Genomic DNA, 57,671 nt, shown 5'->3' on the forward strand with positions numbered 1-57,671 from the left:
ATGTAGATTCCCTCTCATAAAACAGAGGATTGGAAGGAAATTTTCTGTCAAAATATAATAGATATTTATGCTATGATAATGTATTTAACTTATTGGGATATTTTTCTTTAAATTCCATCCAACCTTTCTCTCGTAGAAGGCATGCTGGACATGAGCCACAACCATAACCCCATTCATGGCGTTTATCCCGTATTCCAAGATAGCAAGTATGACTTTCTTCAAGAATTAGATCTACTAAATCTTGCCCTCCAATATCTTGTACAAGTTTCCAAGTTTCATATTTCTTGAGCCACATTAAAGGTGTATGAATAGTAACATTGCTTTCCATTCCTAAATTAATAGCTATTTCAATGGCTCGTATTGTATCATGACGACAATCTGGATATCCCGAATAATCGGTTTCACACATGCCAGCAATAATGTTTTTTATTCCACGACGATATGCTAGTGCGGCAGCAAATACCAAAAAAATTATGTTACGTCCAGGAACAAATGTATTTGGTAAATTCTTGCTTTGTAGATTCATTGCAATATTTTTTGTGAGTGATGAATGCGTAATATTTCCAAGTATTGCGAGTGGCAAAATATGATCTTCTCCTAAAGAATGTTTCCATTCTGGTATGAGTTTAACCATTTTTTCACGTAAAAAAAGGCGACATCCTAGTTCTATTTTATTACGCTGTTCATAGTCAAAGCCAACAGTTTCGACCTTATCAAATTTTTGCAATGCCCAAGCAAGACAAGTAGAGGAATCTTGTCCTCCTGAAAATAGCAAAAGAGCATTTGATTTATTTTCTACAATGCTTTGCATCATAATCCTTGATATTCGACCCAAGACATAGGTGTTTCATAAACGCGTACTGATGACAAAATGGGTAGAGATGAAAATAAATGTTTCCAAATCCAAATAGCGATATTTTCCGCTGTAGGATTTTCTAAGCCTTCAACTTCATTGAGGCAATGATGATCTAATTTTTCTAATAGAGGAGCAAAATATTTTTCTATTTGGAAAAAATCTTCAACAAAACCAGTTTTAGAATCTACATTTCCTTCCATTACCAGCTCTACTCGATAGGAATGTCCGTGCATACGATGACACTTGTGAGTTTTAGGCACAAAGGGAAGTCTATGAGCGGCTTCAAATGTAAAAGCTTGTATAATCTTCATTTTTTCCGAAATACCCTTATATGTTATAGGATTCTCCATAAATAAAATCCTAAAGTTCTAATGGTGTTGAATTTTACCTACTATTCTAGAAACTATTCATTGTAAATAGTATTGGAAAAATCATGCAGTTTAATATTAAGCAGGAAAACACAGAATAATATCTAATTGCACAGATCAATAAAACACTGATTGTGTTGGTTTGTTTTTAACGCCAGGATCATCTAATTGCCGGATATAAGGATTTACAATAATTTCATTATTTTCTTCACATGAAGAATCGTTCTCAGCAGTAAGAAGACAATTTTTTTTGCCATTTTCCAAAAAAAATTGTGATTTTACTATATGATGATCATCTTCTGTAGAAGAGAAGATATTCTTATAGGAGATATATTCTGGACTTTTAGTTGGAACTTTCCATTCAAAATAGCAGATCTCTTTGCTTATAGGTGATAGAGGAAGCCATATAGATGATAAAGATCCATCATCTGATATCCAAATCGGATCTGGTATTGAATGTATGGCTTTTTGTGTCCAAGATAGAATTTTATTGAGGTTGTTGGAGCTTTCTTTTTCTATTTGAGCAAGCAGAAGAAATATTTCTTTTCTAGGGTTAGTTTGCATAGCAAGAATTGCCTTTGTGCGTGCTTGGTCTATATTGCCTGCCTCTAAAGCAGTTTTAGAAACTATAATTAGGGACTCTACACTTTTCTTATTGATTTCCTCTAATTGAAGCGCTTTCCTCAACCGTTCTGTTGAATCCTTTGATAAAAGGCGAGTATAAATAGATGCAATTTCAGGATGAGGATTTGTTTTCCATATTTTTTCTAAAATAACCTCCGCTTTTCTTTTTTTATTTTGGGCAATTAAAGCCTTGGCAGCACATATTGATCCCATAATTGAATTATCGCGCAGTTTCAATGATTCTATCGCATCGTTATAAGAATCGAGAATATTACCTTTTTTTGCATTTTCTAAAGAGCGTGCTATTAGAAGCGTCTCTTTAATGCGATTATATTTTATAATGTTTATTTTTTTATGTTTCTTATCTAAGAAAGAAATGGCTTCAGACCATTCTTGTTCTAATGCGAAATGTTGTACGACTGCTTCAATAACCCAAGGTAGATCAGGGGAAAATTTCAAAGCTTTTTTTGCATAGCGCTGAGCTGATTTTAAATCGCCTATACGGCGGGATTCTAGATATAAAGTATAAATTGCAAATTCTCTTGTAGATGAAATATGCAACATCATTTCCAATTTTTCACGAGCAACGTTATATTGTTTGTCAGCTAAATTTATCTGTACTTCTAACATATTAACGAGAGATTTGTTATGAGAAATATGCCCTTGAGATATTTGAGAAAACATTTTTCGAGCTAATGGTATATTTTGCGCGGCAATCGATATGATGCTTGTACATAATGTTTGACATTCTTTATCATAGGTACGTTTACGAAACATCTGAACAAGTATAGAAGGAAATGATAAAAAAAATCGCGAAACACTAAATATCACCATCAACGCCAATAGAAAAAGATACGCGATTAACAATACTACAAAAGTGCTTGTTTGATAAATTTTATTTCCCCAAATAATGGAAATACCATCTGGATAATAGGAAACTATGGCAAAACTACAAGCCATTAGTAAGATCATACAAAAATAATATACAAAACGTAGCATAATAAATATTATATTCCTATGATAAATTATTTTGTGAAATTTTATTCATTTCTTCTTCCAATATTGCATCAGAACAAATATGTGCTTCAATCGCATTTCTCAAATATACACCAGGTTGCTTTGCTTTTTCTGGAATCTTGTCCCATTCGGAAGCTGCTTTTATGAGATCTCCTGTTTTAAGATTATTTTCAATACGAGCGATTATGGCTGTTATTGAATCCCCTTCAATATTTTCTCCCATAAGACGTACTTTTATTAATCTATTGAGTTGTAGCAGTAGATAATCTGTAAATCCTGAATCATGATCAAGAGATTCACCTGCAAAAATCATTTCCTCAGAAACTTTTGTAAATTGTGTCAAAATTTCTACTGTTGTAGGGATTTTTGTATTAGAAAATTGCATCAGAACGGAAGTGCACGGTTTTAAGACAGAAAATTCATCTTTTAAGAAGTTTCCTTTTTTATCTATTGAATTTTTTAAAATGAGAAGAGAAATAATACGTTGGGTGTCAGGATTTTTAAGAGGATTAGCAATTAAATATTCTGTCTTTGTCAGACGAGCAATGATATTTTGATAATTTTTGTTAAGATCCGATATCATCTTTTTTAGAGAAGATACTTCTTCTAACAAAGATTTAATATCATTATTGTTTACATTATTGTTTACATTTTCTTGTTCTTTAGAAGAAATCTTTTTATCTTGTATCTTCAAACCTGTAAAATACATATCTGTGTTTTTGTTTGTGTCTAATTCGTTGCTAGGCGAAGAATTTTTTTCAGAATCTATACTGGATGAATGATTAACAGGATCATTGGTATAAATATTTGTTTTTATGAATATCGATAAAAGTATCAAAATACATGCTAAAACCGCTACGAATAATGTGATGAGCAATTTTAAAAACAATCTACTTCCACCTTTTTTTATGCAGAAAAAGTTTCTCCAAGTTGTTTTTTCCACGTAAGAATTAGATGAATCTGTCGTTTCTTTTTCAGATGTTTCTGCAGACTTACGAACAGGTTCTTCCGAGGAAGAATCGGGAACATGGGTCATATTTTTTCTCCTCATCACATGGTCATGTTCATAATTTTCTATTCTAACAAACTGTCGTACACCATGTGGATCTTAATGTTATCAAAATTCTTTAATCTTTTAAATTATTAACCACCAGCAAAAATTGTTTTTATCAAGGATTTTATACCAACAATTAAATCATATTTCAAACAATCTATGAAGATTTTATACTTAACTTATTAATTTCACATAAAATATTATCTTTTATCTGCATATTCTCTTTCTTTAAGGAGAGGAGATCTAACAAAGAGTTTTCTTTCGGAAAACGTGCCACTGCAATTATATTCATGTAAGTTGAAGGTATAGCAGATGCGATATTTTTGCTCAAACATAGGAAATGTGCAGATATTTTTATGGGTAAAGGTAAATGAAAAAAGTATGACACGGCAGATCGAGAATAAAATAATATAAAATCTGCATTGTGAAGTATATTTTTCGTGGCTATTTCAGGGTAGTGTATACTCCAACTACAATAACAATCAATGATTTTTAAAGGAACATCATGTTGTCTGAGATAATTTTCAAAATGTATACTTCTAGGATTTCCTCCTAGATATATCAAAGGTTTTTGGGGGGTAAACAATTCTTTTTTCTCGACAATTATCTTTGCTAAACCAATGCTATTATCTTGAGTGTGAAATATTTCAGAAAATCCCTTTTGTCGTGCGAGATGAGAGCTTGCTTCTCCTATAACAAATAGAGGGCTATGGCGGGAAAAATCTACGGGTAGTGTGGAGAGAGATTCGCTGCTGGTAATCGCAATACCTCCATATGGTTCTTGTAGCGCAAGAAAGACAGATTGTCTGTCATAAGTAAAATAAGAGAGGGGCATCATAATAGGAGTACAGCCCATTTCTTTTATTTTTTCTTGTGTGTATAGCGCTTTTTTTGTTGGTCTTGTGATAACTATGCGCATTATTTGACCTATAATTATTTAACAATTACATTACATTTTTTATTTCTATTACGGTATTATTGTGCTTGATATTTTGCAATAATTTTTTGGAATTCGGTGTTTTCTTTTAATCAATAGTATTTGATTATAAGGTAAGGAAGCATTTAATAAATCAATTAATTTTTGATAGTGTAAAGGGCAATATCAATATCGTTTGGCAACGAATTTTTTCATAAAAATTATTGATTTTAAGTCTATATTATAGAAACACTTCGAAAGTTCAAAAGTTAAAAATAGTTTTGTTTGATATATATCGTATGTATTGGCCAGCATCTCGACCTATATGGATAGCATCGCAACGGTTTCCATTTCTTGAAACTTCATGAAAAATTTTTCCATCGGGAGATAATACTATACCACGGAAATAAAGGGTTTGTTCTTTGCAATGCGCAAATCCAGCGATGGCGCTTTTGCAGGATCCATCTAATTCAGCAAGGAATGCACGTTCACATCTTACGCTATCCCATGTTTCTTTGTGATTAAGGGATCTCGCTAATTCTTGCGCTTTGGTGTTATCAATGTGTGTTTCAATACAAATAGCACCTTGTCCAGGAGATGGAGGAAAATCCTCAAGATTGAGGATTTCAGTAATAACATTTTCTTTTTGTAGCCTTTTGATTCCAGCATATGCGAGTAAGATAGCGTCTGCTTTATTGTTTTTAAGCTTCGTTAGGCGTGTTTCTATTTTACCACGGAAATCTATGACGGATATATCAGGACGCTGTCGTAGTAAAAGTGCTTTACGACGTAAAGATGATGTGCCAACAATGCTATTAGGGGCAAGATCATCAAGTGAATTCGCAGTATTGCTAATGAATACATCACGGATGTTTTCACGGGGTAGATAAGCTGAAATTTGCAGACCTTTGAGTAATTTGGTAGGCATATCTTTAGCAGAATGTACTGCAAGATCAATTTCACCTGATATCAATTTTTTTTCGATTTCTTCCGTAAATAATCCTTTTCCTCCTATTTCTGTTAATGATCTATTTGTAATACGATCTCCTTTGGTTGATAAAGGGACAATTACAATGTTATGAGGAGATAGTTTATGCACATCTATAAGGTAAGAACGTGTTTCAAAAGCATGTGCTAAAGCTAATGGGCTACAACGTGTTCCTATTTTAAAAGCTTTGTTTTCCATATGTATTCGTCTATGCTATCAAAAACCAAATTATTTAATAAGCGTAAAAAATAAAGTATTGCAATGTCTGAAATACAAAAAACGGTTATCGGGATCGAAACAAGTTGTGATGAAACAGCTGTTGCTATAGTACGCAGTACAGATTCTCATAATGAGATTCTTGCAGAAGCTGTTTTATCTCAAATTGATCAACATAGTCATTACGGGGGAGTGATTCCTGAAATTGCTGCTCGTTCTCACGTAGATGTTTTAGATATTTTGATAAAACAAACCTTATTACGTGCTAATATGCAAATTTCTGACATGGATTCAATAGCAGTTACAGCGGGGCCAGGATTGATGGGAGGATTGATTGTTGGCTTAATGACGGCTAAAGCTATTTCTTATGCTAGTCATAAACCTTTTTACGCTATAAATCATTTAGAAGGCCATATTTTGACATCACGTTTGACAGATGGCGTTGCTTTTCCTTATTTGGTTTTATTGGTTTCTGGGGGGCATACACAAATTTTATTGGTAAGGAATATAGCGTGCTATGATCGCTTGGGAACAACTATAGATGATGCCATTGGAGAGTGTTTTGATAAAATTGCCAAGTCACTGGGATTGTCATATCCAGGCGGGGTGGAAATCGAAAAAGAGGCGTTAATGGGAGATGGTCAGCGTTTTAATTTTCCCTGTCCTTCGGTAGAAGGAACATTGTGCGATTTTTCTTTTTCTGGATTAAAAACATCTGTTCAGAGAACAATACGATCTTTTGAGGTTCTTAAAAAACAAGATGTATCTGATATTTGTGCATCATTTCAAGTAACGATTGTGCGTATTCTACAAGAAAGATTAAAGCAGGGATTTAATCTATTTAGTGAGGCTTTTCCACATAAAAAGGCAGTATTAGTGGTTTCTGGTGGGGTGGCTTCTAATAGTTTTATTCGCTCTTCTCTTGTTGATTTTTGTGCTTTACATGGTTTTCGTTTTATTGCTCCTCCAGCACGTTTATGTACGGATAATGCGGTAATGATTGCTTGGGCGGCTTTGGAAAGGATGGTGGCTGGATTTCCTTCAGATGATATATCTGTATTGCCTCGTCCTCGATGGCCTTTAGATGAAAAATCTCCTGCAAAAATAGGATCTGGTAAGCGCGGAGTCAAAGCATGAATAATTGTCATAAAATATTTGTGATTGGAGCTGGAGCTTTTGGAACAGCGCTTTCTAACATTATCGCATCACGCGGGCATGCAAATGTTACGTTGCTTGGACGTAACGTAAATATGATTAAACAACTTGAAGATACAAGAATCAATGCAAAATCTCTTCCTGATATAAAACTTTCTTCTCTTTTACATTTTTCATCGGATCATACGCTTTTGCAAGAGGCTGATATTGTCTTGTTTGCTACTTCTTCTAAGGGATATGGAGAGGCTCTTAATTTTTATAAAAAGTGGCTAAAAGATTGTGCACAAATTGTCATTTGTTCCAAAGGTTTTGAATATCATAGTGGAATGTTGCTCAGCACTTATTCAGAAAAAGTACTTCCATCTCATTCTATCTCAGTTCTTTCTGGTCCTGGTTTTGCATGCGATATTGCTCAAGAATTGCCTGTGGGAGTGATTTTGTCTTCTGAAAATATCGAGATATCACGTCGTCTTTCTAAGATTCTTTCGCATAATTCATTTCAAGTATATTGTTCAGATGATCGTATTGGTGTTCAAATTGGAGGTGCTTTAAAAAATGTTATTGCTATAGCGAGCGGTATTGCAAAAGGAAGAGGGTTTGGAGAATCGGCTCGCGCAATGATTATTGTGCAGGGTTTGTCAGAAATGATAAAATTGGCAGAAGCCATGGGAGGTCGTGCTGATACAATTCTAGGTTTGTCTGGTATAGGGGATTTAATATTAACAGCTACAAGTGAACAGTCTCGTAACTTTAGTTTTGGTGTATCGCTTGGAAAAGGAGAACAACAAAACTTTGACCAAATGCGGTTAGTAGAAGGGGGAATTGCAGCTTCACGCGTGATTCATATATCAAAAAAAATGGATTTGCATTTGCCAATTTTTCAGGCGATATCAGATATTATGATGAATCGATTGACTATAGATAAAGCATTGGGGATTTTTTTTGATCACTCTTGTAGAAATAAAAATTAATATAATTTACCTCATAGGTAGATTTTTATGAATGCGAGAGGGATAAATGGCATATTGGCTTGTAAAGTCTGAACCGTGTGTATGGTCTTGGAAAATGCAACAAGATAAAGGGCATATTGGGGAAGCTTGGACAGGAGTGCGTAATTATCAGGCTCGTAATAATATGAGGAAGATGTGTGTTGGTGATAAAGGATTTTTTTATCATTCTAATAAGGATCGTGAAATTGTAGGGATTATTGAAGTGATCACTTGCGCATATCCTGATCCAACAGCAGAGGGGTCGTCATGTTGGGAATGTGTAGATATACGTGCAGTTTGTAGTATGCCTTTTCCTGTTAATTTGGTATCTGTTAAAGCTAATTTGCGTCTTTCTCAAATGATTTTGGTTACATGTTCTCGTCTTTCGGTGCAACCTGTTACAATCGATGAGTATTTAGAAATATGTTGTATGGGAAAACTTTCTAATCCGCCACTTTAGTGAATACAAATATAGGTGTAATTTTTAAATTATAATTATTTTGTGCTTGTAATTTTTATAGGAATATTTTTTTGTATCAAATATTAATAATTTTATGAATATATTTGAAGCAATAATTTATGTTTGTATTGGAAAGGATTTATTTAAAATAGATGTTTAATATTAAGAATAATCGACCACTTTCTCCGCATTTACAAATTTATAAGTTGATTCCCACTATGTTTGTCTCTATTGCACATCGTATTGCGGGTTCGGTGGTTTATTTGGGAACTCCTGTAGTGGTTCTTTGGTTTTTTTGTGTTGCGAGTGGAAAGACTGCATTAAGTGATTTAAGGTATTATATAGACAGTTCTTTTTTCGAGGTATGTTTTTTTTTGTACACTTGGGCGATTATCCATCATATGTTAGGCGGTATTAGATATCTTATTTGGGATTCTGGTGCGTTATTAGATAAAAAAATCGCTACTCAAATGGCAAAAATTAACATTATTATTGCTGTCATAGTAGTATTGGCAATTTGGATAATAAAGGATATCGTCTAGAAAAATGAAGATGGGATTTTAATATGCGTAGTGGTTTAGGAAAAGTTCGGGGCATGGGATCTGCTAAGGATGGTACAGGGCATTTTTTAAAACAAAGGTTTACTGCCGTTGCTAATATTCCTTTTATTGTTTTTTTTATTGTTTTTTTTGTGAAGAATGGGAATTCTTCGTATGAGAATATTGTTTCTGTGATATCTAATGTTTTTATTGCATCTTTTATGGGATTAGGAATCATTTCGATCGCTGTACATATGCAACTTGGTATGCAAGTAATTATTGAAGATTATATTCATTCAAGGCCGCTTAAGGTTATGTTTCTTTTTATGAACAGTTTTTTTGTTTTTTTTCTTATTGCTTTTTCGTTGGTTTCCATTTTAAAGATTGCGGTCTTAGGTAATACCCTATGAGTAGTTCTTCTAGCCTTAAATCTGCATACACCTATGTGGATCATTCATATGATGTTGTCGTTGTCGGTGCTGGAGGGGCTGGATTACGTGCTACTTTAGGTATGGCTGAAAAGGGGTTTAAGACTGCGTGCATTACAAAAGTTTTTCCGACTCGTTCGCATACAGTTGCTGCGCAGGGAGGAATTGCAGCTTCACTTGCTAATATGACGCCAGATAGTTGGCAGTGGCATTTGTACGATACTATTAAAGGTTCTGATTGGCTTGGAGATGTAGATGCGGCTCAGTATCTTGCGATGGAAGCTCCGAATTCTGTTTATGAATTAGAGCATTATGGTGTTCCCTTTTCACGCAATGAATCTGGTAAAATTTATCAGCGTCCTTTTGGTGGACATATGCAAAACTATGGAGATGGTCCTCCAGTTCAAAGGACTTGTGCTGCCGCAGATAGAACAGGGCATGCTATTTTACATACTCTATATGGGCAAGCTCTGAAGAATAATGCAGAGTTTTTTATTGAATATTTCGCGCTTGATCTTATCAGCAATGCAGAAGGTCGATGTATTGGTGTTGTTGCTTGGCAGCTAGAGACAGGTGAGATTCATCGTTTTTCTGCTAAATTAGTTGTATTAGCGACTGGTGGATATGGTCGAGCTTACTTTTCTGCAACATCAGCCCATACTTGTACTGGTGATGGTGCTGGTATGATCGCTCGTGCAGGTCTTCCACTGCAGGATATGGAATTTGTACAGTTTCATCCGACAGGTATTTATGGTGCAGGTTGTCTTATTACAGAGGGAGCTCGTGGAGAGGGAGGCTATCTAGTCAACTCTAAAGGAGAACGTTTTATGGAGCGTTATGCTCCTTCGGCGAAAGATCTTGCTTCTCGTGACGTTGTTTCACGTTGTATGATGATGGAAATAAGAGAAGGGCGAGGTGTTGGTAAGAATAAGGATCATATATATCTATATTTAAATCATCTTGACCCTTCAATTCTTCAAGAGCGTTTGCCGGGTATATCCGAATCTGCGCGGATTTTTGCTGGCGTTGATGTAACACGCGATCCTATTCCTGTCATTCCTACTGTACATTATAATATGGGAGGTATTCCAACCAACTATTGGGGAGAAGTTTTAGATGCGGATAGTAGAAATCCAGAACGTTTTGCTCATGGTTTGATGGCGATTGGTGAAGCTGGATGTGCTTCAGTTCATGGTGCAAATCGTCTTGGATCAAATTCATTGATTGATTTAGTGGTTTTTGGTAGAGCTGCTGTTATCCGTGCTGCGGAGATAATTGATAAATCTTGCCCAATTCCTAGTTTGGATGTTTCTTCTTGTGATCGCATTATGGATCGATTTGATCGTTTGAGGCATGCTGATGGTCATATTCCTACTGCTATTTTGCGAGATAAGATGCAGCGAGCAATGCAATTAGATGCAGGTGTTTTTCGTACTCAAGAATCTCTATCCGATGGGTGTCGTAATCTTTCAGCTATTTGGAATGAAATGGCTGATCTAAAAGTTTATGATCGTTCGTTAATTTGGAATTCGGATCTTGTAGAAACTCTTGAATTGCAAAATTTGATGGTCAATGCGATTTCTACGGTTTACTCTGCAGAAGCCCGTAAAGAAAGCAGGGGATCTCATGCGAGAGAAGATTATAAAGATGGTGAATTTGGTGGACGTGATGATGTTAATTGGCGAAAACATTCTCTTTGTTGGGTTGATTGTTACACTGGGAAAATTAAGATTGATTATCGTCCAGTTCATACTGAATTACTTTGTGGTGGGATTGAATATTCTAAGATAGCTCCTAAAGCGCGTGTTTATTAGTATAGGTATTTTATTATGGTTCAAATTATGTTGCCAAAGAGATCTCGTGTGAAGAGAGGGAAAATTTGGAAAGCTCTTACTGGGGCAAAGAATTTGCGGGAATATCGTATTTATCGATGGAATCCTGATAATAAGGATAATCCGTCTATTGATACTTATCATGTCGATTTAGATGATTGTGGTCCTATGGTTCTTGATGGGCTTTTGTATATTAAAAATAAGGTTGATCCTACTTTAACTTTGCGTCGTTCGTGTCGCGAAGGTATTTGTGGTTCTTGTAGTATGAATATAGATGGTACTAATACATTAGCTTGTATAAAAGATATGAAAGATATTAAGGGGGCTGTAAAGGTATATCCCCTTCCTCATATGTCTGTAGTTAAAGATCTGGTTGTTGATATGTCGCATTTTTATGCTCAACATCGTTCAATTGAACCATGGCTTAAAACTGTTTCTTCAAAACCTGCTAAAGAGCTATTGCAGAGTCATGAAGATCGTCAGAAAATAGATGGTCTTTATGAGTGTGTTATGTGTGCTTGTTGCTCAACTTCTTGTCCAAGTTATTGGTGGAATTCTGATAGATATCTTGGTCCAGCTGTATTATTACAGGCGTATCGTTGGTTGGTTGATTCTCGAGATGAATTTCAAGGAGAGCGTCTTGATAACCTTGAAGATCCTTTTAGATTATATCGTTGTCATACAATTATAAATTGCGCTCAGAGTTGTCCTAAAGGGCTTAATCCAGCAAAAGCAATTGCGAAAATAAAAATGATGATGTTGGAGCGTAAATTATAATTTTATTTTGAATATTTTTTATGTTTAGAAATTTTTTTTGAATATGTTGGTTATTGGTGGTAACTATGAATGTGATAAGGAATGATAGATGCAATATTACCGTTTTGGTTTTATATTTTTTTTCATGCTCGTATTATCCTCTTATGGCTGTAAATATATAAATTTTAGTGAGTTTTTTTTAAAAAAAACTAATTATGATTCTACTGATGACTCTATTGAATCAGAGATTCTACCTGCGCCTGTTCCCGAAGAAGAATATTATGAGGACAATAATTCCGTTATAACTAAGGATAATACTTCTATTAGGATGGGAATAATAGGTGCTTGGAAGATATCACATAAGAATGGTTCTTGTAGTATGATTCTGACATTGACTCGATTTAAAAATAATTTTCGTGGAACTGCTGTAAATTGCAATGGTAGATTGGTCTCTTTGTCTGCGTGGAATATAATAGATGAGGATACATTTGAAATTAAAAATAAAAATGGCAAGAATATCGTTGTGTTTCATAAAATTGATCAGAATTCTTTTGAGGGATATTTTGTTGGGGAAAAATCTTCTAATGACTCTCCTCAGGATGAAGATGACAAACTTATCATTTCGCGGTAATTAGATTAGCGTTTCTTTTATCTTTTCTGAAATATTTATTTTGTGGGTGTACGTTGCTGTTTTTTGATTTCGTTGGCGGTGAACTTGTTTCATTAGTTCAAGATAAAAAAATAAAATATGATCCAAATCAAGAAAGAGTTGCGAAATCCTTTGATCGTATTCTAGCCAATTTATATAAGCATAAAAAACAGGAAAGCAGCATTTTTTCCAAGATTTTGAATTTTCTAACTATAAATAGAAAATATAGCCTTATTAAAGGCATTTATCTCTATGGAGGTGTTGGAAAAGGTAAAAGTATGCTTATGAACATTTTTTTTACGCTTGTTCCTACAAAAAAGAAGTGCAAACTTCATTTTTATGAATTTATGAAAAGTGTTCATAGCCGTATTATTACGTATCGCAATAAGATAGAAATTGGAGAAATTACCGAATCAGATCTTATATCATTGGTTGCAGAATCGATTATTTTAGAATCGAGAGTAATATGCCTTGATGAATTAATGGTAACTAATATTGCTGATGCAATGATTTTGTCTCGATTATTTTCTGCACTACTTTCACGCGGTTGTATTATAGTGATTACATCAAATTTTATTCCGGAAAGTCTTTATGAAGATGGAATAAATCGTGATCTTCTTATTCCGTTTATAACGCTTTTGCGGGAACAACTTGAAGTGATTTGTTTGGATTCAGAACAAGATTATCGTAGAAAAGAGAAGACAGTTCTTCCTATTTATATTACTCCACTTGATTCTGACAATAGAGTGCTCATGGACAAGTTGTGGGCTTATATAATAAAAGGAAATAAATCTCTTTCTTGTGATATTGTTACAGAGGTAGGGTATAAGATTCATGTCCCCTTTTTTTGTGATAGAACAGCGCGCTTTTCTTTTTTTGATCTTTGTGATAGGCTTCTGTCTGCTAATGATTTTGTAGAAATTGCTACCCGATTTGATATTGTTATTATAGATGATATTCCATTATTAAAAAGAGATCATAAGGATTGGATAAAACGCTTTATCATGTTAATAGATGTTTTCTATGAACATAAAACTGGTTTAATTATATCAGCTGAAGTGGGTATAGAGCTTTTGTTTTCCGATCAAGGAGTTTTAAAATTTGAATTTCAAAGGACTATCTCTCGGTTATTTGAGATGTTTAGTGTGCAATATATTGGTAGGCATCATATTATAGTGGATGTTTGTAATATTTTATTATCAACTAAAGGTGTAAATTATTTTCTAAAACAATAAGTAATTTTTATATATAAAGGCAAACGATATTTTTCTTGTAGAAAGCTTGTAGAAAGGATGCGTAATGAAGTCGAATAAGATTGCTCTTATAGGGTCTGGGATGATTGGCGGAACACTTGCGCATCTTGCTGCCCTTAAAAAGCTTGGAGATGTTGTTTTGCTTGATATAGTAGACGGTATGCCGCGTGGAAAAGCGCTTGATATTGCAGAATCTTCACCAGTTGAAGGTTTTGATGTGCAGTTAGGTGGAACTAGTGATTATTCCGATATTGCGGGAGCTGATGTTTGTATTGTCACAGCTGGGATTCCTCGCAAACCATCGATGAGTCGTGATGATTTGCTTGCTGATAATTTAAAGTCTATTGAAAAAGTAGGGGCAGGGATTCGTAAATATGCTCCTGATTCATTCGTGATTTGTATTACGAATCCTCTTGATGCTATGGTATGGGCTCTTCAGAAATTTTCTGGTTTACCATCGCATATGGTGGTTGGAATGGCGGGTATTTTGGATTCAGCGCGGTTTCGCTATTTTTTAGCACAAGAGTTTGGTGTTTCTGTTGAATCTGTGACTGCTCTTGTATTGGGTAGTCATGGGGATTCTATGGTTCCAATGGTTAGATATGCTACTGTTTCCGGTATTCCTATTCTTGATCTTGTGAAACTTGGTTGGACCACGCAAGAAAAAATTGATCAAATTGTCAAGAGAACTCGTGAAGGTGGTGCGGAGATTGTTGGATTGCTTGGATCTGGTTCTGCATATTATGCTCCTGCTTCTTCTGCTATAGCAATGGCGGAGTCATACTTAAGAAATAAGAAAAATCTATTTCCTTGTGCGGCATATCTTTCAGGACAATATGGTGTTGATGGATTTTACGTTGGAGTTCCAGTTATTATTGGGCATAAAGGAGTTGAAAAGATTGTTGAATTAAACTTTGTTGCTGATGAAAAGGATACTTTTCAAAAATCAGTCAATGCTACTGTTAATTTATGCAATTCTTGTACTAAATTGGTTTCATCTTTGGCATAAAAGGATAGTGATGTATTATGGATATTCATGAATATCAAGCTAAGGCGTTATTAAAAAAATATGGAGTTCCAGTTGCTGACGGCGTGGTAATTTCATCTGTTCATGAGGCAGAATCAGCAATTAAAAGTCTTCCTGGCAAATTATATGTTGTTAAAAGTCAGATTCATGCTGGAGGGCGAGGTAAAGGGTTTTTTAAAGAGTTACCTGCTGGTTCAAAGGGCGGTGTACGTGTTGAGAGTTCTTTCGAATCTGTTATGTCTGATATTCGTGAGATGCTTGGTGCCACACTTGTAACAAAACAAACTGGACCAATGGGCAGCAAAGTTAATCATTTGTACATTGAAGATGGTGCTGATATTGAAAAAGAATTATATCTTTCTCTTTTGGTAGATAGAATGTCCGGTAAGATTGCTTTTATTGCTTCTACTCAAGGAGGAATGGACATTGAGGAAGTTGCTAAAGACAGTCCTGATAACATTTGCAAACTGCTTATTGATTCTGTGATAGGGGTTACTTCTGAAGATGTTGCAAAATTGTGTGATGTTCTTAAATTAAAAGGACAAGCTCGTATCGATGGTGAGCTTCTTTTCCCTAGTCTTTATAAGGCTTTTTGTGAAAAAGATATGAGTTTGCTAGAAATTAACCCATTGATTATTATGGAAAATGGTCGTTTAAGAGTATTAGATTCTAAAATATCTTTTGATGATAATGCGTTATATCGGCAGTCAGATATTCAAGAATTACGTGATGTTTTAGAGGAAGACATCAGAGAAATAGAAGCTAAAAAGCATGATCTTTCTTATATAGCGCTTGATGGTAATATTGGTTGTATGGTTAATGGTGCTGGTTTAGCCATGGCGACCATGGATATTATTAAACTGTACGGAGGATCTCCTGCTAATTTTCTCGACGTTGGAGGGGGTGCTGATCAAGACAAAGTAGCAGCAGCTTTTAAGATTATCACATCAGATCATTCTGTTAAGGGCATACTGATCAATATATTTGGGGGTATTATGAGATGTGATGTGTTGGTCAAGGGAATTTTATCTGCCGTTCAAGAAGTAAAGATCAATATTCCCCTTGTTATGCGTCTAGAAGGAGCTAATGTGGATATTGGAAATAAATTGATTATGGAAAGTGGTTTGAACGTTATTACTGCAATTGATTTAGATGATGCAGCTCAGAAAATAGTACATGCAGTGAAAGGAGTTTGAATATTGTGTCTATCCTAGTTGATAAGAATACCAAAGTTCTTGTTCAAGGATTAACAGGTAAGGCTGGAACTTTTCATACAGAACAAGCTATTCTTTATTGTAACACACAGATTGTTGGGGGAATACATCCTAAGAAAGGCGGTACTTATTGGTCTGGAGCAAATGTTGAAGTCCCTGTTTTTTCTACTGTTGCAAAAGCAAAAGAGATTACAGGTGCTAATGCTTCTGTGATATATGTCCCTCCTAGCGGAGCTTGTGATGCTATTATTGAATCTATTGAAGCGGAAATTCCTTTGATTGTTTGTATTACTGAAGGTATACCAGTTTTAGATATGGTTCGAGTAAAAGCTCATCTTGAAAAATCTTCTTCTCGACTTATTGGGCCTAATTGTCCTGGAATTTTGACACCTGATTCCTGCAAAATAGGAATTATGCCAGGTTCTATTTTCCGCAAAGGATCTGTGGGCATTTTATCTCGTTCTGGAACTCTTACATATGAAGCTGTATACCAAACCTCTAAAGAAGGATTGGGGCAAAGTACAGCTGTCGGTATTGGTGGTGATTCTGTGAAAGGAACAGAGTTTATAGATATTCTTGAGTTGTTTTTAAAGGATGATGCTACAGAATCAATTGTTATGGTTGGTGAAATTGGGGGAACAGCAGAAGAAGAGGCTGCTATTTTTTTAAAAGATGAGGCTAGATGTGGAAGAAAGAAACCGATGGTTGGTTTTGTTTCTGGTACCACAGCGCCTCCTGGTCGCACTATGGGGCATGCTGGTGCAGTTATTTCTGGTGGTAAAGGAAAAGCTGAAGATAAAATAGCAGCGATGCAGGAAGCTGGCATTCGTATTGCCACTTCTCCTGCGCGTATTGGAAAAACTCTCGTAGAATTATTAGATAGTTTATAATATTTTAAAATTATATATTTTTAGCGGAACGTGTTTTATATCGTTGATAGCTATGGATAATGGTGGGAAAAATGACGCCACAAAATTTAAATAAGAGATTTTCTATTTCTTCTTTTCTAGATAGAACTAATTATTGTTATATTGAAGATCTATATAAGGATTATCAAGAAGATCCTTCTAGTATTTGCAAGGATTGGCATCCCCTTTTTTTGTTTCTTGATGATCATTCTAAAAATTATGATAGCTTAGAAGATGGAATTGATTTTTTTATACGAGAAGAAAATGCTTCTGCTAGTACTATTTTTTCGAGAGAGAAAAACGGCGCAGATCATTCTTTTGATTTAACTGAAGTTCAATCTGTAAAAGATTTTTTTCAAGTAATGAGGATGGTAGATGCATATCGTTCATGTGGTCATTTTAAGGCAAATATCGATCCATTAGGATTTAATAATCATCATAAAGACTTACCAGAATTATCTCCCGCCTATTATGGATTTGTTGAATCTGATTATAATCGTAAAATTTGCATGAAAGGTTTACTGGGCCTTGATAATGCAACAATCCCTGAGATTGTAGATGTTCTTTCTCGTCTATACTGTTCAAGCATAGGTGTAGAGTTTATGCACATCGTCAATTCTGTAGAAAGGGATTGGGTGCAAGATGCTGTTGAAAATCAAGGTTTATCGTATTCTTTTTCTACGGAAGAGAGAAAAGATATCTTAGACAAATTAGTGAGAGCAGAGGGATTTGAAAAGTTTATTGATATAAAATACAAAGGAGCAAAGCGTTTTGGTGCCGATGGTTCTGAGGTTATTATTCCAGCTATAGAGGAAATTATTGGCCAGGGATCTCAACAAGGTGTCAATGAGGTCATTTTGGGAATGGCTCATCGAGGTCGTTTAAATGTCTTGTCTCAGATAATGAATAAGATGCCGCGCGCTATTTTTTGTGAATTTACAGGAAAAGATTATTCAGAAAAAGAGTATTCAGGAGATGTGAAATATCATTTGGGATTTTGTTGTAGTCGCAAAATTTATGGAAAAAATGTTAATTTGTTGCTATGTAGCAATCCTTCACATCTTGAATTTGTCGGTCCTGTAGCCGTAGGGAGCGTACGTGCTAGACAGGATTTAAAAGCTGGTATTTTGAGGGAAGAGAATGTCTCTTTGGAAAAACGCTCTCAAGTTTTGCCCATCATTATTCACGGAGATGCCGCTTTTGTTGGGCAGGGAGTGGTATCTGAAACTTTTGGTTTGTCTGGTTTGTCTGGATATACTGTTGCAGGGAATATTCATTTAATTATTAATAATCAAATTGGTTTTACGACAAGTCCTTTTTCAGCCCGTTCTTCTCATTATTCTTCAGACATAGCCAAATCTATTGGTGTTCCTATTTTTCACGTTAATGGGGATGATCCAGAATCTGTGATTCGTGTTATTAGAATGGCTGTTGCGTTTCGTATGAAATTTCATAAATCTGTAGTGATAGATTTGGTGTGTTATCGTCGTTTTGGGCACAATGAAGGAGATGAGCCTTCTTTTACACAACCAATAATGTATAAAACAATACGTTCACATGAATCTACCCTTCAGTTGTATGCTAATTCTCTTATTAAAAATAAAGTTATTTCTAGACAAGAATTACAATCTTTAGTTGATGATTGGCGTTCGTACTTGGAAAAAGAATTCAAGGAAATAGACAGTTATATTCCTGACAAAGCATCTCTTTCGGATAGAGATTTATTTTTTTCATCTCCACGTGATAATTCTAAAAAAGAGCGAAAGACCTCTATCTCGAGAGAAATACTGCAGGAAATAGGTTCTAAAATTTCTTGTCTTCCAAGTTCTTTTAAGGCGCATAAGATTATTGAACGCCTGATGGCAAATCGTAAAAAGATGATAGAACTGGGCGAAGGAATTGATTGGAGTATGGCAGAAGCTTTAGCTTTTGGTTCTCTTTGCTATGAAGGTTATAAAGTGCGTTTATCAGGACAAGATTGTGAACGTGGTACTTTTTCTCAACGTCACGCCGTTTTATATGATCAGGAAACGGAAAGGCGTTATTTCCCTTTAGGTAATATTTCAAAAGATCAAGGGCATTGTGAAATCATTAATTCTTTTCTTTCTGAACAAGCTGTCTTGGGATTTGAATATGGTTATTCTTTAAATAATCCTGGTGCATTGACTATTTGGGAGGCGCAATTTGGAGATTTTGCTAATGGTGCTCAAGTTATATTAGATCAGTTTGTTGTTGCTGGAGAGCAAAAGTGGTTATGTTCTTCTAATTTAGTGTGTTTGTTGCCGCATGGATATGAAGGGCAAGGCTCAGAACATTCTTCTGCTCGACTTGAAAGATTTTTGCAAATGTGTGCGGAAAATAATATGTATGTTGCTAATTGTACATTGCCTTCTAATTACTTTCATATCCTGCGTCGTCAACTTTGCGATCATTCTTCTAGACCATTGATTATGATGACGCCGAAGTCTTTATTAAGGCATAAAAGGGTTGTTTCATCTCTTTCGGATATGGTTTGTGGAAGTACTTTTCAGTCGGTATTATCAGATGACGCTGATTATGGCAGGGTTTCTGTAAAAATAACGGAAGACTCTCGTATTCGTCGTGTTATCTTGTGTACAGGAAAGGTTTATTATGATCTTTTAGATCATCGTGATAAGTTAAAAGTCTCTGATATTTATCTAGTGCGTATTGAACAACTATATCCTTTTCCAGAAGATTGTCTGATAAAAGTTCTTTCGCGTTTTGTTCAAGCTGAGGTGGTTTGGTGTCAAGAAGAGCCTCAAAATATGGGGGCATGGACTTTTATTGAGCCTTATTTGGGAAAAATATTGCATGCTATTGGCTCAAGTTGCTCTCGTGTTCGTTATTTTGGGCGTCTTCCCGCAGCGTCTACGGCTGTAGGTCATATGTCTCGACATTTAGAACAATTATCTTCTTTTGTTGAGGATGTTTTAAAATAAAGATTCAATGATATTCTTAGTATTATTAATGAAATTGGTCTTTTAAAAATAGGAATTTATAAGTGATGGCTACAAAAATTATATTGCCTTCTTTGGGGGAATCCGTCAGTGAAGCAACGGTTGGGCAGTGGATTAAAGAAGTTGGTGATTTCGTTAAAATTGGTGAAACTTTGGTTAGTCTTGAAACTGATAAGGTGACGATTGAAGTGCCTTCTCCTGTCTCGGGTAAATTGAAAGAGGTTTCTTTTTCAGCAGGTGAAATAGTTACTCCTGGAGCATTTTTAGGATATATTGAAGAAGTTGAGGATCATGATTTTTCTCAGAAAAAAGATGCTCCTGTTACAGTATGTGATACATCTGAAAATTTTCAAATGCCACATTCTCCATCTGCTTCTAAATTAATAGCAGAGCATGATTTATCTCCTGCTGACATTAAGGGAACGGGCAAAAGAGGTCAGATATTAAAATCTGATGTTATGGAAGCAATCGCTCATTCTGGATCTTCTACTGATAAATCAAAAATTGATTCGGGGAAAAAAGGTATTTTTTCTAGGATTTTTAGCAGTTCCTCTAATAGTTCTGAAAAATCTAGTGTTACCGAAGGGTTGTCTGAAGAGCGTGTCAAAATGTCTCGTTTACGTTATACTATTTCTAAACGCTTGAAAGATGCGCAGAATACAGCTGCTATTTTGAGTACGTATAATGAAGTTGATATGTCTCGTATTATTTCTATTCGATCTCGCTATAAGGATCTCTTTGAGAAGAAGCATGGTGTTAAGTTAGGTTTTATGGGATTCTTTACCAAAGCAGTGAGTTGTGTTTTACAAGAAATTAGAGGTGTTAATGCAGAGATTGATGGCGATCATATTGTATATAAGAATTACTGCCATATTGGTGTAGCGGTGGGAACAGACAGAGGTCTTGTGGTGCCAGTTGTACGTCATGCAGATAAAATGACCATTGTGAAGATTGAGAGAGAGATTGTTCGTCTTGGTCAAGAAGCTCGAGCAGGGCGGATTTCTATGAGTGATCTGCAAGGTGGTACATTTACTATATCGAATGGTGGAGTTTATGGTTCGCTTCTATCTGCTCCAATATTAAATCCGCCGCAATCAGGTATTCTTGGTATGCATAAGATTCAAGAAAGACCAATAGCAGAGGATGGACAAGTCCTCATTCGTCCTATGATGTATCTTGCTTTATCATATGATCATCGTATAGTGGATGGCAAAGAAGCTGTAACATTCTTAGTTCGTTTGAAAGAGTTGCTTGAAAATCCTGAGCGTTTCATATTGGGTTTGTAAACGGGATTTATAGGATGGATTTCTTGATGGAATGAAGAAAATGATTCATTTAAAACGGGAAAAATAATGGTTTATGATGTTATTGTTATAGGAAGCGGGCCTGCTGGTTATGCTTGTGCTATAAAAGCTGCTCAATTAAAAAATAAAGTTGCTATAGTAGAAAAAGAAAAATCTTATGGCGGAACTTGTTTGAATATTGGGTGTATTCCTTCAAAATCTTTGCTCTATACGTCAGAGGTTTATCATCATATTTCTAAAGGGATAAACAATTTAGGGATAAATATTCCATCTTTTCAACTGGATTTAGAAAAGATGATGTCTTACAAGAAGTCTGTTGTCCAATCTAATGTTCAAGGAATAGATTTTCTTTTGAAGAAAAATAAAATTACTTCCTATCATGGGGTAGCAAAGATTGTTTCTACTAATCAAGTATTGGTTAAAAGTAGTTCTTCGGAAGAGATTGTTAAAGCAAAGAATATAGTTATTGCCACTGGATCAGAAGTATCTGGTTTGCCGGGTATGTCGATTAATTTTGATGAAAAAGTCATTGTATCTTCTACAGGTGCTCTTTCATTTTCTTCTGTTCCACAGAATTTATTAGTTATCGGTGCTGGGGTAATTGGTTTAGAATTAGGTTCTGTTTGGATGCGCCTTGGTTCTCGTGTAAAGATTATTGAGCATTCTAATACTATTTTAAATGGAATGGATAAAGAGATAGCAGGGCAATTCCTCAAAATAATATCCAAACAGGGAATGGATTTTCAACTTAATTCACAAGTTGTTTCTATCAAAAAAGAGTCAAATAAAGTTTGTGTATCTTGTAAAGATGTTGATGGTAAGTCTATAGATCTAGAATCTGATGCTGTTTTGGTTGCCACAGGACGTAGGCCATATACGAAAGATTTGGGGCTTAAAGAGATAGGTGTCAGCGTTGATCAGCGCGGACGCATAGAAATAGGAGATGAATTTCAAACATCTATCCCCAATATTTATGCTATCGGAGATGTTGTTCGTGGACCGATGTTAGCTCATAAAGCAGAGGATGAAGCTATTGCAGTTGCTGAGATTATTTCTGGTCAAAAAGGACATGTCAATTATGGAACCATTCCGAGCGTTATCTATACTAATCCTGAGATTGCTTCGATAGGCAAAACCGAAGAACAATTAAAATCTGAAAACAAGTATTATAAAGTAGGAAAGTTTCCTTTTAGTGCTAACGGTAGAGCGCGCTCTATGAATTCCACCGATGGTTTTGTAAAAATATTGGCAGATAAGAATAGTGATCGGATAGAAGGTGTACATATTATAGGTGTTGGTGCTGGAGAAATGATACACGAAGCAGCTGTTTTGATGGAATTTGGGGGAGCTTCAGAAGATCTATCTCGTATTTGTCATGCACATCCAACAATGTCGGAAGCTATAAGAGAAGCGGCATTATCTTGTTTTGATAAGCCAATTCATATGTAATTTATTTTTTCTTAATCAAGATAGAAAGAAAAGAGAAGTAAAATGGACACTCTTCAGATGAGGAGAATTGCTGCTCGTTTGGCTACAGAGTATGTTGCTGATGGGATGACTTTGGGGATGGGGACAGGTAGAACCTCCAAAGAGTTTATGATTTTGCTTTCTGAAAAGATTGCAAATGGTTTTCGTGTTCAGGTTGTTCCATCTTCGAAAGATACAGAAGAATTTTGTAAAAAGAATCGTATTCCTTTGCTCTCTCCAGAGGATGTTTCGTCCATTGATTTAAGTATAGATGGTTTTGATGAGATAGATTCTCGATTGCGTCTCATTAAAGGATATGGAGGAGCGCTTCTCCGCGAAAAGATTATTGCTCATTCCTCTTCTCGTTTTATTGTCATTGGAGATGAAAGTAAAAAAGTTGATTTTTTAGGAAGGGGAATGCTTCCAATAGAAGTTGATCAGTTTGGTGTAAGTAAGACTATTTCTGCGCTTAAGGAATTAGCTTCTTGTTTTGGTTTGAATGAAGAATTGCGTTTGCGTAAAAATGAATCCGGTTTATTTATCAGTGACGGAGGCAATTATATTATTGATGCTTTTTTTGGATTTATTCCGGATCCTCAAATGTTATCAGGGGAGTTGTGTAGCATACCAGGTGTTATAGAGCATGGTTTATTTGTTGATATGGTAGATTGTGCAATTATTGGTATGTCTAATGGAGAATGTTTAGTTTTACAAAAATAATTACTATTTTTGTATAGATATGATTTTTTGTTCCATAAATAATCTCTGTAGATATTTTTAGCTATTTATCTATGAAGCCTAAATTAGTTGGGGAGTTCAGATATGAGTTATGAATATGATCTTATTGTAATAGGAGCTGGGTCTTCAGGTGTTCGTTCTGCTCGTTTAGCAGCTCAGATTGGAAAAAAAGTAGCTATTTGTGAAGAATATCGTGTTGGTGGTACTTGTGTTATTAGGGGATGTGTTCCTAAAAAACTGATGTTTTATGCATCGCAATATTCTGAACACTTTGAGGATTCTAAAGGTTTTGGGTGGAATATTGATCGTCAAAGTTTTGATTGGCCATCGCTTATTGTTTCACAAAATAAAGAATTATCTCGTCTCGAATCCTTTTATCATGGTCGTTTAAAAGATTCAGGGGTAGAAATATTTAAGAGTAAGGGAGTTATTTCTTCTCCTCATGAAGTATATCTTGAAGATATAGATCGTACTATTACGGCACAGTACATTGTCATTGCTACAGGTAGATGTGCTGATCGTATGGATTTTGAAGGTTGTGATTTATGCATAACATCAGAGGAAGTTTTTTCTTTGAAAAGTTTGCCTCGGTCTATTGTAATTATAGGTGGAGGGTATATTGCGGTTGAATTTGCTAATATTTTTAATTCTTTGGGATCAAACGTTACTATAGTAACTCGTGGTAATAGTATACTTTCTAGTTTTGATTTTGATATCCATCAAGGATTGACGGATATCATGGTTTCGAAAGGAATCCGTATTCTTCCTAATGATACAATTTCCAGCGTTTCAAGAGAATCAGAGCAATTTAAAAGTATTTTGAAGTCTGGCGATATTATAAAGAGCGATCAAGTAATGCTTGCAGTAGGTCGTACGCCTAGGACTGCGGATATAGGTCTCGAGAAAGTAGGAGTCAAAAAAGATACAAATGGCCTTATTATTATAGATCGCTATTCGCGTACAAATGTTCATTCTATTTTTGCTTTGGGTGATATTAGTGGTAAAATACAATTAACACCCTCTGCCATTCATGATGCAGTTTGTTTTGTTGAAACAGTATTTAAAAATAATCCCATGGTTCCAGACTATGATTTGATTCCTACTGCAGTTTTTTCGAATCCTGAGGTTGGTTCTGTTGGATTAACTGAACAAGAAGCTATGCATAAATTTCACAAATTAGAAATTTATAAGACAAAATTTTTTCCTCTGAAATGTTTTCTTTCAAAACGTTTTGAGCACACAATAATGAAGATTATTGTTAATGCAGATGATCGTATAGTTTTAGGAGTGCATATTCTTGGACATGGAGCAAGTGAGATAATCCAAGTATTGGGTATTTGTTTAAAATCTCGCTGTGTAAAAGAAGATTTTGATCGTTGCATGGCAGTGCATCCAACAGCAACCGAAGAGTTGGTTACAATGTATCTTCCAGAATATGTAATTGAAAATGGTATTAAAAAATTTATTTAGTGTAAATAAGTAAGATAAAATTTTTTTTTTATTACTTATTAAACAAAAACGTGTATAATACTTATGTTTTTATTTAATTTTGACATATCTATGAGTGCTCTATTTGTTAATGGGTTCATTCTTTCAATAGTAAAGGAGAGAATATGTGTTTGGTTAGCGGGGTAATATCATTTTTGAAGAGGATTATCGGTATGAATGGTGATGAAACTAATGAAACAAATGAAACTAATGGAACTAATGAAGTATTGATTCCTGGTCTTTTGGTTGACATGGTTGAAAGATATGAAGGAGTTAGAGTTACAGCTTATAAAGATCCAGGAAGAGGTGTTTGGACAATTGGTTATGGGCATACTGGTCCAGATGTTCATGAAGGTATGACTATTACACAAGAGCAAGCAGAAGAGTTGTTGAAAGGCGATTTGCGTAAGCATGTTGATTTACTTTTGTCAGCCTCTCCAATTATGGCTTCAGTTAGTGAGAATCGGCTTGCTGCAGTTGGTGATTTTGTTTTTAATCTTGGTATTGGAAATTATCGGAAAAGCACTTTCAAAAAGTGTATTGATGCTGAAGATTGGGAAAATGCTGCTACTGAGTGCAAGAAATGGATTCATGGAGGTGGAAAGGTTTTACCTGGTCTTGTGAAAAGGCGTAATGAAGAAGCTGCATTGTTGATAAGTGGTTAATTGTTGCTAGATATATTCTCTGTGACACCGTTTTCTATTTTATTGCTATCTATAATATCATATTTTGATTGAAAACCTTGTTTATTTTTTATTTAGCATACCGCTTCGAATGTAATCAATATTTTCGAAGCGGTATACTATGAAGCGGGCAATAAATTTAAAATTAAACGAAACTATTATTTTTTTTATCTTATTGATGAACTCAATAATTGAGTGTATGAATCTAGTATTATGGGAAATGATGCGCTTTTTAATAGAGTGCTACATACTTTTGAAAATAGATTTGAACGAGTGTAGGTGTTATAGTGGTAGCGGTACGAGAAACAATCGACAAGGTACGCAAAATAGACGTCGATCAATATAAATATGGTTTTGAGACAAATATTCAAGTTGAAAAAGCTCCTAAAGGCCTGAACGAAGATATCATTCGTTTTATATCAGAAAAGAAAAATGAGCCTCATTGGATGTTTGAGTGGAGATTATCCGCATATCGCCGTTGGTTGAAGATGAAAGAGCCTTCTTGGGCACGTGTTCATTATCCGTCTATTGATTTTAATGATTTGTATTACTATTCTTCCCCTAAAAGTGTTGTAGGTCCTCAATCTCTTGATGAAGTTGATCCAGAACTACTTAGAACATATGAAAAATTAGGCATTCCTTTACGTGAACAAGAGATTTTGGCCGGAGTTAAAAGTTCTAAAGTGGCTGTTGATGCTGTTTTTGATTCCGTTTCAGTTGTAACTACATTTAAAGAGGAATTAAAGAAATCTTCCGTTATTTTTATGCCTATTTCAGAGGCAATTTGCGAGTATCCTGATCTCGTGAGAAAGTATTTAGGTACGGTTGTTCCAGTGGGAGATAATTTTTATGCTGCTTTAAATTCGGCAGTCTTTACCGATGGTTCTTTCGTTTATATTCCGAAAGGAGTAAGGTGTCCGATGGAACTTTCTACGTATTTCCGTATTAATGAAAAAGGAACAGGTCAGTTTGAACGAACTTTGATTATTGTAGAGGAAGGTTCGTATGTTTCTTATCTAGAAGGATGTACTGCACCGCAACGTGATGAGAACCAGTTGCATGCAGCTGTTGTCGAGTTAATTGCTCTTGATGATGCTGAGATAAAATATTCTACTGTACAAAATTGGTATCCTGGAGATTCACAAGGCAAGGGTGGTATTTATAATTTTGTTACCAAACGCGGAGATTGTCGTGGTGTGAGGTCTAAGATATCTTGGACTCAATTGGAAACTGGTTCAGCTATTACATGGAAATATCCTTCTTGTCTTTTGCGTGGTGAACAATCTTGTGGAGAATTTTATTCAATTGCGATTTCCAACGGTTTTCAACAAATAGATAGTGGCACTAAGATGCTGCATCTTGCCAATAATACAACAAGCCGGATTGTCTCTAAGGGGATTTCGGCCGGTTTTTCCAACAATACATATCGTGGAAAAGTATCTGTGCATCGTGGTGCTGCACATTCTCGCAATTTTACACAGTGTGATAGTTTGTTGATAGGTAATAATTGTGGTGCTCATACAGTTCCTTATATTGAATCAAAGAATTCTTCTTGTAATTTAGAACATGAAGCAACAACTTCAAAAATATCAGATGATCATTTGTTTTATTGTCTTCAACGTGGAATTCCTGAAGAGGTAGCAATAGCATTAATTGTCAATGGATTTGTCAAAGAGGTGTTGCAAAAATTGCCAATGGAATTTGCTGTGGAAGCACAGAAATTAATTGATATTTCTTTAGAAGGATCTGTTGGATAGGGACTTTATCTTTATCTTTTAATAATTGAGTAAAATGGAAAAAACATGCTTGAAATAAAAAACCTTCATGCAAAAATTGTGGATACGGATACGGAAATTATTCGAGGGTTAGATTTAAAAATAGATGCTGGTGAGATAGTAGCTATTATGGGTCCTAATGGATCTGGCAAATCAACGTTATCATATATTTTATCAGGACATAAAGATTATGAGATAACATCTGGGGATATTATTTACAAAGGTAATAGTATCTTAGATTGGAGTATTGCGGAAAGGGCATCAAAGGGTATTTTCCTTGCTTTTCAATATCCTGTAGAAATACCTGGTGTTGTCATGATGCAATTTCTCAAAACAGCTTTGAATGAGCAACGTAAAGCCCGCAATGAGGAAGAGCTCTCCATTCCAGATTTCACCCGAAAAGTACGAGAAATATCTGCTGAATTGGGAATAAAGATGAATATGTTAAAACGTCCGTTAAATTTAGGTTTTTCTGGCGGTGAGAAAAAGATAGCTGAGATTTTGCAAATGCGTCTTCTAGAGCCGAGTTTATGTATTCTTGATGAAACTGATTCAGGTCTTGATATTGATGCTTTGAAAGTTGCTTCTCATGGAGTAAATGCTTTGCGTTTGCAGAATCGTTCTTTTTTGATTATTACACACTACCAGCGCCTTTTAAATTACATTAAACCAGATACTGTTCACGTTCTATATAATGGTAAAATTGTAAAAACAGGAGATTATAGCGTTGCCATTGATTTGGAAATGAATGGTTATGCTGACTTGATACAGGAACAAGTTTAGTGAATATATCAAAGGGTGAGATATGGGTGATTTAACAATAGGAGAGACTCTGTTGCTGCAAGCTTGTGATGAAGCTTGTCAGAATCCTTCTCAAAAGCAGTCGATTGCAGATTTTCGGAAGCGTTTGTTATCTGATTTTCGTGCTCAAGGATTATTGCCAACACGAAAAATTGAAAAATGGCATTATACAGATTTAAAAAATATGATGAAAGTATTTCCTATCAATACAAATGAATCATCAGCAGTAAAAGAATTTGATCCTCTAGTTGCGAATAGCATTCAATTATTAATTTCTAAGATACCATCCTCAAGTATTTTAAGAGAAAAGAATATTGACGTTTTTCCTTTATGTCATATGGAAAGTAAAGATGAGAGCTCTTATTGTTTAGAGCCATTAGATGAACACGATGCTATTGGGTATATAAATGGAATTTTAGGTAATGATGGGTATCAGGTTGTTATTCCTGACGAATGTCATTTAGAGGTTCCTATTGAGTTACAAGTTGTACAGTCTGGTGGGCAGAAGCACTTTCGTTATCCGATTAATTTTGGTGTCAACTCTCGGGCAACTATTATTGAACGTTATACATCTTCAGCGCAAAATCCATCTTTGGTATCGTCTGTTGCAAATATAAAAGTGGGTCAAGGTGCGGATATTACTTGGATTATTGTATTAGATCAAGGTATAGAAGATACTCATCTAGGACAATTGCGTGTCATTTTAGAGCAAAAATCTTCTTTCAAACTATTTGTCATTAATATTGGAAAAGGTCTTTCTAGAAGAGAGTTATCTGTTGATATCGAGGGTGAAGAATCTCAGTTTATATTGCGAGGTATCAATTTACTGAGTGGTAAGGCACATAGTGATTTATCCATGTTTCTACGTCATAAAGTGCCGAACACCTGTTCTTCTTCTGTAGTTCGTAATATTGTTTTAGATCAATCTACAGGTGTATTTCAAGGGGCGGTACATGTATCACCTGAAGCTCAGGGTAGCGATGCACGTATGACTTCTAATACTCTTTTATTTTCTAATGAAGGAAGTTTTTATGTAAAGCCAGAGTTAGAAATTTTTGCAGACGATGTGCAATGTGGTCATGGAGCAACTATTTCTGATATTAATCATAAACACTTATATTATTTGATGGCGCGTGGTATCCCGAAAGATCAAGCGTATAGTATGCTTGCATGTGCTTTTATCTCTGAAATTATATCTGATATAAATGATGAAATATTGTATTGCGCTATGGAAAAGATTTTATCTGCTTGGATGAAAAATAATTCGATTAATATGGTTTTGGTATGACTTTTGATGTTAATTCTATAAGAAAAGATTTTCCGATATTAGATCGTTACATTAGAAAAAATCCATTGATATATTTTGATAATGCTGCTTCTACGCAAAAGCCTAAAGATGTTATCAATTCTATCATGTATACCTATAGTCATGAGTATTCAAATGTACATCGTGGATTGCATTATATGGCAAATGCGGTAACAGATAAATATGAAAAAGCGCGAGATACAGTTCGTCGTTTTGTTAATGCTGCTTCTACAAAAGAGATTGTTTTTACCCGTTCTGCAACTGAATCAATAAATATTGTCGCTTATGGATGGGGTTCTAGACATATTTCTGTAGGAGATGAAATTGTTTTATCTGTAATGGAACATCATTCAAATATAATTCCTTGGCATTTTTTACGTCAAAGACGTGGTGCATCTCTTGTGTGGGTTCCTATTGATAAGCAAGGATTTTTGCAAATTGATGAATTCAAAAAACATTTAACAAAACGTACTAAACTGATTGCGATTACTCATATGTCAAATGTATTAGGAACAGTTGTTCCAATAAAAGATATTTGTCGTATTGCAAATGAACGTAATATTCCTGTTTTGATTGATGGGAGTCAGGGATCGGTACATAATTTCGTTGATGTTCAAGATATCAATTGTGATTGGTATATCATCACAGGACATAAACTGTATGGTCCTTCTGGTATAGGGGGATTGTATGGTAAAGAATCTCGTTTCAATGAAATGGATCCTTTTATGGGTGGTAGTGAGATGATTGCTGATGTTACACAGGATATGGTAACTTTTGCTGATTTGCCATATCGATTTGAGCCTGGGACTCCTCCGATTTCCCAAGCAATTGCATTTGGGGTTGCATTGGATTATATAGAAAAAATAAATAGAAAATCTATGTTTTTATATGAAAGAGAACTTGCGCAGTATGTTAGATCTCATCTAAAAAAGATGAGTAATGTACATTTGATTAATGAATCTTTAGAGGATTCTCCAATTATATCATTTCGATTAGAAAACATTCATCCATATGATCTTGCTGTTTTTTTAGATTGTAATGGTATTGCTGTGCGTTCGGGAACTCATTGTGCTAATCCTTTGTTAAAGTTTTTAGAATCAGATTCTCTTTGTCGTGTTTCTCTTGCGATGTATAATACTTATGAAGAAGCTGATAAATTTATTGAAACCTTAAAAAAATCAGAGAAGTTTTTTCATTAATAATTAGTGCAGAAGATGTATTAGAAAAATGTTGAATATGAAAAAAGAAATTACTTATAATACGGGAAAAAATACTGACAAAATATTGTCATCGTCGAAATCGGAGATTCCAGCAGAAGATCTGGAGAGGATTTCAGATGATATTATAGCTGCTTTGAAAACAGTATACGATCCTGAGATACCTTGTGATATATTTGAACTTGGACTTATTTATAAAATTGATGTCGAAGATGATTATATGGTAAAAATTTTGATGACTCTTACTGCTCCTGGATGTCCGGTTGCAGGAGAGATGCCTAAATGGATTGAAAATGCTGTTGGTGCAGTAGAGGGAATATCTGGTGTAGAAGTATCTATAACTTTTGATCCTCCATGGAGTCCAGATCTTATGTCAGAAGAAGCGCAAATTGCGACAGGTTATTACTAAAATACTATATAGCATTCTATCGTAATTTTTATTGATTAATACTTTTAGGGCGTTTGTATTTTAAGGAGTAACTAAGACAATGTCGAACGACATAGTAACTATTACTGAATCTGCTGTATCTCGAATAAAGGAGATTGTCACTAATTCACAAAATAAAGCTCAAGGCATTCGTATTTCTCTTAAAAAGGGTGGATGTGCTGGTCTAGAATATATGGTTGATTTAGTGATTGATCCTTTACAAGGAGACGATTTAATAGAAAAAAATGGTGTGAAAGTTTGGATTGATTCTTCTTCGCTTCTTTATCTGCTTGGTACAGAAATTGATTTTAAGACGGAAGAATTATATTCAGGATTTATTTTTCATAATCCTAATCATGTTTCTTCTTGTGGTTGTGGGCAGTCGGTAGAAATAAAACGTGCAAATCTCGAAAATTATTCCCATGGAAAACATCTAAGAGATTCTCATATTTGATATCAAATATTTGATATTAAAGTGTCTTTACGGATATATACACATCTATCAAGCGTATAGTGTAGATTATTATTTAATGTTATAATCCAAATGGCTAGAGGTTACATGAGGTCTTTGAGAATATTGTTTATACTGCAATAGATAATTTTTATAAATAATAGTGGATAAATTTAAAGTTTTTAACTTATTATAGGATTCTATTTTTATCATCTTAACCCAGAATCCTTAGATATTTTCGTCTTTTTAGACTATTTATTAGGTTTTCTCTTTTTTCCAGAAGATCACTGAAATCAGGATTTATTTTATTTATATTTCAGGATATGACTTTTTATACATATTTTTCTTCTTTTTATCACTATAATACTTAAGAAATATTCTTATTTTAATAATTATTTTATCTTGCTGAAGAAATAAGATTTAATATATCAAGAATCGTCTTCTTGAAAAAATATGGATTGTTTTAGTATTTTTATTTTATCACGGATACGTGCTGCTTCTTCAAAGTTAAGATTATCAGCTGCAAGGTGCATTTGTTTCCGTAGTGATTTTAAATGTATATCCATTTTTTTCTTGGACAAAGATAATTCTTGTATATCAAGGCTAATATTAGATTTCGCGGAATCTTCTTGTAAGATTGGATCAATAACTTCAATGATTTTTTCTTTCACTGATTGGGGATTAATATTATGCTCTTTATTATATTTAATTTGCTTCTCTCGTCTTCTATTTGTCTCATCAATAGCTAATTGAATAGATTTTGTAATCGTATCGGCATAAAGAATGACTTTGCTATTAACATTACGAGCAGCACGACCAATCGTTTGTATTAAAGAGGTTTTAGAACGTAAAAAACCTTCCTTGTCTGCATCTAAAATAGCTACAAGACCGCATTCAGGAATATCTAAGCCTTCACGTAATAAATTAATTCCGACGAGAACATCAAATTTTCCAAAACGAAGATCACGGATGATTTCGATTCTTTCTAATGTGTTCACCTCAGAATGCATGTAACGAACACGAATATTGCGTTCGTAAAGATATTCCGTTAAATCTTCTGCCATTTTTTTGGTAAGCACAGTTAATAAAATGCGTAAACCCTGTTGAACCGATAAATTTATTTCATCGTAAATGTCTTCTACTTGAGTAAGAGCAGATCTAATCTCTACAGGAGGATCAACTATTCCTGTGGGACGAATAATTTGTTCTACAATAATACCTTGACATTGCTCTAATTCCCATGGCCCAGGAGTAGCGGAAACTACGATGGTGGTTGGTCGAAGGCAATTCCACTCTTCAAAACGCAATGGACGATTATCCATACAAGAAGGAAGACGAAAACCATATTCGGCTAAAGTAGCTTTACGGCGAAAATCACCGCGATACATACCGCTAATTTGAGGGATAGTCACATGACTTTCATCAACAAATAATAATGAATCTTCAGGAATATATTCAAAAAGCGTCGGTGGAGGCTCTCCAGGATTGCGTCCTGTGAGATACCGAGAATAGTTTTCAATAGATTGACAAGATCCCGTGGTTTCTAGCATCTCTAAATCATAAGTAATTCGTTGTTCAAGACGTTGTTCCTCAAGTAATCTTCCTTCTTTTTTTAATTCAATAAGGCGTAGTGCTAGTTCTTCTTTAATATATTTCATTGCGATATTAAGGGTAGGTCGTGGCGTAACATAATGGGAATTAGCATATATTTTTATTTTTTCTAGACTTCTAATTTTTTTACCAGTAAGGGGATGAAATTCTGTAATTTCTTCGATATCATTGCCAAACATGCTAATGCGCCATGCGGCATCTTCTAAATGAGAAGGGAAAATTTCAATCGAATCGCCACAAACTCGAAATGTTCCGCGTGTGATTACTATATCTTGGCGTTTATATTGTTGTTTGACTAAAGAAGAAAGTAACTCTTTTTGTTCTACTTGATCGCCAATTTTTAATTGTAGGATCATTTGAGAATATGATTCAACAGATCCTATACCATAAATACAAGACACTGAAGAGACGATAATACAATCACTGCGTTCTAAAATAGAACGAGTAGCAGAGTGTCGCATACGATCTATTTGCTCATTAATAGAAGATTCTTTCTCAATATAAGTATCTGTTCGAGGAACATAGGCTTCTGGTTGATAATAATCGTAATAAGAAACAAAATATTCTACTGCGTTATGAGGAAAAAAATTCTTAAATTCTGAATATAGTTGAGCAGCTAGTATTTTATTAGGAGCCATCACGATAGAAGGTTTTTGCATTTCTTCTATAACTTTTGCCATAGTAAAAGTTTTTCCAGATCCAGTAACTCCCAGCAAAAGCTGTGTTTTTTCTCCTGAATCAATTCCTTCTACGAGTTGTGAAATAGCAGTAGGTTGATCTCCAGAAGGATGGTAATCCGTTTTCATTTGAAATGGAATGATGTTTTTTGAATGATTATGAACGGATAAAAAACGATGAGGATTCCAAACTTTGCCGTTTTTGATAAGAGGATTATCTGATTGGATTAAACGAGCAAGTTCCTGTACCGATGGGGTCATCTCCTGTTTGGTAATATCTTTGGTTGAGTTATCTGGTACAGAATTTTGAAATATAATCCTTGAAGATTCTTCTGTTTTTTGTTGTAAATTTTGCTCTATAAGCATGCGTTTTTTTGCATTTTTACGGTGTTTTCCCGCTTCAGAACGGATTTGACGCATTGTATTAGTAGCTATTGATTTTTCTATTTTTAATTGTATTTCTTCGAATGCAGGATTATTTAGATCATCTATATTAGTTGATTTTCGAGATTTTTTTTCAGATAAAGAACGTTTTTTAGGAGGCATATTACAAACATTCAAATATTATTTTTTTAATTAAATATTAGTTACGTATAAAGTATTTGTGTTTCAACGTTAATAATTTAATCAACAAACATAGATTTGGAAATACTTTTTTCATTTATTGCATCATCATTTATATGAAATTCTAATAATAAATTATTATTGATCAACAGTTTTTATTTCTAATAATAATATATTTATTATTAATTACTATGTAATATATTGCATAGCATTTTCTTTAACGTTTTTTTATCTAAGGATTACGTTGTGGAGTATATTTCCTTAATTATCGTTGCAAGTTTTATTTCAGGAACTCTTTCAGGATTATTTGGTGTTGGTAGTGGGTTAGTCATGCTTCCGATATTGAGCAAAGCGTTTCAACTAATGGGTGTTGATGATACAATTTGTATGCATGTTGCGATGGGAACTTCTCTAGGAGTTATGGTTCCAACTTCTATTATGTCATTTATGGCACATAAGCGCCATGGATCAGTAAATATGCAATTATTTAAAGATTGGATGATCGTTATTCCTATCACTACTGTTTTAACATCATTTATGATTTCACATGTGGACAAATATTTTTTAAACAAATCTTTTGCTTTGTTTTGTTTTTTAATGGGGTTTTTAATACTCAAAAGAGATAATATTTGTTATAAAGAAAAATTCCCAGAAAATTATATGAGATATGTTTGGGGAATCGTCATAGGATTTTTGTCGGGAGCTTTAGGAGTAGGGGGAGGAATATTTGCAAATATCCTCATGTTATTTCATGGTTTTTCAATCCATAAAGCTGCAACAACTGCAACAGGTGTAAGTGTATTAATTACTATACCTGGATTATTAGTACGAATTTATAGCGGTTGGGGAATGGAAGGTTTACCTCCATTTTCTATGGGCTTTGTTAATTTAGGAGCTGTTTTTATTATTTTACCCGTTAGCATATTAATCACTCCTCTTGCTACAAGGATATCTTATTTAATAGGAAAAAAATATCTAACAGCGGGGTTTAGCATGCTCATGTTTTTAACATCTTTTATATTTTTATAGCATATACCTGATAATTATGGAGAAATTAATTAAAATAAAACAGCGTATTGCATGATAAAAAATATCATGAACATGTGTGATATTTTAAAAATATTTGTGCATTTTAGTTAATTCATGAGAAGTATTTGGTTGAAATATGCAAGTTATAATTTGCTTATTAGATTGATTTATAAAATATTTTTAAAACCAATACCTACTAGAATTTAATTAAATTCTAGTAGGTATCTTTATTTCATTTGGTAAGAAGGTTATTAGTTATTTTTTCAAATAACTATCTGAATACTCTTTTATGAAATATTGGATTTTATGTATTACAGTATGCAGTCCATTGATACGTTTCTGAGAGAGATACTCTGTTAATCCAATTCGTTGAAGTATTTCTAGGGAATCTATTTTGAGTATTTCTGAAATACTTTTATTAGCGTAAATACTTCTTATAATATACAGTATTCCACATACGATCTGAGAATCAGAAAAAGCATATAATACCATGATAGGATCCTGTTTTTTTTTGTTCTCCAAATATGTCACCATCCATAATTTGCTTACACATGCTGATATGATGTTCTCATCTATCATGTATTCTTTTGGAAAAGGAGGGAGTTTTTTCCCTAACTCGATCAAATAGTGATACCGATCTTCTATATCGTCTATTATATTCATATTTTCTATGATGTCATTTATAGGAATCATGCATAATATCCTTTTTATGATAGCAAAGGAAATGTTCCTTATTAAATCATGATTTTTTTAGTTTTTAAATATTCTATTTATTCTTTATCGGTGTGATTGCGAAATTTATTGATGATAGGATAAAGGCGATCGCGACCAAAACTTTTAGAAGTTATTTTAGTACCTAAAGGAGATTGTCGACGTTTATGTTCGGAATTATATAAAAGATTTTCTATATAACGAACAGTCTCACTAGTGTACTTATGTTGCATATTACCATCTATTAAAGTTTCGTCATTTTCAATAATGCGTTTAATAATATCATCTAAAATAGGATAGGCAGGTAATAATTCTTGGTCTGTTTGGTTAAAACGTAATTCTGCAGAAGGAGACTTTTCTAGAATCCTAAGAGGTATTACTTCTGTCAAAGGTCCCAAACCACCAACAATGCAATGTGAATTACGCCAAGATGCGAGTTTATATACTTGTGTTTTATATAGGTCTTTCAGGGGATTAAATCCACCACTCATATCGCCGTATAATGTTCCATATCCAACGGATACTTCAGATTTATTGCTAGTCGTGAGCAACATCTTATTTGAGTGATTAGAGATAGCCATTAAAATATTCCCTCTGATACGACTCTGGATATTTTCTGCTACGATACCATCAGGTTCTTCTTGTAAAAATTGTGTCATTAGTGAAAAGAAACAATCAACAAGATCATGAATAGGTAATATATCATATCGGCAGCCTAATGCTTTCGCACAAGCAGCAGCATCTTCTAAACTTTGATGGGAGGTATATTTATAAGGAAGCATGATGGTTTGTACATTGTCTTTTCCTAATGCATCAACTGCGATTGTTGCGCATAGAGCCGAATCAATGCCTCCTGAAAGTCCAATAATGACTTTATTAAAATTATTTTTTTGCACATAATCACGTAGACTAAGAACACAGGCGTGATAGTCTGCTTCTTCTTGAAGAGGAATATACACTTTTGATTGAGGAGGATTATTTATAAAACTCCATTTATCCACCTGTTCGTCATACTGCCATTTGGTAATCAAATTTTGTTCCACAAAGTGATTCATTTGAAACGCTAATTTTTGATAACTGTCAAAGCAAAAACTCGCTCCATCAAATATCAGTTCGTCTTGTCCACCCACTTGATTTACATAAATGATGGGAATATTTACATGAGAAATTTGTTTTCTAACTATTTCATGGCGTTTTCTCAATTTATTGTGACAATAAGGAGAAGCATTGATAGATAGAAGAAATTCAGCGCCTTGTTTTTTTAAATTCCGACAAATATTTGAATTTTCCCAGATATCTTCGCATATAAGAACGCCTAGTTGAATACCTCTAAAGACAACGGGATTATTACTATATCCTGATACAAAAGTACGTTTTTCATGAAATTCATTATAGTTTGGGAGATTAATCTTATCGCGGATAGCGACAATATTTCCTCCATCAAGTATTGCAACGGAGTTTAATATTCCTTCTTTACTTTGACGAGGAAAACCTATTATGACCCCAGCACCATTATCATTAGTATCATTTTTTAGAGTATTCAGCTCAGTATAACATTTTTGTATAAAAGATTTATTGAACACCAGATCTTCTGGTGGATATCCTGATATAAAAAGTTCCGTAAATAAAACAATATCTGCTCCTAGACGAGTTGCTTCGTTACGTACTTGACGGGCTTTGGTAATATTTCCGACAATATCTCCTACGATTGGATTTAATTGTGCTACAGCTATTTTAAAATTTTTCAACAAGAGGAAATCCGTATTTCAAGTTATCACGATAATCATTTTCTCGTAAAATTAGTCATAGATCATTTTATATTTTCCCTAAAATAACGATTTATATTGGATTAAACTGTTTTTACGTTAGTCCTTCTTTTAACATATTGTCACTCACATCATAATCAATGGTTATAGGACAATGATCACTTAAGCGATTTCCTTTAATTTGAATATCATTTGAATCATATAAAACTTCAGAAAAACTATTTTTAATTAACAATTTATAAGCATTTTTATCCATTATAAAGTAGTCAATAGGGGTTTTGTTCAATAAATTTTTATTTGCATTACATGAAGTTTCTTTCTGTTGAGGAAAGCGGATTAATGAATTGTCAGGATTTATTTTTTGCCAAAAAGAATCTTTATCCTCCAAATAATTTATTTTCCTGTTGAAGTCGCCTGCTATAATAAAAGGAATACCAGTTTCTTTCTTTTGATCAATCCAGAGTTTGAGCCATTTGGATTGTTTATTAAGCAAATTACAACTAGAATTACGGGTGTTTTCTAATTTATTTAAGAAACAAAAGGATTTAAGATGAATATCAAGTATCCATACTTTTTGACCGTTTATTTCTATCAAAAGTTCAACAGCGCGACGTTTTCCTGCTCTTGAATGTGAATTCTCTATTCCTACAAAAGGATAAGATACCTGCAGAACATGCATGGATTTTTTTCTGACAACTACTGCCGTATTAATGGAACTATTACGGCTATTATATTTAATATTAAAGTAATTCAATATCGAACTCCATATGGAATCCTCTCCTGAATAAAAAATTTGCCATGTATCTTCAGGGAATATTTTTGCAACAGCACCGTAACTTCCCATTTCTTGTAAAGAAACAATATCAGCATTTAGATTCATAGCATATTGTCTTAATAAATCATAATCGCTCTTTTCCCTTATGACTGAATTTCTCCAAATATTCACTCCTTCTTTTTCAGAAAGAGTATTAATATTCCACGATGCAACTCTCATTTTTTGAGCAAAACTGGTATAAGGAATGAGAAAAAATGTAAAAAATAAAAAATATTTTATCATAATTAAGTATGGTCCTTTTATAAAGTTGAATATTTTTTATTTGCAAAAAAATTCAACTCCTTGATAATGAAGAGTAGGGAATTGCATCGTTTTTTTACTAAAGTGATTATATCAACATTATTTCTTATTATCGAAAATCAGGGGGAAGGGATTCTTGTGTCAGTATTGGTATAGCATCTGATAGGGGGAGTTTCTGGGTTGCCGTGGATCCAAGACGACGAATTACGACAGAACGTTCCGTGGCTTCTTTATCGCCACAAATGATGATAATAGGGATCTTTTTAACGGAATGTTCTCGAATTTTATAACTTATTTTTTCATTGCGAAAATCTGTTTCAATGGATAAGTTATGACTTTTCAAAATATTAGTAACCTCTTGTGCATATTCAACTGCAGAGGAAGTGATTGTCGTAACGATTGCTTGTACTGGAGAGAGCCATAATGGAAGATTTCCTTTAAAATTTTCGATCATAATACCAATAAAGCGTTCAATTGAACCAAATATTGCACGATGAATCATTACAGGATGACATTTTTCGGATTGAGAGTTAATATAAAATGCATTGAATCTGCTAGGAAGATTGAAATCAATTTGTATTGTTCCACATTGCCAATCGCGACCAATCGCATCTTTCAGGATATATTCGAATTTTGGACCGTAAAAAGCGCCTTCTCCTAAAAGAATTCCAGTATTAATTTTGTTCTTAGATGAAGTCTTAATAGCGTCAAGAACGTCGTTCATAATATTCTCTGCATCATCCCATAATTCATCGGATCCGACACGTTTTTCCGGACGAGTAGAAAGTTTGACCGTAATCGTTTCAAAGCCGAAATCTTTGTAAATTGATACTATGAGATTGTGGATTTTAAGACACTCTTCAAACATCTGTTCTTTAGTGCAAAATACGTGCGCATCATCCTGCGTGAATCCTCGGACGCGCATGAGACCATGTAATGCTCCAGATGGTTCATTGCGGTATACTGATCCAAATTCAGCTAAGCGAATAGGAAGTTCACGATAAGATTTCAATCCATGATTAAAAACCGCAACATGACCAGGACAATTCATCGGTTTGAGAGCAAACGAACGAAGATCTTTTACTGTATCGTCGGCACATTTGACAGCAAACATATTAGCTCGATACCAATCCCAATGTCCTGATTTTTGCCATAGATTTTGGTCTAGTACTTGAGGAGTATTAATTTCCTCATAATCATCTTTTATTTTTCTACGCATATAGGATATGAGATTCTGGAATATTTTCCAACCTTTCTGATGCCAGAAAATTACTCCTGAACCATCTTCTGAAATGTGGAAAAGATCCATCTCACGTGCAAGTTTTCTATGATCTCGCTTTTCAGATTCTTCAAGAAAATCTAAATACTGCGTCAGTTCTCGTTGAGTATTCCAAGCAGTTCCATAAATACGTGATAACATTGGACGAGTATTGTCCCCACGCCAGTAAGCGCCGGCTACTTTCATTAATTTGAAAAATTTTTTTACTTGTCCTGTCGATCGTACATGTGGCCCACGACACAAATCAAACCATGTTCCCTGATGATAAATAGTTATATTGTCTTTTGCAGGAATTTTCTCTAAAATTTCTACTTTATACGTTTCTTTTTTAGATTCAAAAATTTCTTTTGCTTGTTCACGCGACAAACATTGTTTGAGAAAAGGAGAATCTTTCTCAATGATATCATGCATTTTTTTTTCTATTTGTTCAAGTTCCGCCGCATTAAATGGTTTTTCTTTGTAAAAATCATAATAAAAACCATTTTCTATTACTGGTCCAATTGCTACTTGTATTCCTGACCAAATGCTTTGTACTGCTTCAGCCATGATATGAGCACAACTATGGCGAATAATATCTAAAGATCTAGGATCTTCAGAGGTAATAATTTCGATTGATCCCGTTTGTATTAAATCAGATAAATCATATATTTTACCATTAATTGCCATCGCTATTGCTTTTTTTGCAAGAGACTTGGATATTGATTCAGCAACATCAGATCCCGTTGTATGAGAAGGAAAAATCTTGATTGAATCATCGGGGAATGTCAATTTAATATCTGAAGGCATTAGCAATATACTCTTTTCTTTAAATCAAGCTACTTCATGAATCTTTCTTCAAGATTCTCTATAAGAAAATAACGGATCATCAGTCGAATATCCAGTCATTGAGTAAAAAAATGAGTGTTTTTTGTCAACATAATAAAATGAATAATCAGTATATGATTGAATATTCTAAAAAAACCATTATTCATATCATTGTTTATTATGGTAAGAAGAATGATATTTTGAGTTTAGATACTTTTGAATATGAAGATGGGTTAGAAGATTATTGACAGTTCACTTAAAATATTATTAGGTTATCCGTCGTATTTTACCATAATTTTACCATATATGTGTTACATGCCAATCTAATGAAATGCTATTTTGGTCTGTAAATTTGTGATGTTCTTGTAGGTGGTGATTATTTGGGAAGGGTGGCCGAGCGGTTTAAGGCACTGGTCTTGAAAACCAGAGATGGGAAACTATCCGTGGGTTCGAATCCGACCCCTTCCGCCAATCCATCTTGTTGTCGATGAAATATTCATGAATAATAAATTACTTGTAAACGACTATGAACAAATAAAAATATAGATTTAATTCCTTTATAAAGATAAAAAAGAAGGGGAATTAAGAGGGATAAATAAATCTAATGTAGAATAGCGTCCATTTGATGGCCTAGGATTTATAGTATTTAACTGTAAAGACATAGTGTTTTCTTGATTTTCAGGGTAATCATACAAATAGCGTTCTTGTTTATTAGCAAATGAAAATAACGATTTTTTATAGTCAATATTTTTAAATTTGTTAGCTCTGAATGCATAAATAAATGCATCTACTTTTTTCGGATTTTTAAAATCTTTGATATTAATATTCTTTTGCAACATATCAAGTTTATTTTTTTCAGGTAAATAAGGGGATAAATTTAGTTTTTTCGCAACAACTTGAAAAAGTTTTTTATCTCCTAAAATTTCGTAATAGTTCCTAATATTAGGGATGTTGCGTTTAAAATAAATTTCTAAGGCATTGTCAGGATCTCGTTGTTCTTCTTCTTTTTCTATTATTTGATTTTTATAGAGATCACAGGTTTTATCGAGATGCAAATCATCTTGTACCGCTCCTTTTTCTTTATATAACTTTTCTCCACGAATATCAAAGTTAAAAGAAGAAATTATGTCTTTGTATCGACTGTCTTGATGTGTATTGGCAAGGCTATTCGGATTTTTTAAATCTGAACGAAATATTTTGTGTAAAAAATTATCGTCTACTTTTTTTGGATCAATCTCTTTGGATTCCAATAAAAAATTTAATATTTTTCTATTAGTAAAAAGATCTTCAAAAGAGTGAATACTGTCAATGTTTTCACTATAATACTTTGCTTCTGAATCAAGTTTTTTTTCCATATGTATTTTGTTTTCTGAATCAAATGATTTTTTTTCATTATAGAGGTTTCTTTTACTATTCACATAATTTATTATATTTTCGCGTATTACAGATCTTGATTGTATTGTAGGTATTTCTCCTATTGATCCATTGCTATTAAAATTAAATGCATTATTTAATTTGATAAGACGTTTGTCTTTTGATTTATTTACATAACTATTTGGATCAGAAGCATTGCTAGTCAGAACACTTTTTAATTTATATTTATCAAGATCTTCGCCTTTGATATTGTATGCTTTTAAAGCAAAGTCCAATGCTGTAAATGGTTTTTGATCGTAATTTAATAGGTTTTTGCCATATAAAAAATCTTGAATAGATTTAATGTCGTGTAAGGATTTTCGATATTCTGCTATCAATGAGTTCATTTTTTGTTCATGTAACTTTTTGCAACTTTCCTTATACAAATTCAATATTTTCGTAATCTGATCATCGTTCTGAATTTTTTTATTAGAATCTCTAATATTGCTAAAATCAATGTGAAAAAAATCTTTTATTTTGGAAACTCTTGGATCATTCTTGCGTACAAGATCAAGTAAATTATCTGCTTTTATGTCTGAATTTGAGGAAAAAAGAGCTAAATGTACCATTTGAAAGAGCTTAGAATCTTTTAAAAGATCTGGAAAAGAATGAATAGATCCAATGGTTTCCTTATAGTACTTTTGATCAGAAATAATTGAATTTTCTGGAATACAATCTAATGTATTCTTCAAATAATTGCTGACGATATTTTCTATCTGCGCATTAGTTAAAATTTTATCATTAGCAGAACCATTTTTTTGAAAGTGAAAGTGTTCTGCCATTGTACGGAAACGGTTGTCTTGCGAAGTTATAAAATATTTATCTGGTTTCGCAAGACCTAGAGTCAAGGCATCTTTTAAAAACGGTAAAGAGACAGTATGAGGGTCAATTTTAAAAGATTGGAGGACATAATTAAGAAGATCTTTATTTTTGAAAAACTGATCAATAGAACTAATTTTATGAATATTATGACGGAAATATTCGCTTTTTTCTAAAGCTTCTTTTTCTGTAAGTTTATGCGATTGTATATAATCTTTGATAATTTGGTTTTTCTGTATATCCCCTTGAACATTTTTTGGGGCGGGAGAAAAGTCATAATAACGAGCAAATTTTTGATATTTCAAACTATTCATCTTATTGACTAAACTTTCCGGATCAGAAAGGTCGCTTATTAAGATATCTTTCATAAATTTTTCTGCGTGTTTCATATCTAATATATCGAATGCTTTCAAAGCATAATGAAAAACGCGCTTATTTTTGATAAATTCATCAACATTGGAGATTTTTTTGATATTTTCTCTGTAATAACTTTCTTCACGAAATACATCAGGGTCTTTTGAAAGAATAGCAAGTGATCTGTTGTGGATTTTTTCTAATAATGGGGGAGGAGACATTACACGTGATAGCATCAGATAATTCCAAGTACGCACTTAAATATCCGACCATTTTAACGCCTACTTTGGCATTATACATTAATTATTATGCTAATTCAATAAGGTTTTATTTGTCAATAATTTATTTAAAAATATAGTTGATATGCTGTAATATTATTTTATTTTTAAATAGGCAAGAGGGTATATTTCTTACGGTACAAGAAAATAGTTTTTTGGTCTAATTCAAAGATTTTATTTGTCAATCATTTATTTAAAAATATAGGTAGTCTGTAATGTTATTCTGTTTTTATTCTGTTTTATTCTGTTTTATTGCACAGAATAAAGAATATTTTTTGAGAAAGTAGCGTTATATCATATATTTATATTATGTTTTTTTAACACAATAAAAACATAATAACTTTTAAGTAAACAAAATTAAATTGTTTGTTATAAAAATAGGTATTATAGCGTTTTATCATGTACTTATGATATAATTTATGGTATAATAAAAATTATAAAATAACCCCTAGGCATGGTGGATTTGGGGGATACGGGGGGATATCCCTATAGGGATATACTCCCCCTGTACGTTACACTCACCGCTGACGCTCCCCGTTTACGCCCCACAAATTACCACATGCCGTTTAGGATTTTCTTGTTTTACCCAGTTTAAGTTTTTTGTAGTGTTTTGTAGTGTTTTTGGTGATTGGGAGGGTTGAATTGATTGGTGATAGGCTTTAAAGGGGGCAGAAATGCATGTATAATTGATTTTGATTGGGTGAGATGAAGAATTAATGAGGATGTGGTTATGTTGAATAATGGTGTGATTATGTGGATTTTGACTGTTATGGGTATTTTAGCTGTAGATATTGGTTGTAAGATGGGTTTTGTGATACAGAAGGATGGTAATATTTTATCTGGAACTGTAAGGTTTGAAAATGGAAGATTTGAGGGTGGTGGAATGAAGTTTTTAAAGTTCCAAAATTGGCTAGATAAATTGGAAGGAATTAAGGTCGTTTGGTTTGAAGAGGTGAGACGTCATTTGGGCGTTGATGCATCTCATGCTTATGATGGTTTCTTGGCTGTGTTGGTTGCTTGGTGTGAAAAAAATCAAATAGCTTATGGTGGTGTGCCAGTACAAACTATAAAAAACATATTACAGGACATAACAACTTTTTATTAGATTTTAACATTATGTAATGAATTATGATTTTGGTGGATAGCGATGTACCATGTTGTTGTGATCAGTAATATAGTAGGATTCATTGTCTATTTTTTTTATATTATGACTGTCAATTTTAACTTTCCCATATCCTCCAGGAATATCAAGAATATAGAATGGTTGGCATAGTCCAGAAATTTTTTCTTTTAAGCGTGCGACAATTTTTTTTCCTTCTTCAATGGTAAGACGAAAATGGCTTGTTCCAGGAGCAAGATCTGGATGATGTAGATAATAGGGTTTAATACGTAGTTCTACAAAAGTTCGCATAAGATTTTCAAGAATTTCAGGATCATCATTGATACCTTTGAGTAATACCGATTGACTTAAAAGAATTATTCCAGCATCTGCAAGTGCATTAATAGCCTTTATAGATTCTGGAGAAAATTCATAAGGATGATTGGCATGTATTGCAATATATATGGGTTTGCCAGCTTCTTTTAGACATTGAATGAACTCAGGATTAATACGTTGAGGATCAACAATAGGAACACGACTATGAAAACGTAATATTTTAATATGTTTTATATCCCTCAATTTTTTTAAAACTTTCTGTAAACGCTTATGCGATAAAATTAAAGGATCTCCTCCTGTAAAGATCACTTCCCAAATTTGGGTATTTTCTTGAATATAAGAAATGGCGTTCTCTATTTCTTCGGAAGATAAAACGCTTCCTTTTTGCGTGCCGATCATTTCTCTACGAAAACAAAATCGGCAGTATACAGGGCATACATGTAATAATTTCAGTAACACTCTATCAGGATAACGGTGTACAATGCCTTTTAAAGGGCTATGATTATTATCTCCAATTGGATCTTCTCGTTCTTCTGGCAAAATATTCAACTCTTCTTTTTGAGGAATAAATTGACGGGCAATAGGATCATGAGGATTATGAGAATCTATTAAGTTAGCAATAACAGGAGTTAAAGCAATAGAATAATGATTTGAAATTTCTTTTATCGTATTGATCTGTTCTTGATTGATGAGGTTTGCTTTGTACAATTGTTGTGCAGAAGTTAATTTTTTATTACGAAATTTCATCATATTTTTTCTTTTTCGGATGTACTCAAAGGAGTCCAAATAATTTCATTGAGGTTGCTTGTGCCTGTAGCAAGCATAACAAGTCGATCAAAGCCCATTGCTATACCGGAAGATTGTGGCATTTCTGCTAAGCAAGAAAGGAAATCTTCGTCTATGGGGTAGGTTTCATTATATATTTTCTGTTTTTCTTGCATTTCTTTTTCAAATCGGTGGCGTTGTTCAATTGGATCAATAAGTTCATCAAAAGCATTGCATAATTCAATATTACATGCATAAAGCTCGAAACGTCGTGCAAAACGGTGATCGTCAGGACAAATGTTAGATAATGCAGATTCTGAAGCAGGATAACGATCAAGAATAGTACAGCAGTTGATGCCAAGACGGGGTTCTATTTTTTCTACAAGAACACGAGAGAAAATATCGCTCCACGTATCGTCGTGGGCAACACGTATTCCAGATTTTTGTGCTTGTAAAGACAACAGATCGCGATCTGGTTTACTAGGATTATCAATCGTAACACAAAGATCAATATTTGCATATCGTGCAAAAGCTTCGGAAACAGTAATATACTCTGCTTCACTAAAAGGATTACATTTAATACCTTTAAAAGAAAAAGTTTTTTTATCAGCAGCTTCTGCTGCACATCGTATAATATCCATGCAATCTTTCATTAATTTTTCATATGATTCATATGCACGATACCATTCTAACATAGTAAATTCTGGTTGATGTAGACAATCTTGTTCTCCATTTCTCCAAACGTGTGCGAAGCAAAAAATTTTTTCTTCTCCTGCAGCTAGAAGCTTTTTACAAGAAAATTCAGGAGAAGTTTGCAGATATAAAGTCTTTCGTATATGCTCATCTATGATAAATTCTGTAGAAAAAGCTTGTATGTGCGTTTCATTTCCAGGAGAATCTTGAAGACACATTGAATCAATTTCGACAAAATTCTTTTTTGCGAAGTATTTTCTTAAAGAATTTTGAATCATATTGCGTTTGAGAAGAAAAGGACGGCGACGATGATGAAAATCACGATTCCACCAAGGTTTGGAAGAAATTTTGTGCATGAGGATCTTCTAGTTTTTATAAACCTATAATAAATCTTTACAAAAAAACATTTGATTATTGGTTTTACAGGATAAAGAATAAGCAATCGTGTTCTACAACTGAAATATTACAATCAATAGTTACTGTTACTATAGTTAAAATAAGGAATAAATTCAATATGGTTAAGGTTATCGCTTCTGCTGTGCGTAAAGGGAATGTCCTTGATGTAAATGGAAAATTATATGTTGTTCTTGTTGCAACAAATTTTCATCCTGGCAAAGGAACTCCTATTACACAGGTGGAAATGCGTCGTATTTCTGATGGAGTAAAGGTTTCTGAGCGTTGGCGTACAACAGAACAAGTAGAGCGTGCTTTTGTTGAAGAAGAACGCTTTCAGTTTTTATATGAAGATCATGAAGGATTTCATTTTATGAATCCAGAAACTTATGATCAAATTGCTGTTTCTAAGGACGTTGTTGGTGATCAAAAAGTATATTTCCAAGAAGGAATGGAAATGAAACTTTTAATTTACGAAGGAATTGTGTTATCTGTTGAATTACCTCGTCAAGTTGTATTCACCATTATTGAAACAGAACCTTCTTCCAAAGGACAAACGGTTACATCATCTTATAAGCCAGCTATTCTTTCTAATAATATAAGAACGACAGTACCTCCTCATATTAATGTAGGGGATGATATTGTTATCCTTACAGAAGATAATTCATATGTCGAACGCGTAAAAAAATAACTAAAACGTGGAGATTTCATGTTCTTATATGTAAAAAGGTAATGGCTCTTTAAATTTTTATTTTAAAGTTTTTCATGATAGTTTGAAAGAAAAGAAATAGTGTCATTATTTGTATATTCCTCGTAATATTTGTTGGGAATATGATAACAGACGTTACATTACTCATCACTCTTTTTCATATTTTCTTCTTGCATCATTTCGAGTTTAATCCATTGTTCTTCTTTATCTTTGATTTCTTGCTGTATTTGAGCAAGATCATAATAAAGTTGATGGACTTCTTTATTTGAAATACATTTTTTATCTATTATTTGTTGTTCTTTTTCAGATATTTGTAGTTGCATGTTGTATATTTCTTGAGGAAGTCTTTCAAGAAGCAATTTTTGACTATAGGTGAGAGATTTCTTTTGTTGTTGTTTTGTTTCTTTCGTAGAATATTTCTTCTTCAAAGATTGCACCTGAGGATTGTGAATCTGAGAAGTCTGATTGCTCTTCTTTTGTTGTGCAAGCATGTCGGAGTATCCTCCAGCATATTTTACCCAATATCCATTAGGATTTTCAATATTTTCAACAGCAATTGTTGATGTTACGGTACGGTCTAAAAAATCTCTGTCATGACTAACAATTAATATTGTAGCTTTCAAATTAGAAATAGTTTTTTCTAAAAAATCTAACGTTTCAAAATCAAGATCATTTGTTGGTTCGTCCATAATAAGAAAATTAAAGGGTTGAGCCAAAATGCGCGCTATAATGGCACGCATTTTTTCACCTCCAGAGAGGTTTTTCATAAGAGAATATGCTTGATCGGCATGGAAGAGGAAATCTTTGATATAGCCAGCAACATGACGAGATTCGCCTTGTACCATTAAACTATCTCCATGACTTCCTGTTAGATAAGAAGCAAGAGTTTCATTTGGATTAATATTTTCGCGTTTTTGATCAATGATCGCAATTTTGAGGTTGGTTCCTAAAGTAATGAGTCCAGAATCGGGCGTTATTTTTCCGGTTAATAATTTTAATAGTGTTGTTTTGCCTGCGCCATTAGGACCAACAATGCCAATCCGTTCACCATAATGTATGCGGAGAGAAAAATTTTTAACAATTGAACGATTATCATATTGTTTTGTAATTTTATCTGCTTCTATGACTAATTTTCCAGAAGATGGAAGAGTAGATTGAATATTTGTTTGTATCGTATTATAAAAGGAGTTTTTTTGTTCTTTTAATTGTGTCTTTATTTCTTGGAGTTCTTTGACTCGACGGACATTGCGTTTTCTTCTTGCGGTTACTCCATATCGCAACCATTCTTCTTCTGATTCATTTTTTTTCTTTAAATTATGATAACGTATTTGTTCTTGTTCTAGGATATTTTGTTTCCAAAGTTCAAAATGAGCAAAACCTTTATTCATATGATCTAAACAACCTCGATCTAACCATACGGTTGTTGTGGACAAATTTTTAAGAAAGCAACGATCGTGAGAAACAAAAATAATAGCAGAATTGATCTTTAATAATTCTTGTTCCATCCAATGAATCGTACGAAAATCTAAATGGTTAGTAGGTTCATCTAAGATTAAAATATCGGGTTGTAGAATCAGCATCTTGATCAAGGCGACACAACGTGATTGCCCAACAGAGAGGTGAGATATTCGATCTTGTTCATTTAAATTGAATTTTTTTAGCAAAGATTTTAAGCTATAAGAGATGTTTGTTGTATCTTGAATTTTATGATTAATATAGTCATAAATTGTTGAAAAATCAGAAAAATTAGGATTTTGTTCAAGGTATCCTATTGTAGAAGATCCATGGATAAATACAGTCCCCGATTGCGGTTCTATAATGTTGGCAGCGATTTTTAGTAGAGTGGATTTTCCAGATCCATTGCATCCTACAAGGCAGATACGTTCTTTTGGTTTAACGGACAAACATATATCTTGTAATAAATTTACCCCACCTATAGAAGCATTAATGTGATCAAGTCTTAAGATAGGTATACTCATGGAATTAAAGCCTTTGTAAATCATAAGGACGAGAAATCAAAGCAGCTAGTCCTTGATCGAACATGATAGTGAGGTTTTTTGTCGCAACATTAGAAATAGTACGAGAACAACCAAAGGATAAAGAACTTTGAGAAATAGTATATTTTGCTCCGGTGATAGTGATGTTTTCAATATCTGTAAAGGCAATAATAGAAAAAACACTGTTTTCCGGAAGATCAAAACACTGTTTCCCTGGAAGAAGGATAAACGCCTCTTCAATACCAGAAGTAAGGATAACGTTGATATTATTTTTTTTCAAAGATATTGCTAATGTCATATGTTGCAAAGCATAATCAAAACGTTCCCCAGCAATAGAGCCAACTAAAATGATATTTTTTGCCCCTAATTGTAAAGCAGTATGAGTGGCAATTTCACCATCTGAACTGTCTTTGTCAGGAGAGTAACAAATACGTTTCACTGACAACCATTGTTGCAGTAATGAGCTATCTATAGAGTCAAAATCTCCCACCCATAACTCTGGTACTACTCCTAATTTCATTGCATGATACATGCCTCCATCGGCAGCAATAATTCTGCGATATTTGATTTCATATAAAAGACGCTTTGTTACCTTTATATTTCCATTGAGTAAAATAGCGAAATCAGTACGAGACAATGACATTATTTGTTATACGTCGTTAAAAGGATAATTATAAGCTATCAACGTTTGATCTTGTTTGCAAATAATAATAAAAAAAATTGCAACAAAAATAAATATCTTAGAAATGATGTTATTTATGATGTTTGAGGAAAAATCACATATAATTATATATACACTAAAGGATTGGTCAAAAATTATATGGATGCCACGCAATATTAAGACATACATCAATACAAGAAAAAAATATGTGGCCGGTAGCAGGAATAGATGAGGTAGGGCGTGGTGCTATTGCAGGACCTGTGGTAGTAGCAGATATTATTCTTGTATAATATACACGACGCGGGTATTTATTTTAAATTTATTGCGAACCGTATTATCTAGTTAGTACTTGTCAGGTAACTTGTCCGCAGGAAGGTATAGTCACTTCTTTTCTTAAAAGTGGGTTCGATCTATCAAATATTTATTTTTTGATAGTTTGATGGAGTATAAAAGAATGGCCCTTTAATCACATTCTTATTTTATTCGTCACTTTTTTGCATAAGATATTAATAACATTTATGTATATCTGCTATTTCCTTCGGGATATTTGATATGCGTTTCTGTATTTAAAAAAAACGCTACAAAAGAAGAATTCTTATTAGAGTAGAGCTCAGGACATTACGTATTATTCGTCATGTTTTAGTATAGAAATACGGCATGATATCATAAGAAATAAGGAATATCTTCCGCGATAATAGTTTTTCAAAAATTGTTATACCCAAAATGCTAAGTAAGATACATCTTTTATTTTCTATAATAAGGTGATGTTTTTATAAAAGCGGAAGATACATGTTCCTTGTGTACTACAATTATTTTGATATTTATTTTTTAAATGATGGTTTATTTTTTATATTACGATTTTGTGTAGAATTTTGTGTATTTTTTTTATTCTTATCTTTTTTGGAAAAGCAACTAACCAATAAAAGAGGGCTAATGGTTACCATTATTATAGTACCTATTTTTTTTATATTCATTTTTTTTCCTCTATTTATAATTTAAAACAAATAATATTATACTAATACATTAAATTAATTAAAATTGTTTCAATATATCTAATATATCATGTAAAAATAATATTTATTATAAATAATTTTAAATATTAGAAATAATTAAGAGTATTTATTACTTTTTTTTATTTAAAAATATGAAATATTTATCGCATAATCCTGTAGATTATTCCTTTTCTACGCTTTTTAGAATTACTTTTTGATATTTTGGTATTTTTTTTATTGTTATTTTTTTTGGAAGAGCAGTTGATCAATAAAAGAGGGCTAAAGGTTATCATTATTATAGTACCTATTTTTTTTATATTCATTTTTTCCCCCTTTATTTATAATTTAAAATAAATAATATTATACCAATACATTAAATTAATTAAAATTATTTCAATATATCTAATATATTATGTAAATAACTATTTATTATAAAAATTTTAAATATCAGAAATAATAATTTTATTGATTATTTATATACATTTTTAATATGATACTATCATATAGTTTATTATATATTATAAAAATACAATACAATTCTATTATATAAATAAACTACTTTGTAATAGTTATATTATCCCGATTATTAAATAAATTGTAAACGCAAAACGTATCCCTTAATCTATTTTTGTTACGAAGATTTCTAGTATCCATTTTGGAATAATATTTGGAATTATTGTTATCAAATTGGACTTGCACTTTGTTATTTGAAATATCAAGAATAGTGCCTATACCGAATTTTGCATGTTGTATGATATCTCCAACTCCAAATTTACTTCCGTTTTTATGAGTAGAATAATTTGTTCCATATGTCGGATTTCAATTTTCAGAAAAAGAGCCATAAATATTATCATGGATTATTTCTTTGACATGAGAAGAATCATAAAGTTCTAATAAAAACTGTGATACTTGTGAGGGGTGATACTGTTCTATACGGGTAAAATCATGTGTTCTTCGACTAATTGTATAAAAGAGATGACAATTTTTTTTTGCACGGGTAATGCCCATGTACGCGAGTCTGCGTTCTCCTTCTAAATTTCCCTCGTTAATTGAAAGTTGGTGAGGGAGTAATCCTTGTTCCCATCCTGGAATGAATACTGTATCAAACTCTAGCCCTTTTGCGGCATGTAAAGTCATGATTTGAATATAATCAGGATTGGGTATGAATGAAATACTATCTCCTTTCAGGGGAGCATTGAGAATATAGCTTTCTAATGTTTCATATTTTTCTATTATGGATAGAAGTTCTTTTATGTTATCAAGACGTTCCTGTGATTTTTCCGATTGATCATTCTTCCAAATATCAATATAACCACTTTCCTCAAGAATCATTTTTGCAATAGCACTAGGGTTGTCCTGCGTGGAAAGGTTATTCCAACGACGCATATCTTCGATAAAATTTCGTAATGATTGGCGTATCTGAGGACGAAATTCACCTCTATCCACGAGTTCTTCACTTGCTTGTAGTAAGGAAGTTTGTCGTTGATTAGCATGAATTTCAATTTTTTTTAAGCTCTCTTTTCCTATGCCTCTTTTAGGGCAGTTGATGATACGTTTAAAATCCTGTGCATTATTTCCTTGGCATACTAAGCGAAAATAAGCAAAGGCATCGCGAATTTCTTGACGATCATAAAAGCTTCCTCCGATAACTTTATAGGGGATTACTTGTTCAAGAAATGCATCTTCAAACTTACGGGTTTGCCAAGATGTACGCACAAGAATAGCTATATTATTTAAAGACATTCCTGTGTGTTGAAAATTTATGATTTCTTCAATAATGGTTGATAATTCGGAATTATCATTTTTACTAACATGTATGTTAACTTTTGCATCATCATAATTGTCACGTTCGGTAAAGAGCTTTTTATTGAATCGTTGTTTATTATTGGCAATTAGCTTATTAGCTGTGTTGAGAATATGAGAAGTGGAGCGGTAATTTTGTTCAAGTTTTATAATATCTGCTTCTTTAAAATCTTCTTGAAAATTGATGATATGAGAAAATTGTGCCCCGCGCCATTCGTAAATACATTGGTCTTCGTCACCAACACAACATATACGAGCATTTTGTTTTTTATCGTCTTTTTGACCCAATAATCGTAATAATAGATATTGAGCAGTATTAATATCTTGATATTCATCTACCATAATATAGCAAATCTTTTCATGATACTTTTTCAAGATATGAGGATGAAGAAGTACTTCAATAGCCTTTATGATTAATCCACCAAAATCACAACTTTGTGTTTTCTGAAGATGGTCGACATAATGGATATAGATTTTTCTTGGAATGATTTCATTTTCGGCTAGAGAGGATTCTGGTATTTCTTGTGGGTTCCAACCACAATTCTGCCAATAATTTATTTTTTCGATAGCTTGATTTATACTACAAGCTTTTTCGTCAATTTTTAAACTGTTAAGGAGTTGTTTAATAATTTGACGACTATCGCTTGAATCTAGAATGGTAAAATTAGCCGGAAGAGATGCTACTTCTCCGTATTCTCGTAATAGGCCTGCACAGAAAGCATGAAAAGTTTGAATTTGGGGAATAATCTCTCCCAAGCGATACAATCTATTTTTCATTTCTTGGATTGCTTGATTAGTAAAAGTCACAGCGAGAATTTTTGAAGGATGAATTTGTTTTTGAAATATTAAATGTAAAATACGTGCTATTAATACTGTTGTTTTCCCGGTACCAGCTCCCGCTAATATGAGAAGAGGTTTTTCCATGGTAGTCGTAACAGCATTAATTTGTTGAGAATTGAGTCTTTCAAGATAATTAAGTACACGCGTAGGAACAAAATTAGCTTTTAGCATTTGAGAAACATAGCTTTTTTTATCATCTTTTTGCATGTTTTTACCTATAATAAAACTGAATATTACGTGGAAATGATACTACAAAGATTTGATAAAAATACAAGAAAGCAATATACCTTGGTTAATAAATAATTAATCAAGTAGGAAGATCAATTCTTTTTGTTTGTAAATAAGAGGGGTGATTACGTGATAAAAGAGTTAGGTTTTTTTATATTAACAGTTACGATTATGTCAGGATGTTGTTTTACCAACAGAGAAACACGAAAAGTATTTTTGAAGAAATTAAATAATAAAGATATAGAGGCTATTGTTCATAAAAGATTTGGAAGCCAGATAGATAAGGCAGAAGATGACTTACGTATGCGATTACAAGATACAGGAATCACGGTTAGTCGTATAGATGATACAATTATGTGTAATATTCCAGTCCATATTGCTTTTGTATCAGGGAAAGGAGTTCTAAACAAAGATTTTTTGCCTATTTTAAAATCGATTACAACTACTATAAATAAATTTCCTGGAACCTCTATTTCCATCGAAAGTCATACAGATTCCATTGGAACGTTAGAAAAAAATCTGTTGATATCACAAGAAAGAGCAGATGTTATTATGAATAATTTAGTAAAAAAAGGTGTTTCGAACAAGAGATTCGTTTCGTCCCAAGGATTCGCGTATAGATATCCGATTGATACAAATGACAATCAAATAGGGCGTCAAAACAATCAACGTATAGAAATCAAGATATTTCATTATGAATATTTCAAAAAATAACTTGTTTATTTAAAATGAAATAATATTCTTTATACTATTTTCTAAATAATATAAAATTTGAATTATGTTTGTTTTAAAATAAAAATTTTTTGTGAAATCAATCTACTAATTTTTACATATATAAATAGTGGAGGCCTTTTATATTTTTTTAGTTCTTATCATGGACTGTTTTATAAAGCTAGGATGATTGTTTTGCGTAGACGTTTATTAGTTGGTGTTGTTTGTTTATTTTCTATATTATTGGTTATTATCTTTACTATTCCTTTATTTGTGAATTGGACTGATTTTCAAAAAAAATTTGAGCGCCAAGCTACATCTATCTTAGGAAAACAAATAGTAGTAAAAGGTGGAATAAAAATTCGTATTCTTCCTTTTCCATCTATTATTTTTAGCGATATTATGATTGCTCCTAAAGAAGATGGTTCTTTTGAATCTAAGGTAGAAAATATATCAATACATGCAGATTTTTTGCCTCTTTTTCGTGGTGAAATTCGTGTTTTTATGTATATTGACCAACCTTATTTAAAGATTGATCTCTCTCAAAACCAATCGAAAATACCTCTCGATTGGTCTGTACCTTTCACTAAAGACAACAGTAGCAACAAGATGCGCATAATTCATAATATTGCGTTAGGAAATGTGCTTGTTCATGGGGGGGTAGTTAAAATTATTAATCAAACGTCGGATCAATCATACTTTTTATCAGACCTGGATTTTAAAATATTTTCGCATGATTTAAATCTTTCTTCTTCATTATCTCTGGATTCTATCAAAGGTGCTGTTATTGCTGAGGGAATCGGAAGCTTTAATAATAAAAAAACTTCATTTAGATTTACAGCAAATTTCCCATCTAAAAATAATTCTATTTCTTTGAAAACACAGATATTTCCTTTTTTTAGTCCGATGGTTATTGACTTATCTGGAAATATTTCTTGGGACAATAAAGCCCCTGTTTATGAAGGTGTAATTTCTGCTTTTGGTGATTTCTCTAAATTAACAAACTTAAATATTCCTTTAAAGAAGTCACATCTTGTAGGAAACTTTAGTTTTTCTTTTAACGAGATACGTATGTCACACTATAAATTTTACTCTAACCCTTCTGATTTTTCTAAAAAAGAAGAAGATGAAGAAAGAAAAAATCTTGATAATGATAATAAAAAGACAAAAAAAACTACGTGATTACAAAATAACTATGGTTGTTTGGATGGTACTAAATTCATATAGAATATGAACCCTAAAATTTATTCGTTATCAGGACGATAATTTTTTAAGAAACAACTTACTATCATTGCTCATTTTATTTTTTCCTAAAATTATCTAACGATACCACCGAAGCCAGTTTATTTTTATTCTCGTCCTCTTTTGGAGAATTTTGGGACTCAGATTGATTTTTATTAAAGTGATCTTGTGATGTAAGTACCTTTCCCATTTCGTTATCTTCTTCTATATCCTCAAGATGGACATCAAATTCTAATTCGAAATTGACAGACGGATCGTAAAATCCCTGAATAGCATTAAAAGGAATAGATAAGCGTTCTGGTATATTAGAAAAAGAAAGACCAATTTCAAAGTGATGATCAAAAACTTTTAGATCCCAAAACTGATTTTGAATCACTATGGTCATCTTTTCGGGATAACTTTTCCTAAGATTTTGCGATATACGAATTCCTCGAGCATTTGTCGCAAAAGTTATATAAAAGTGGTGCTCTCCTGGAAGAGAACCAATAGATGCAGTCTCTGATAAAACATTTTTAACAAGACCACGAAGTGCTTCTTTAGCTAAGATATCATAACGAATATGATCATGATTCATCGAACTATTTATCCATTTAGTACTAAAATAACCGTTACAACGAATTGAAAATTCTATAACGATACGATTTTCTTCAAATTACATTTGAAGGTCAGTTGTAGCTATATAGCATGATATAGCTCAAGAGGAAACAAAAATAACCATTTTATATGGAGGCTTCTGTTGCCAGGTGCCTCCAAACCCCGCCTGATAGTGTCCCATCAGGAGTTAAAATGAGAAATCACACCGACTAAGAAGCGGCAGCGAGATTTACTCTACTGTTGTTGTCATTTGCAACTACATTTTTAGCCCGATAACGGTGGTACCATACCGAACGAACACCCAACCTTTATGCTTTTGTCTATCCTATTTCGCCCCCTCAATC

Annotated in this window: 48 protein-coding genes, 1 tRNA gene and 1 other RNA gene (1 of these 50 running past the window's edge); 31 read left to right on the top strand and 19 right to left on the bottom strand. The window is 33.3% G+C overall.

Going from position 1 to position 57,671, the window contains the following annotated elements; all coding sequences use genetic code 11:
• Positions 1 to 70: 70 nt before the first annotated feature.
• The 6 genes from queC to hemC form a co-directional block, all read right to left on the bottom strand.
• Positions 71 to 811 (bottom strand): 7-cyano-7-deazaguanine synthase QueC, encoded by a 741-nt coding sequence (queC, locus tag G293_RS04690; protein ID WP_047264511.1) that lies wholly within the window; start codon positions 809 to 811, stop codon positions 71 to 73.
• Complete coding sequence (queD, locus tag G293_RS04695; RefSeq protein ID WP_047264731.1) at positions 811 to 1,167, bottom strand: 6-carboxytetrahydropterin synthase QueD; 357 nt, start codon at positions 1,165 to 1,167, stop codon at positions 811 to 813. Before queD ends, queC begins: the two co-directional genes overlap by 1 nt.
• A gap of 174 nt (positions 1,168 to 1,341) precedes the next feature.
• The gene (locus G293_RS04700; RefSeq protein ID WP_047264512.1) at positions 1,342 to 2,847 is read right to left on the bottom strand and encodes a heme biosynthesis protein HemY; all 1,506 of its coding nucleotides are present in this window, start codon (positions 2,845 to 2,847) and stop codon (positions 1,342 to 1,344) included.
• 16 nt (positions 2,848 to 2,863) lie between these two features.
• Positions 2,864 to 3,901 (bottom strand): COG4223 family protein, encoded by a 1,038-nt coding sequence (locus G293_RS04705; protein WP_047264513.1) that lies wholly within the window; start codon positions 3,899 to 3,901, stop codon positions 2,864 to 2,866.
• Between the two features lie 175 nt (positions 3,902 to 4,076).
• Positions 4,077 to 4,838 carry a uroporphyrinogen-III synthase gene (locus G293_RS04710; protein ID WP_083965962.1) on the bottom strand — a complete coding sequence of 254 codons (762 nt, stop codon included), beginning with the start codon at positions 4,836 to 4,838 and terminating at the stop codon, positions 4,077 to 4,079.
• 259 nt (positions 4,839 to 5,097) lie between these two features.
• Positions 5,098 to 6,021, bottom strand: a complete 924-nt coding sequence (gene hemC, locus G293_RS04715) for a hydroxymethylbilane synthase (protein ID WP_047264514.1) — start codon at positions 6,019 to 6,021, stop codon at positions 5,098 to 5,100.
• Positions 6,022 to 6,084: 63 nt separating this feature from the next.
• On the opposite strand from hemC, the gene tsaD reads away from it, so the two are divergent.
• The 24 genes from tsaD to G293_RS04835 all read left to right on the top strand — a co-directional run bounded on the left by tsaD (position 6,085) and on the right by G293_RS04835 (position 31,887).
• Positions 6,085 to 7,176, top strand: a complete 1,092-nt coding sequence (gene tsaD, locus G293_RS04720; protein WP_047264515.1) for a tRNA (adenosine(37)-N6)-threonylcarbamoyltransferase complex transferase subunit TsaD — start codon at positions 6,085 to 6,087, stop codon at positions 7,174 to 7,176.
• Complete coding sequence (locus G293_RS04725) at positions 7,173 to 8,165, top strand: NAD(P)H-dependent glycerol-3-phosphate dehydrogenase (protein ID WP_047264516.1); 993 nt, start codon at positions 7,173 to 7,175, stop codon at positions 8,163 to 8,165. The genes tsaD and G293_RS04725 overlap by 4 nt, the downstream gene beginning before the upstream one ends.
• A 46-nt stretch (positions 8,166 to 8,211) precedes the next feature.
• Positions 8,212 to 8,643 carry an EVE domain-containing protein gene (locus G293_RS04730; RefSeq protein WP_047264517.1) on the top strand — a complete coding sequence of 144 codons (432 nt, stop codon included), beginning with the start codon at positions 8,212 to 8,214 and terminating at the stop codon, positions 8,641 to 8,643.
• 152 nt (positions 8,644 to 8,795) lie between these two features.
• Complete coding sequence (sdhC, locus tag G293_RS04735) at positions 8,796 to 9,185, top strand: succinate dehydrogenase, cytochrome b556 subunit (RefSeq protein WP_047264518.1); 390 nt, start codon at positions 8,796 to 8,798, stop codon at positions 9,183 to 9,185.
• A gap of 23 nt (positions 9,186 to 9,208) precedes the next feature.
• Complete coding sequence (sdhD, locus tag G293_RS04740) at positions 9,209 to 9,592, top strand: succinate dehydrogenase, hydrophobic membrane anchor protein (RefSeq protein WP_047264519.1); 384 nt, start codon at positions 9,209 to 9,211, stop codon at positions 9,590 to 9,592.
• Complete coding sequence (sdhA, locus tag G293_RS04745) at positions 9,589 to 11,424, top strand: succinate dehydrogenase flavoprotein subunit (RefSeq protein ID WP_047264520.1); 1,836 nt, start codon at positions 9,589 to 9,591, stop codon at positions 11,422 to 11,424. Before sdhD ends, sdhA begins: the two co-directional genes overlap by 4 nt.
• Positions 11,425 to 11,439: 15 nt before the next feature.
• Positions 11,440 to 12,219 carry a succinate dehydrogenase iron-sulfur subunit gene (locus G293_RS04750; protein WP_047264521.1) on the top strand — a complete coding sequence of 260 codons (780 nt, stop codon included), beginning with the start codon at positions 11,440 to 11,442 and terminating at the stop codon, positions 12,217 to 12,219.
• Between the two features lie 88 nt (positions 12,220 to 12,307).
• Positions 12,308 to 12,829 carry an AprI/Inh family metalloprotease inhibitor gene (locus tag G293_RS04755; RefSeq protein WP_047264522.1) on the top strand — a complete coding sequence of 174 codons (522 nt, stop codon included), beginning with the start codon at positions 12,308 to 12,310 and terminating at the stop codon, positions 12,827 to 12,829.
• 53 nt (positions 12,830 to 12,882) lie between these two features.
• Positions 12,883 to 14,082 carry a cell division protein ZapE gene (gene zapE / locus G293_RS04760; RefSeq protein ID WP_244464379.1) on the top strand — a complete coding sequence of 400 codons (1,200 nt, stop codon included), beginning with the start codon at positions 12,883 to 12,885 and terminating at the stop codon, positions 14,080 to 14,082.
• Between the two features lie 64 nt (positions 14,083 to 14,146).
• Positions 14,147 to 15,109, top strand: coding sequence for a malate dehydrogenase (gene mdh, locus G293_RS04765; RefSeq protein ID WP_047264523.1), 963 nt, complete (start codon positions 14,147 to 14,149; stop codon positions 15,107 to 15,109).
• Positions 15,110 to 15,126: 17 nt separating this feature from the next.
• Positions 15,127 to 16,323 carry an ADP-forming succinate--CoA ligase subunit beta gene (sucC, locus tag G293_RS04770; protein ID WP_047264524.1) on the top strand — a complete coding sequence of 399 codons (1,197 nt, stop codon included), beginning with the start codon at positions 15,127 to 15,129 and terminating at the stop codon, positions 16,321 to 16,323.
• A 5-nt stretch (positions 16,324 to 16,328) separates the two neighbouring features.
• Complete coding sequence (gene sucD, locus G293_RS04775) at positions 16,329 to 17,231, top strand: succinate--CoA ligase subunit alpha (RefSeq protein WP_047264525.1); 903 nt, start codon at positions 16,329 to 16,331, stop codon at positions 17,229 to 17,231.
• A 71-nt stretch (positions 17,232 to 17,302) separates the two neighbouring features.
• Positions 17,303 to 20,209 (top strand): 2-oxoglutarate dehydrogenase E1 component, encoded by a 2,907-nt coding sequence (locus G293_RS04780; RefSeq protein WP_047264734.1) that lies wholly within the window; start codon positions 17,303 to 17,305, stop codon positions 20,207 to 20,209.
• A gap of 65 nt (positions 20,210 to 20,274) precedes the next feature.
• Complete coding sequence (gene odhB, locus G293_RS04785; protein ID WP_047264526.1) at positions 20,275 to 21,513, top strand: 2-oxoglutarate dehydrogenase complex dihydrolipoyllysine-residue succinyltransferase; 1,239 nt, start codon at positions 20,275 to 20,277, stop codon at positions 21,511 to 21,513.
• Positions 21,514 to 21,579: 66 nt separating this feature from the next.
• Positions 21,580 to 22,980, top strand: coding sequence for a dihydrolipoyl dehydrogenase (lpdA, locus tag G293_RS04790; protein ID WP_047264527.1), 1,401 nt, complete (start codon positions 21,580 to 21,582; stop codon positions 22,978 to 22,980).
• A gap of 42 nt (positions 22,981 to 23,022) precedes the next feature.
• Positions 23,023 to 23,718: a ribose-5-phosphate isomerase RpiA gene (gene rpiA, locus G293_RS04795; protein ID WP_047264528.1), complete on the top strand. Its 696-nt coding sequence runs from the start codon at positions 23,023 to 23,025 to the stop codon at positions 23,716 to 23,718.
• 102 nt (positions 23,719 to 23,820) lie between these two features.
• Positions 23,821 to 25,206: a glutathione-disulfide reductase gene (gorA, locus tag G293_RS04800; RefSeq protein WP_047264529.1), complete on the top strand. Its 1,386-nt coding sequence runs from the start codon at positions 23,821 to 23,823 to the stop codon at positions 25,204 to 25,206.
• Between the two features lie 143 nt (positions 25,207 to 25,349).
• A complete protein-coding gene (locus G293_RS04805) occupies positions 25,350 to 25,889 on the top strand; it encodes a lysozyme (protein WP_047264530.1) in 540 nt (179 codons plus the stop codon).
• Positions 25,890 to 26,194: 305 nt separating this feature from the next.
• A complete protein-coding gene (sufB, locus tag G293_RS04810) occupies positions 26,195 to 27,664 on the top strand; it encodes a Fe-S cluster assembly protein SufB (RefSeq protein WP_047264531.1) in 1,470 nt (489 codons plus the stop codon).
• 45 nt (positions 27,665 to 27,709) lie between these two features.
• Entirely contained in the window at positions 27,710 to 28,465 is a 756-nt protein-coding gene (sufC, locus tag G293_RS04815; protein WP_047264532.1) for a Fe-S cluster assembly ATPase SufC, read from the top strand.
• A 22-nt stretch (positions 28,466 to 28,487) separates the two neighbouring features.
• Positions 28,488 to 29,771: a Fe-S cluster assembly protein SufD gene (sufD, locus tag G293_RS04820; protein WP_047264533.1), complete on the top strand. Its 1,284-nt coding sequence runs from the start codon at positions 28,488 to 28,490 to the stop codon at positions 29,769 to 29,771.
• Positions 29,768 to 30,988, top strand: coding sequence for a cysteine desulfurase (locus G293_RS04825; protein WP_047264534.1), 1,221 nt, complete (start codon positions 29,768 to 29,770; stop codon positions 30,986 to 30,988). The genes sufD and G293_RS04825 overlap by 4 nt, the downstream gene beginning before the upstream one ends.
• 37 nt (positions 30,989 to 31,025) lie before the next feature.
• A complete protein-coding gene (locus G293_RS04830; protein WP_083965976.1) occupies positions 31,026 to 31,415 on the top strand; it encodes an SUF system Fe-S cluster assembly protein in 390 nt (129 codons plus the stop codon).
• Positions 31,416 to 31,494: 79 nt separating this feature from the next.
• Positions 31,495 to 31,887 (top strand): HesB/IscA family protein, encoded by a 393-nt coding sequence (locus tag G293_RS04835; RefSeq protein WP_047264535.1) that lies wholly within the window; start codon positions 31,495 to 31,497, stop codon positions 31,885 to 31,887.
• A gap of 425 nt (positions 31,888 to 32,312) precedes the next feature.
• Here the strand turns inward: G293_RS04835 and uvrB are convergent, their stop codons facing one another.
• The gene (gene uvrB / locus G293_RS04840; RefSeq protein ID WP_047264536.1) at positions 32,313 to 34,718 is read right to left on the bottom strand and encodes an excinuclease ABC subunit UvrB; all 2,406 of its coding nucleotides are present in this window, start codon (positions 34,716 to 34,718) and stop codon (positions 32,313 to 32,315) included.
• Positions 34,719 to 34,982: 264 nt separating this feature from the next.
• Between uvrB and G293_RS04845 the strand changes: the two genes are divergently transcribed.
• A complete protein-coding gene (locus tag G293_RS04845; protein WP_047264537.1) occupies positions 34,983 to 35,765 on the top strand; it encodes a sulfite exporter TauE/SafE family protein in 783 nt (260 codons plus the stop codon).
• Between the two features lie 255 nt (positions 35,766 to 36,020).
• Here the strand turns inward: G293_RS04845 and G293_RS04850 are convergent, their stop codons facing one another.
• The 4 genes from G293_RS04850 to thrS form a co-directional block, all read right to left on the bottom strand.
• Positions 36,021 to 36,458, bottom strand: coding sequence for a SufE family protein (locus tag G293_RS04850; RefSeq protein ID WP_047264538.1), 438 nt, complete (start codon positions 36,456 to 36,458; stop codon positions 36,021 to 36,023).
• A gap of 77 nt (positions 36,459 to 36,535) precedes the next feature.
• Complete coding sequence (locus G293_RS04855; protein ID WP_047264539.1) at positions 36,536 to 38,227, bottom strand: NAD+ synthase; 1,692 nt, start codon at positions 38,225 to 38,227, stop codon at positions 36,536 to 36,538.
• A gap of 109 nt (positions 38,228 to 38,336) precedes the next feature.
• Positions 38,337 to 39,299 (bottom strand): endonuclease/exonuclease/phosphatase family protein, encoded by a 963-nt coding sequence (locus G293_RS05580; protein WP_244464381.1) that lies wholly within the window; start codon positions 39,297 to 39,299, stop codon positions 38,337 to 38,339.
• Positions 39,300 to 39,426: 127 nt separating this feature from the next.
• Positions 39,427 to 41,382 carry a threonine--tRNA ligase gene (gene thrS, locus G293_RS04865; RefSeq protein WP_047264540.1) on the bottom strand — a complete coding sequence of 652 codons (1,956 nt, stop codon included), beginning with the start codon at positions 41,380 to 41,382 and terminating at the stop codon, positions 39,427 to 39,429.
• Positions 41,383 to 41,492: 110 nt separating this feature from the next.
• On the opposite strand from thrS, the gene G293_RS05750 reads away from it, so the two are divergent.
• Complete coding sequence (locus G293_RS05750; protein ID WP_158402233.1) at positions 41,493 to 41,648, top strand: hypothetical protein; 156 nt, start codon at positions 41,493 to 41,495, stop codon at positions 41,646 to 41,648.
• A gap of 135 nt (positions 41,649 to 41,783) precedes the next feature.
• Positions 41,784 to 41,871, top strand: a tRNA-Ser gene (locus G293_RS04870).
• Between the two features lie 86 nt (positions 41,872 to 41,957).
• Here the strand turns inward: G293_RS04870 and G293_RS04875 are convergent.
• Positions 41,958 to 44,243, bottom strand: coding sequence for a DUF1217 domain-containing protein (locus tag G293_RS04875; RefSeq protein ID WP_244464383.1), 2,286 nt, complete (start codon positions 44,241 to 44,243; stop codon positions 41,958 to 41,960).
• A gap of 751 nt (positions 44,244 to 44,994) precedes the next feature.
• Between G293_RS04875 and G293_RS04880 the strand changes: the two genes are divergently transcribed.
• Positions 44,995 to 45,369: a hypothetical protein gene (locus tag G293_RS04880; RefSeq protein ID WP_200897308.1), complete on the top strand. Its 375-nt coding sequence runs from the start codon at positions 44,995 to 44,997 to the stop codon at positions 45,367 to 45,369.
• Between the two features lie 21 nt (positions 45,370 to 45,390).
• Here the strand turns inward: G293_RS04880 and G293_RS04885 are convergent, their stop codons facing one another.
• Positions 45,391 to 46,446 (bottom strand): lysine-2,3-aminomutase-like protein, encoded by a 1,056-nt coding sequence (locus tag G293_RS04885; protein WP_047264738.1) that lies wholly within the window; start codon positions 46,444 to 46,446, stop codon positions 45,391 to 45,393.
• Entirely contained in the window at positions 46,446 to 47,513 is a 1,068-nt protein-coding gene (gene epmA / locus G293_RS04890; protein WP_047264542.1) for an EF-P lysine aminoacylase EpmA, read from the bottom strand. The genes G293_RS04885 and epmA overlap by 1 nt, the downstream gene beginning before the upstream one ends.
• Positions 47,514 to 47,671: 158 nt before the next feature.
• Here epmA and efp point away from each other — a divergent pair, with 158 nt between their 5' ends.
• Positions 47,672 to 48,241, top strand: a complete 570-nt coding sequence (gene efp / locus G293_RS04895; RefSeq protein ID WP_047264543.1) for an elongation factor P — start codon at positions 47,672 to 47,674, stop codon at positions 48,239 to 48,241.
• Positions 48,242 to 48,399: 158 nt separating this feature from the next.
• On the opposite strand, the gene G293_RS04900 is transcribed toward efp, so the two are convergent.
• The 3 genes from G293_RS04900 to G293_RS04910 all read right to left on the bottom strand — a co-directional run bounded on the left by G293_RS04900 (position 48,400) and on the right by G293_RS04910 (position 54,759).
• Entirely contained in the window at positions 48,400 to 50,238 is a 1,839-nt protein-coding gene (locus G293_RS04900) for an ABC-F family ATP-binding cassette domain-containing protein (RefSeq protein ID WP_047264739.1), read from the bottom strand.
• A gap of 4 nt (positions 50,239 to 50,242) precedes the next feature.
• Positions 50,243 to 50,899 (bottom strand): thiamine diphosphokinase, encoded by a 657-nt coding sequence (locus tag G293_RS04905; RefSeq protein ID WP_047264544.1) that lies wholly within the window; start codon positions 50,897 to 50,899, stop codon positions 50,243 to 50,245.
• Between the two features lie 1,829 nt (positions 50,900 to 52,728).
• Complete coding sequence (locus G293_RS04910; RefSeq protein ID WP_047264545.1) at positions 52,729 to 54,759, bottom strand: ATP-dependent helicase; 2,031 nt, start codon at positions 54,757 to 54,759, stop codon at positions 52,729 to 52,731.
• Between the two features lie 150 nt (positions 54,760 to 54,909).
• On the opposite strand from G293_RS04910, the gene G293_RS04915 reads away from it, so the two are divergent.
• Together G293_RS04915 and G293_RS04920 are read left to right on the top strand one after the other, a co-directional pair.
• On the top strand, positions 54,910 to 55,494 hold the full coding sequence (locus G293_RS04915) for an OmpA family protein (protein ID WP_047264546.1): 585 nt from the start codon (positions 54,910 to 54,912) through the stop codon (positions 55,492 to 55,494).
• Positions 55,495 to 55,686: 192 nt separating this feature from the next.
• Positions 55,687 to 56,673 (top strand): AsmA family protein, encoded by a 987-nt coding sequence (locus G293_RS04920; protein ID WP_052775043.1) that lies wholly within the window; start codon positions 55,687 to 55,689, stop codon positions 56,671 to 56,673.
• Positions 56,674 to 56,791: 118 nt separating this feature from the next.
• Here the strand turns inward: G293_RS04920 and G293_RS04925 are convergent, their stop codons facing one another.
• The gene (locus G293_RS04925; RefSeq protein WP_047264548.1) at positions 56,792 to 57,307 is read right to left on the bottom strand and encodes an SspB family protein; all 516 of its coding nucleotides are present in this window, start codon (positions 57,305 to 57,307) and stop codon (positions 56,792 to 56,794) included.
• Between the two features lie 148 nt (positions 57,308 to 57,455).
• Positions 57,456 to 57,671: a transfer-messenger RNA gene (ssrA, locus tag G293_RS05585) on the bottom strand (it continues 175 nt past the right edge of the window).

The organism is Candidatus Liberibacter africanus PTSAPSY, from assembly GCF_001021085.1.
Classification (GTDB): domain Bacteria; phylum Pseudomonadota; class Alphaproteobacteria; order Rhizobiales; family Rhizobiaceae; genus Liberibacter; species Liberibacter africanus.

Bases quoted from the DNA above. Each gene is read 5' to 3' on its own strand.
- queC (WP_047264511.1), bottom strand. From the start codon at position 811: ATGCAAAGCATTGTAGAAAATAAATCAAATGCTCTTTTGCTATTTTCA.
- queD (WP_047264731.1), bottom strand. From the start codon at position 1,167: ATGAAGATTATACAAGCTTTTACATTTGAAGCCGCTCATAGACTTCCC.
- G293_RS04700 (WP_047264512.1), bottom strand. From the start codon at position 2,847: ATGCTACGTTTTGTATATTATTTTTGTATGATCTTACTAATGGCTTGT.
- G293_RS04705 (WP_047264513.1), bottom strand. From the start codon at position 3,901: ATGACCCATGTTCCCGATTCTTCCTCGGAAGAACCTGTTCGTAAGTCT.
- G293_RS04710 (WP_083965962.1), bottom strand. From the start codon at position 4,838: ATGCGCATAGTTATCACAAGACCAACAAAAAAAGCGCTATACACACAA.
- hemC (WP_047264514.1), bottom strand. From the start codon at position 6,021: ATGGAAAACAAAGCTTTTAAAATAGGAACACGTTGTAGCCCATTAGCT.
- tsaD (WP_047264515.1), top strand. From the start codon at position 6,085: ATGTCTGAAATACAAAAAACGGTTATCGGGATCGAAACAAGTTGTGAT.
- G293_RS04725 (WP_047264516.1), top strand. From the start codon at position 7,173: ATGAATAATTGTCATAAAATATTTGTGATTGGAGCTGGAGCTTTTGGA.
- G293_RS04730 (WP_047264517.1), top strand. From the start codon at position 8,212: ATGGCATATTGGCTTGTAAAGTCTGAACCGTGTGTATGGTCTTGGAAA.
- sdhC (WP_047264518.1), top strand. From the start codon at position 8,796: ATGTTTAATATTAAGAATAATCGACCACTTTCTCCGCATTTACAAATT.
- sdhD (WP_047264519.1), top strand. From the start codon at position 9,209: ATGCGTAGTGGTTTAGGAAAAGTTCGGGGCATGGGATCTGCTAAGGAT.
- sdhA (WP_047264520.1), top strand. From the start codon at position 9,589: ATGAGTAGTTCTTCTAGCCTTAAATCTGCATACACCTATGTGGATCAT.
- G293_RS04750 (WP_047264521.1), top strand. From the start codon at position 11,440: ATGGTTCAAATTATGTTGCCAAAGAGATCTCGTGTGAAGAGAGGGAAA.
- G293_RS04755 (WP_047264522.1), top strand. From the start codon at position 12,308: ATGCAATATTACCGTTTTGGTTTTATATTTTTTTTCATGCTCGTATTA.
- mdh (WP_047264523.1), top strand. From the start codon at position 14,147: ATGAAGTCGAATAAGATTGCTCTTATAGGGTCTGGGATGATTGGCGGA.
- sucC (WP_047264524.1), top strand. From the start codon at position 15,127: ATGGATATTCATGAATATCAAGCTAAGGCGTTATTAAAAAAATATGGA.
- G293_RS04780 (WP_047264734.1), top strand. From the start codon at position 17,303: ATGACGCCACAAAATTTAAATAAGAGATTTTCTATTTCTTCTTTTCTA.
- odhB (WP_047264526.1), top strand. From the start codon at position 20,275: ATGGCTACAAAAATTATATTGCCTTCTTTGGGGGAATCCGTCAGTGAA.
- lpdA (WP_047264527.1), top strand. From the start codon at position 21,580: ATGGTTTATGATGTTATTGTTATAGGAAGCGGGCCTGCTGGTTATGCT.
- rpiA (WP_047264528.1), top strand. From the start codon at position 23,023: ATGGACACTCTTCAGATGAGGAGAATTGCTGCTCGTTTGGCTACAGAG.
- gorA (WP_047264529.1), top strand. From the start codon at position 23,821: ATGAGTTATGAATATGATCTTATTGTAATAGGAGCTGGGTCTTCAGGT.
- G293_RS04805 (WP_047264530.1), top strand. From the start codon at position 25,350: ATGTGTTTGGTTAGCGGGGTAATATCATTTTTGAAGAGGATTATCGGT.
- sufC (WP_047264532.1), top strand. From the start codon at position 27,710: ATGCTTGAAATAAAAAACCTTCATGCAAAAATTGTGGATACGGATACG.
- sufD (WP_047264533.1), top strand. From the start codon at position 28,488: ATGGGTGATTTAACAATAGGAGAGACTCTGTTGCTGCAAGCTTGTGAT.
- G293_RS04825 (WP_047264534.1), top strand. From the start codon at position 29,768: ATGACTTTTGATGTTAATTCTATAAGAAAAGATTTTCCGATATTAGAT.
- G293_RS04830 (WP_083965976.1), top strand. From the start codon at position 31,026: ATGAAAAAAGAAATTACTTATAATACGGGAAAAAATACTGACAAAATA.
- G293_RS04835 (WP_047264535.1), top strand. From the start codon at position 31,495: ATGTCGAACGACATAGTAACTATTACTGAATCTGCTGTATCTCGAATA.
- uvrB (WP_047264536.1), bottom strand. From the start codon at position 34,718: ATGCCTCCTAAAAAACGTTCTTTATCTGAAAAAAAATCTCGAAAATCA.
- G293_RS04850 (WP_047264538.1), bottom strand. From the start codon at position 36,458: ATGATTCCTATAAATGACATCATAGAAAATATGAATATAATAGACGAT.
- G293_RS05580 (WP_244464381.1), bottom strand. From the start codon at position 39,299: ATGATAAAATATTTTTTATTTTTTACATTTTTTCTCATTCCTTATACC.
- thrS (WP_047264540.1), bottom strand. From the start codon at position 41,382: ATGCCTTCAGATATTAAATTGACATTCCCCGATGATTCAATCAAGATT.
- G293_RS05750 (WP_158402233.1), top strand. From the start codon at position 41,493: ATGAGTGTTTTTTGTCAACATAATAAAATGAATAATCAGTATATGATT.
- G293_RS04880 (WP_200897308.1), top strand. From the start codon at position 44,995: ATGTTGAATAATGGTGTGATTATGTGGATTTTGACTGTTATGGGTATT.
- G293_RS04885 (WP_047264738.1), bottom strand. From the start codon at position 46,446: ATGAAATTTCGTAATAAAAAATTAACTTCTGCACAACAATTGTACAAA.
- epmA (WP_047264542.1), bottom strand. From the start codon at position 47,513: ATGCACAAAATTTCTTCCAAACCTTGGTGGAATCGTGATTTTCATCAT.
- efp (WP_047264543.1), top strand. From the start codon at position 47,672: ATGGTTAAGGTTATCGCTTCTGCTGTGCGTAAAGGGAATGTCCTTGAT.
- G293_RS04900 (WP_047264739.1), bottom strand. From the start codon at position 50,238: ATGAGTATACCTATCTTAAGACTTGATCACATTAATGCTTCTATAGGT.
- G293_RS04905 (WP_047264544.1), bottom strand. From the start codon at position 50,899: ATGTCATTGTCTCGTACTGATTTCGCTATTTTACTCAATGGAAATATA.
- G293_RS04910 (WP_047264545.1), bottom strand. From the start codon at position 54,759: ATGCAAAAAGATGATAAAAAAAGCTATGTTTCTCAAATGCTAAAAGCT.
- G293_RS04925 (WP_047264548.1), bottom strand. From the start codon at position 57,307: ATGAATCATGATCATATTCGTTATGATATCTTAGCTAAAGAAGCACTT.